This window comes from Rhizohabitans arisaemae (genome assembly GCF_025996515.1).
Taxonomy (GTDB): Bacteria; Actinomycetota; Actinomycetes; order Streptosporangiales; family Streptosporangiaceae; genus Rhizohabitans; species Rhizohabitans arisaemae.
Genome location: NZ_BLRH01000014.1, coordinates 344,904 through 402,574 on the forward strand (window position 1 = coordinate 344,904; position 57,671 = coordinate 402,574).

Sequence of the window (57,671 nt, forward strand, 5' to 3'; positions counted from 1 at the left end):
TTGCCGGAGCTGCGCCGCTTGCCGAAGAACGGCAGCCGGGACATCAGGCCGCCGCCGGCCTTGACGCCGCCCAGCGCGAGGAAGGCGGCCAGGATCGTGCCGGTCAGCGGGTCCACGGCGGTCAGCTCGGGAGCCGGGGCCGCGGGGGTGGTCGAGGCGGCGGTGGTCGTGGTGGTGACCTCGGACTCGCTCGACTTGTTCTTCTCGCGGACGATGTCGGGGTGACCGTATCCGACGACCTTGCTCTCGTCGCGGACCTTGCGCTTGGCGACACCGCCGTCGATGTTGCCCTCGATCGTGTGGATCGTGTTGCCCTCGACCTTGGTCACGACGCCGACGTGGTCGATGCCCGCGATGGTCTTGCCGCCGCTCCAGTCGAAGAAGACCAGAGCACCGGGTGCGGCCTCCTTGTTCCAGGCGCCCTTCTGCTGGAACCAGGTGGCGTGGTAGGGGGTGTAGGCGAACTGGCCGACCTCTTTCCAGGTGCCGGTCTTGCTGGCGGCCCAGGAGATGTACATGTTGCACCAGGCGCCGTTCGCGAACGCCGAGTCCTTGGCGACGTTCTGGCCGTACCACTCGCCGAACTTGGAGTAGCCGCTGGATTTTTCCGTGTAACCGAGCTCCGCCTCAAGGGCCTGGATCAGCTTCAGAGTTTCAGGAGTCATATGCGTAGGGGAGCCGCTCGAGCCATGCTGAGGATCGCTTCACCGTAACGACCAGGCGTACCGAGCCACTTTTGTCGAATGTTGGCACTGGTGCTCTTGGGGGGTCGACCGTGTCAACCGCGGGGCGAGCACTGGTGAGGCCAATTGGTCATTTGATTACCTGGCAACGAGACTACGGGGTTAAAGCCGAGTTGTCATTAGTCAAAGGGACGGCCACGGGATTGCCGCGAAAGGCTCATAAAGATCGTCGATGTTGAGCGGGTATGTGCTGAATCCGCTCTCCTGTAAGGGATTCGCACGCGTTCAGGAGCACTTGAAATCGTCAGCCGATCTGTCATGAACAGGGTCTGAACGGGTCAAAAAGATTTACCTTCGAGGGTGCTCCAAGTGCTTTTTGATCTAGTAGCGGGGCTGAATCGAGACCTCTCTTGGTGCCCACTTGACCTGCGGAGACCCTCCTCAGAGTGATCAACTTAGCCCTTTCGGGGTCTTACTTTGCACTCATTGACCCACCTGCTGAGATGTGTAATCCCTTTCTGTTGAGTGGTTTCAGAGTTCTGGCCGGTCGTTTGGAGATCGATTCCCCATGCTTCCGGGGCTGGCTTTACTCAAATGGGATCGGGTTCCAGGTGTCGGCGGAGGGCGAAGTCCCGGGGAGTATGAAGAAGCCTCGAATCCCCTGCCGTATAGGGGATTCGAGGCTGCTTTACCTGTTTGACCCGGAGTCCGGGAAGGCGATGGCGGTGCCAAATCAAACCGGAATCGATGATGTCGGTGTGACGACTGAGTTCTCAGATGACGTTGCGAAAGATGTTCCCGCTGACTTCCCAGGCGATTTCAGCGACGAATCAATAAGTCAGCGCAGGGCCTGGAGTTCGAGATCGATCAACTCGCTCGTCAATGCGTCCAGCGTCCGGCGGGTTTCCCGAGCGTCATCGAGAGGGCCGCCGAGATGAATGTCGAAGACGATGTAGGCGGCACCGATCTCCTGAAAACCGGCCAGGTCCCGCCGAATCTGATCCGTCGTGCCGTGGCAGGCCGGGCGGTCCGCCTCGTCCAGCGGGGTCTCGGTCACGCGGACCCGGACGAGCGGCGCCAACGCCGGCAGCGGCCGGCCGATCAGGTCCGCGGCGGCGCGCAGCGCGGGGATCCCCTTGGTGCGCAACCAGTCCACCCGAGGATGGCGGGGATGCCACGCGTCGCCGTACCGGACCGCCCGGTGGACCGCCGCCGGGCTCGACCCGCCGACCCAGACCGGCGGCACCCGTACGGGCGGGGGCGCGGTGCGCACCTCGCCGAAGGAGACGAACTCCCCGTCGTGGGAGACGACCGGTGACGTCCAGATCTCCCGCATGACGGCGAGGTACTCGTCGGTGAGGTCGCCGCGTCGCCCGAACGGCACGCCCAGCGCGGCGAACTCCTGCTCCGCCCAGCCCACGCCCACCCCAAGGACCAGCCGCCCGTCGCTGAAGCGGTCGATGTTCGCGGCCATCTTCGCGGTGATCAAGGGGTGCCGGTAGGGGACGACCGCCACGGTCGTCCCGAGCTCGATCCGCTCGGTGAGACCGGCGAGCCAGGCGAGGGTGGTGAAGGGTTCGTAGAGCGGGTCGGGGAGGCGCTCACCCACATCGGGGGTCACCGCGATGTGGTCGGAGAGCATGGCGAGGTGGAAGCCGGTTTCCTCGGCCAGCCGGACCCAGCCCGCCAGGGTCGAGGGGTCGGTTCCGGGACCGTGGTTCACCAGGGTGACGCCGAATCTCATCAATGATCAACACCTTGAGCAGGGCGGACGTTTCAGTCTTCTATGTGGTTCGTCCACAGGGCGGGGGCCACGGGTCGGCAGGTGACCGCACGGGTGGAGTGATCCAACCACGGGTGGTATCTACTGATATTTTCATGCGGGATCCGGCTTCGTGGCTGCCGCGCGGCGGGGGAAACAATCGCGCCGGAGCCCCCGGCAGCGGAAGGAAGAGGGTTTTGGGCCGCCATCGTCACTACTCCATCCGGAACCCGGGGGTACCCGGACTCCGGCTCGGCCTGGCGATCGGTCTCGCCCTCCTCGGCTGCGCGGTTCTCGCCTGGCAGGTCACCGCCGTGGTGATCGCGCGACCCGCGCCACCGGTCCCCGTCCCGTCCACGCCGAGCGCCACGCCGTCCGGGCGGCTCCCCGCGGTCGCCCGCTGGGCCACCCCGGTGCCGCCGCCCCCGGCCACCGTGCCGGTACGGAACGTGCCACGCCCCGCGCAGACCACACCCGAGCGGTCACCGGAGCCCCGGGGATCCGAGCAGCCCACCCAGGAGCCCACGCTGCCCGGGCCGCAGCGGTCGCCGGGGCCCGCCGACCCGGGATTCCCGCCGCCCCCCGGCCCGTTGCCGAGCATCGTGCCGGAAGCCGACTGACGCTCAGTCGACCGGCAGGTTCTTGAACGCCTCCCGGCGGCTGAGCCCGGCGATCCCGGTCCGGTTCACATACCGGACGACCTCGTCGGGGTCGGTCTTGGCGTACTCGCGCAGCGCCCAGCCGATCGCTTTGCGCGCGAAGAAGTCGTGGTCCGACAGGCTTCCCTCGATGCACGCGTAGAGCAGCCCGAGGTCGGTGTCGGCCTTGAAGGTGTTCTGGCACAGGATCGAGGTGCGCCGCTTCCAGAGGTTGCCCGACCGCGACCACTCGTGCGCGAGCTTGCTCATCTCGTCGGGGAACCCCCGCAGCAGCGGGCCGATCCGATGGACGGCGAGGTCGTCCACGTAGTCCCACCAGGCCCCGGTGACGATCATCTCCTCGTACATCGGGATCGTGTCGAGGGTCTGATGCCGCTTGTAGAGCCGGAAGCCGGTGAGCTCGATCGCCGCGTAGCGCTCCTCCCGGTACTCCGCCTCGCGCCACAGGGCGAGCGCCGACAGCTGCCAGTCGCGGGCGCTTCTGAGCGGCTGCTCCAGGAAGAGCGCCCGCAGGATCTGCCGCCGCGGGCCCGCCGGAACGCCGCGGAAGGGCAGTTCGGACTTCATGTACGCCTGCATGGCGGGGGCGCGCTCCGGGTCCGCCGCCTTGGTGAGCGCCAGCCGTACCGAATCGACGAGGTTCATCGCCCGCTCACCGCTCCCCGCCCGCCGGTCCGCCCGTCCTGGACGAGGCCGTCGAAGAGGACCGAGATGTAGTGTTCGGCGATCTCCGCGGAGTCGAGCCGGCCACCCGACCGGAACCAGCGCACCGTGACCCAGATCGTGTCGCGGATCATGCGGTAGGTGAGTTTGGGATCGGCGTCCCGCCGGAACTGGCCGAGCTCCTGTCCGAGCCGGATCTGCTCAAGCCACATCAGTTCGACCTGGTCCTCGGTCTTGACGAGGTAGTCGAACCGCTCACCCGGCAGCGAGCGCAGATAGTTCCAGTCGTTCTGCATGACCGTGACGGCGGCCCGGTGGGTCTCCACGGTGCCGAAGCCGATGCGGATCATCTCCGAGAGGGCGGTCCGGGGGTCGTGCCCGTCGGCCAGCACGGCCCGGTAGCGGCCGATCAGGTCGTCGAGGAAGGTCCTGAGCACCTCGTCGACGATCGCCTCTTTGGAGTCGAAGTGGTGGTACAGGCTGCCGGAGAGGATGCCGGCCTCGTCGGCGATCTGCCGGACGGTGGTCGCCTGGAACCCCTTCTCCGCGAAGAGCTCCGCCGCCAGCCGTAAGAGGTGGTCACGACGTTCGGAGCCCGGCACCGAGGGTCCCGTCCCCCGCCGAGCCGCCGGTGCCCTGCGGCGGGGCGCCGCGACGGTCCGAAGGCTCTCCGTGTTCCCCGAGGTGCCTGGGTTCCTGCGCGAGTTCACGTCCTCCATTATGGGCCTCCAACCCTGCCGTGCTCACCGCGGACCGTCGGCGGATAGGGCCATCATCGGGTGCCGGAGCCGCTCCCGCCCGGTCCTTGCGCAGAGTCGCCGCGGGAGTCCGGACGTCCCACCGTGCTTCGCCGGGCGGGGCGTACGGCGCGGTACGGCGGATTCCCCCGTCGCCGAGCCGATAATGAGGCGCATGGGTTCGGGGGGTACGGGAGGCGGTCCCGCTCGCCGGTGCGTCCTCGCGGGATTCGGCCTGGTGGCGCTGGCGGGCTGCGACCGGTCCGGTCACGTCGGGCAGGAAGGGGTCACCCGCCCGGCCGTGCCGCAGCCGTACACCGCGCTCGCCGTGTTCGATCTGACCGGCCGGCCCGGTGAGACGCTCGCCGGTCTGGGGGCTGCCGTCACGGGCGGCGGCCCGGCCGGGGTGACCGTCACCGTGGGGGTGGGGCCGAGGCTCGGCGGCTTCGAGGAGCTGCCGGTCTTCGCGCGGGAGCGGATCGAGCCGGCGGCCCGCGGGGGCGACCTGCTGATCCAGGTCTGCGGGGCGACCGAGCCCGCGGTGTGGGCCGTGCTCTCCGGGCTTCGCGCCCGGCTGGGCCGCCGGGCGCGCATCCGATGGGGCCAGCGGGGCTTTCGCCGCGCCTCCTTCGGCGCGGTCCGCAACATCCTGGGGTTCCACGACGGGGTCGCCGGTCCCACGACCGAGTCCGAGTTCCGCCGCGAGGTGTGGCGGGAGGACGGGTCGACCTTCGCGGTGGTCCGCCGGATCCGGCTGGACGTGGGCCGGTTCCTCCGGCTGCCGGTCCCCGAGCAGGAACGGGTCGTCGGCCGCCGCCGGGCGGACGGGGCGCCGCTGTCGGGCGGGGCGCCCCTGGCCGCGGTGGACCTGGAGGCCGCGGCCCCGGACGGCCGGCGGCTGATTCCGGACGGCGCGCACGTCCGGCGGGCGCACGCCTCGGGGGGCGGCCGCATGCTGCGCCGGGGCTACACCTTCGACGACGGGCCCCGCGACCGGGGCCTGCTCTTCGTGGGTTTCCAGCGGGAGCTCGGCACCTTTACCGAGACCCAGTCCCGGCTGGACCAGGGGGACGCGCTGATGGCCTTCACGACCACCACGGCCTCGGGGGCCTTCCTGATCCTGCCCGGGTTCGACGCCAGGCGCCCGCTGGGTTCGACGCTCATGCTCGGGTGAGTTTCTGGGCGTTTGTCGGAAGATGGAAGCCCATCTACCTGGCGTTACGACATTTTGCAATCGCTTGACTACCCAGAGTGGTCGCGCTTGACTGTTCCCCAGATGCGGTGGCTCACCGGTCCGGCGAGGCCCAGCCGATCGTGGCTTGCGTCTCGGACGGCCGGGGGTCACGGCAGCCCCCAGTAGGAAAGAGGAGTCGAAATGATGAAGAAACTCTGCGTTTCAGGCGCCGTTCTCGCCGCGGCGATCGGCATCGGCCTCTCCGCCACCCCCGCCCACGCGGCGCACGATGACACCTACATCGGCAACTGGAGCAGGTATATCGACGATTCCGCCCAGTCGGGGAATCAGTTCGGCAACATCAGGGCGAGCAACCGCGGTTGCGGCAACTCCGTCAACGTGAACAGCGTGAGCGCCACCTCGTGCCGGGGCAACATCTCGGTGACGTACGTCTTCGACTAGTCCGGCGGTCACGGGGCGTCGGGCCGGTTGCCGGCTCGGCGCCCCCGCGCACGCTCTACCCTGGACGTCCGCTCGGCGACAAGCCCGGCAAATAGAGTGGGGCCCATAATATTGCTTCCGACCTGCCGGGCGATGGGGGAGAGTGCATGGGTGTGCCGGTGGCATATGTGACGTCGACGGCGGCGGGCAAAGACGACGAGGTCGGCCTGGTGCTCACCGGATGGAACGACGCCGGGATGCGGGGGGAGATCGTCCGCTGGGACGACCCTGAAGTGGACTGGAGCTCCTACGACGCCGCCGTCGTCCGGTCCACCTGGGACTATGTGACCCGCAGGCAGGAGTTCGTGGCGTGGGCGCGGCGGGTCTCCGGCCTCACCCGGCTGCTCAACCCGGCCCCGGTCATCGAGCGGAACACCGACAAGACCTACCTGCGCGACCTCGCCGAGCGCGGCATCCCGACCGTCCCCACCCGGTGGATCAGCCCGGGCGAGGCGCCCGACCTGATGGAACGCTGGCCCGAGCTGGTGGTGAAACCCTCGGTTTCGGCCGGGGCCAAGGACACGGTCCGTACCGCGTCCCGGGCTCAGGCGCTCGAACACGCGTGGCGGCTGACCAAGGGCGGCCGGACCGCGATGATCCAGCCTTACCTGGACATGGTCGAATCCGAGGGGGAGACCTCGCTGATCTTCCTTGGCGGACGGTTCAGCCACGCGATCCGGCGGCAGCCCATGCTGTCGGCCCGGGGCGGGATGATGACCATGACGCACCGGAACCGGCCGGCGGTGCGGGAGGTCGACCTCGACCAGGTCATCCTGGCCAAGAAGATCCTGGGAATGATCCCTGAGGAGCTGCTGTTCGCCCGGGTCGACCTGGTCCGTGACGCGCGGGGCGCCCCCATCCTGCTCGAACTCGAACTCACCGAGCCCTACCTCTTCCTTCGCTACGCCCCGCACGCGTCACGCCGGATGGCGCAGGCGCTCCGCATCCTCGCCTCGCGCTGAGACCCCTTATCCGGGGCCGACCGGCCGTACCGGAGAGTTATCCGGTAAAAACAGGCATCATGCAGACCCGAGATGTTCCGCGATGACCCTGCGCATCGCCGTACTCGCCAAACAGGTCCCCAAGTTCGACGAGATGCGGCTCGGGCCGGACGGGCGCCTGGAGCGCAGCGGCCTGCCGCTGGAGATGAATCCGTACTGCCGCCGCGCGGTCGCCAAGGGCGTCGAGCTCGCCCGGGAGGCGGGCGGAAGCTGCACCGTCCTCACCCTGGGACCGCCGAGCGCCGAAGACGTCCTCAAAGAGGCGATCGCGTGGGGCGCCGACGAGGGGCTGCTCATCTCCGACCTCGCCTTCGCCGGTTCCGACACCCTCGCCACCGCACAGGCGCTGGCGGCCGCGATCCGGGTGGCCGAGCGGGATTCCGGCGCCCCCTTCGACCTGATCATCGCCGGGCTGAACTCGGTCGACGCCGACACCGGGCAGGTCGGACCGCAACTCGCCGAGCTGCTCGACCTGCCGCTGCTCTCCGGAGTCCGGGAGCTCCGCGTGCGGGAACGCCGGATCCGGGCCCGCTGTGAGACCGACAACGGGCATCTGACCGCCAGGCTCGACCTCCCCGCGTTGATCACCGCGGCCGAACGCCTCTGCGACCCGTGCAAGGTGCCGCCGGAGCACCGGGCCGGCCCGGACCGGATCCGGGTGCTCCGCGCGGCGGAACTCGGGCCGGGTCCGTGGGGACCGCAGGCCAGCCCGACCGAGGTCGGCGAGGTCCGCGTGCTCCGGACCCGCCGGAGCCGGGCGATGCCCGAAGGGCCGATCGAGGACCAGATCCGCACCGCCTGCGCCATGCTCGCCGAGGCCTTCGCCCGGACCGTTCCACCGGGCGGCACGGCTCCCGCCCCGGTTTCCGCCGATCGCGTCATCGGGATCCTCGCCGAACCCGGTCGAGGCGGCCTCACCCGGGAGCTGCTCGGCGGCGCGGCCCGGCTCGGCGGGCGCGTGGTCGCGCTCACCGCGGGCGAACGGGCCGACGGCGCCGACGAGGTGGTCGAACTCGACCCGGCCCCCACGGCGGAGGACTTCGCCGCCGGAGTGACGGATTGGGCCAAGGAGGCGGGTGCCTGGGCGGTGCTCGCGCCGAGCACCTCCTGGGGGCGGGAGGTCGCCGGGCGGCTCGCCGTACGGCTCGACGCGGGTCTGGCCGGGGACGTGATCGACCTCCAGGTCAGGGACGGGCGCCTGGTGTGCTGGAAACCGGCCTTCGGCGGCCACCTGGTGGCGGAGATCACCATGCGGTCGGCGGTGCAGATCGCGACGGTACGGCCCGGCGTGCTCACCCCGTCCGCGCACTCCGCCCGGGAGGGTTCCGCACCGACCCGGGTCCTGCGCCTGCGGCCGCGGCGACGGGTCGAGGTGACGGAGAGCGTCAGCGACGACGATCCCTCGGGGCTCGCCCAGGCCCGTGCCGTGATCGGGGTGGGGCAGGGGGTGGACCCGGCGCGGTACGCGGAGCTCGGGCCGCTGGTGTCCGCCCTCGGCGCGGAGCTCGCCGCGACCCGCAAGGTCACCGATCGGGGCTGGCTGCCCCGGTCGAGGCAGCTGGGGATCACCGGCCGGGTCATCTCGCCCGAGCTCTACGTGGTCCTCGGGTCGTCGGGGAAGTTCAACCACATGGTCGGGGTCCGGGGAGCCGGGTTTGTGATCGCGGTCAACTCCGATCCGTCCGCTCCGGTGTTCGACGCGGCGGATGTGGGGATCGTGGGGGATTGGCGGGCGGTCGTCCCGGTGCTCGCCCGTGAGCTGGCCGGGGTCTGGCGTGCCGGTTGAGCGGTGAGAGCCGGGGAAAGAGACATGCCCCGGTAGGCGTGGGGAGCCTGCCGGGGCATGTGTCCGCCCGACGACCTGCGAGGGCCCCGGCGAGGGATGGGGCCCGCGCGGGTGTCGCGGCTTTCTCATGGGTACGTCTGGTCACCTGGCCCGTGGCGCCTCCGGACTCGCGCTCCGGAGGCGCCACGAGTTCCGCTCCGCGAACGGTCCCGCCGGGACTTGCGCCGCCTCGGGTTTCTGGGATTCTTCGCGAAGACGTGTCTGGGCTGGGTGATGGTCTAGAGGCTTTTCAATGGATTTGTACCAACATTTGGATAATGCGATGTCGCGCCGACGGCGTCAAGCCCAAGGTTTCGGAAAAGTTCTAGATCGCTTAAATTTGTAGGGACAAAAGGACAGAGAGAGGGACGTCTTGGCACGCTCCACGCTCTACGAACAGGTAGCGGGTGAGCTACGGCGAGCCATCTACACAGGTGAGCTGTCCCCAGGAGACCTCCTGCCCACCGAGACCGACCTCATGGCCACCCATCAGGTGAGCCGCAACACCGTCCGGTTGGCGCTCGGCGAGCTCGTCAACGAGGGACTGGTCAGCCGCACCCCCCGCAGGGGAACCGTCGTCCGCGAACGCCGGCCGCTCCTCATCACGCCGCAGATGGAGCTGATCCCCAGCACGGTACGCCAGGAGGCGTTCGCCCGGGCCGTACTCTCCGAAGGACGCCAGCCCAGTCAAGCCATCGAGGTGGCCTTGATCACCCCGGCCGAGGAGATCGCGACCCGCCTGGAACTCCCCGAAGACGCCGTCGCCGTGGTCAGACGGCGGCTGCGCTTCGTCGACGGGCAGCCCTTCAACACCAACGACTCCTACTTTCCGCTCGCCATCGTCGTGGACTCCGAGATCACCCACCCCCAGGACATCCAGCGGGGAGCCAACCGCGTCCTGGAGGAGCTCGGCCACGGCCAGGTACGGGTCGTCGACGACATCTCGGCGCGGATGCCCACCCCCGAGGAGACCCAGCGACTCCAGCTGGAGCCGGGCACCCCGGTCATGGTCTACGTCCGGGTCGGATACGACGCCGAGGACACCCCGGTGCGGGTGGCGATGTCGGTCCTCCCGGCGGACAAGCACCTGATCAGGTACGAGCTGGAACAGCGTTGAGCCTTTTCACCCTTCGCCGGGCCACCCCCGGCGATCTCACCAGCGTGCTCGCGCTCCTGGCGGACGCGGCGGCCTGGCTGCACCGCCAGGGGGTCCAGCAGTGGCCGCCCGACGGCTTCCCCGCGGCCAGGATCGACCCGCTCATCGCCGAAGGGGTCGTCTTCCTCCTCGAACCCGGGCCCGCGGCCACGGTGGCGTTGGACGATCACGCCGATCCGGAGTTCTGGTACGCCGCCGACTACCCCGAGTCCGCGCTGTACGTCCACAAACTCGCCGTCCACCGGACGTTCTCCGGCTGCGGGCTCGGGGAGGCGCTGCTCGACTGGGCGGGGCTGAGGGTGTTCGCCGACGGGCGGCGCTGGCTCAGACTCGACTGCAGCAAGAACAACCCCCGCCTCCAGCACTACTACCTCAGCCAGGCGTTCCGGCACGTGCGCACCGTCGACCTCCCGCATCGGGCGTCCGGCGCCCTCTTCCAGCGCGCCGCCGGACCGCGCGGCCCCTGGAACGGTGAACGGGACGCAGGTCGGAGGCGGATCCGGATCCAGGACCTCCTGCCCGCCCAGGCGCTCGAACCCAGCTGCTGACCCGGCGTTAACCTAATGCGTAACTGACGTCGGTACCGGGAGAAACGTTTCATGGCTCGACCGCTGCTTGAGGTGATCGCGCTCAGCGCCCAGGACGCCGTCCGGGCCGAACAGGGCGGGGCCGACCGGCTCGAAGTCGTCCGCGACATGACGGCCGACGGGCTCACCCCGGCCGTGGAGACCGTTGCGGAGATCGCCCGGGTCTCGACCCTCCCGCAGATGGTGATGCTTCGCCCCAAAGCCGGATTCACCATCACCCGGAACGAACTCGCCGCCCTCACCGACGAGGCCGCCGCGCTCGCCGAAGCCGGGGCGGCCGGATTCGTCTTCGGCTTCCTCGACCCCTCCGGCGGTGTCGACCTCGCCGCCACCGAACACCTCGCCGCCGCGATCGCCCCACTGCCCTGGACCTTCCACCGCGCCGTCGACCACGCCTCCGCCGACGGCTGGAAGCTGGTCCGCAAGCTCCCGGGGCTCACCGCGGTCCTCACCGCGGGATCTCCCGCGGGCGTCCACGCGGGCCTGGCCGAACTCCGCGACCGCGCCGAAGCCGGAGACGCCGGCCTGCTCCTCGTCGGCGGCGGCCTCCGCACCGAACACCTGGCCTGCCTCCACGACTACGGCGTCCGCGCCTTCCACGTCGGCAGCGCCGTCCGCCCCTCCTGGTCCGACCCCGTGGACCCCGACCTGGTCCAGGCTTGGCGAACCCACCTGACCAAAGTCGCCGAAGCCTGAGCGAGAGATTCCGTACGGCCCTCGTAGGGTGACGGCAACGGCGCGGGAACCGGGTCCCCCGAGCCGGGGTGCGAGTACGGCTGGATCTTAGGTGCCCGAGGCGCTACGTCCGCACTTCTCGCGCCGCGCTCTTGGCGGCGCGAGAATGCGCGCGGCGGTTCGCGCCGGACGTTCTTTGTCCGGCGTGAACCGACCGCGGTCAATGTTAAGAACACTGTTCTTGTAAACGTGATCGTGCCTAACGGGGTACCGCACGTCCAAGGGACCGTGCCTACCCGCCCAACCCCGGGAACGCCGAAGATTCCGTACGGCTTCCGCCGCGTGGGGCCGTACCGGACACTCCGGGGGAGCGGCGCGGTCAGAAGGCGCCGCAGTCGGTGCCTCTGCGGAGGATGGCGGAGAGGGCCCGGATGGTCGCGGGCTCTTCGAGGAGGCCGGATTGTTCGGCCTGCTCCTGGTATGCCGAGACCCGGGCGGTGTAGCCCGCTTGACGGGCCAGGTGGAAGGCGTAGACGGTGGCGAACCGGCTGACCAGGTGGGCGGGGTGCATGTCCCAGCCCTGATGGAAGCCGTGGGAGAGCGAGTGCCGGACCAGGGCGGAGTGGGTCCGCCAGACCGCGTGGACGTCGGCGGCGGCCTCGCTCGCCGGGACCAGGTTGGTCGAGCCGTCGGACAGCTCCACCCCGGTCCCGGCGAACGCGACCTGCATGACGTGCCGCGCGAAGTCACACGCCGGATGGTCGAGCCGCTGCTCCTCGGGGGGCAGGCCGCAGGACGCCGTGTAGTCGAACACCCCGAAGTGGGCGGCGGCCAGCCGTGGGGTCCGGCCCCGGCCCGCGAGGAGGAACATCACGGTCTGGGTGGTCTCGACCTGCATCTCGAACCGGAGGGTCCCGTCCGGGAGGCCGAGCGAGCGCTCGAGTGCCTCCAGGAACCGCTCGAACTCGTCGAGGTATTCGGCGCGCGTCACCTTGGGGAAGGTCACGGTGAACCCCTCGGGCAGCCCGCCCGTCGCGTCGGCGATCCCGGTGAGGAAGCCGTCGAGGGTGCGCAGGGCGCGGTCGGCGTGGCCGTCGGCGAACGACTTGATCCGCAGGCCCCACCGCCTCGGCAGCGTCTTCCCGGCCGCCATCGCGGCCACCGCCTCGACGGCCCTGCCGACGTCGGCGTCCTCCTGCCCGTCCGGGCGGACGCCGTACCCGTCCTCGAAGTCGATCCGCACGTCCTCCACCGGCTCGGCGGCGAGTTTGGCCGCGACCCGGGATCGGACGAGCCCGGCGAAGGCCTGATCGTCGGAGGTGAGGCCGAGCGCCTCGGCGTCGAAACGGGTGTCGAGGAGCCGGGCCGCCGCCGTGCCGAGCTCGGACACGGTGCCGGCGTCGAAACGGTCCGCCGGGATGTACACGGTGTGCACCGGCTGCCGGCCGGCCGGTTGCCCGGCCGGCGGCTCCGGCGTTTGGCGGTGGTGGTGCGTGGCGCCCAGGGTGGTTCTCACAGGCGCCAGCGTACGAGCCGCCGCCTAGAAGGCGAAGACCCTGCCGGTTTTGGCGCGCAGCTGGCAGGAGTTGCCGTAGGTGCGCTCGAATCGGACGAGGCTCTGCTGCCAGACGCCGGTTGCGGTGACGGTGACCGGCGCGTAGATGAGCGGGCAGATGGCACCCGGGTCCACGTCGAGTTCGGCGGGGTCGCCGTTCACCTGATTGAGCTGGGCGCAGGCCCGGCTCGCCGCCGGATGGGTGCCGCGTGGCGGGTCGCAGAAGAGGAGCGCGACCCGCTCGGCCGGTACGGGCGATTCGCCGTTCGCGATCGTGAGGATGAGCGCCTTCAGGCGGATCTTGCTCTCCTTGACGGGTGGCTCGGGATGTACGGCGGCCACGGCCGCGGTGGTGGTGAACGTCAGCGCGGCGCCGGTGAGCAGAGCGACGCCGATGCTCCGCAGTGGTGCGGTTCTCATGAAACCCCCTGGTCATAGCTGGTGTGGGGGGCTTTCTCAGCCTTGTTCACGCCTTCACCGAGAGCAACGAACAACACGCGTGGGCGCCGGGGCTTTGGTAACGAACCGATATCAGCGCGGAGATTTGTCCACTTTTAGTGGTCTTCGTCCAAGATCAAGGGGTTATGGTCCCTTCTTGTCTCTTTACGTACGCGTGGGGCGTCCCGAGCGCCTCATGACATAGAAGGAGCATGACTGTATGCACCCCCGAGCAGGGCGCCTGATCCTCCCTCTCGGCGCCGCGGTCTTCGCGACGTCGCTGATCGGCGCCACCCTGGTTCCCGCGGCGGCGGCCGCCCAGGGCGCACCCAAGGACCTCAGAAAGGCGACGCTCGCCGGTAAGGGCGAGGCGGCCAAGGTCGTCGGTTTCTGGTCCTCGACGAAACTCAAGAAAGCCGTCAACTACGAGGAGCAGCCCACCGTCCGGGGCAAGCTCCGCATGCCACGCGCGAACAGGACGGCCGCCGACGGCAGACCCGGCTCGATCGCCCCGCAGGGCGCGGGCGGCGGTGTCGGCAGGTCGGCCAACGTCAACCTGCCCAAGACGGTGGGGAAGGTCTTCTTCACCTTCGAAGGCGACAAGAACCTCTACTGGTGCTCCGCGACCTCGGTGCAGTCCAGGTTCCGGAACCTGGTCGCCACCGCCGGTCACTGCGTGTACGACACCCGGAAGAATCGCTACGCCGACAATTGGGTATTTATCCCGGCTTACCACCAGGGCAAAACGCCCTTCGGTCTGTATGTCGGCGCAACAGTGAACACACACCGTGATTTCGACATTTTTGAGGACTACGACTACGACTACGCGTTTGTAAATGTCTATAACGGGTACCAGTTGAAGGCTCCGGCCGAGGTCGACTACAAGACCTATAAGGAATGGGTCGACAGGGGAGGCGACGCCTCGATCAAGGAGGAGGTCGTCGACTTCGAGACCTACGACCGGTGGCTGCAGAAGAACGGCCGAGGCGAGGTCCGCAAGGTCGAGACCGAGGACGAGGTCGGGCCGAGCTACAAGGGTGGGATCTTCGCCCCGGTCGAGGTGGACAAGTGGGCCTATGAGAAGGCCCCCGCCCTCAAGCCGGGCCAGGACCCGAACTCCGGGGACGCCGACAAGCGTCCCGCCACCGGCACCCGGTGGAACACCGTGGTCGAGCACGTCACCAAGACCGAGTTCGAGGCCTACGACGGTCTCGGCTACAAGAAGGTGGACGAGGCCGGCAACTACACGATCACCCGTCACTACGTGGTGAAGTACGTGAAGCGGACGGCGAACGTGACGTACGTCGTCTTCCGCTTCCACATCGTGAAGAAGCAGGACGTCGGTCGGCTCGGGGACAACGTCGGGGGCCAGGGCTTCACCTGGAACCGGAGCGTCAAGTCCACCGTGTACGCCTTCGGCTACCCCTCCGACGCGCACCCGGACGGGAACCAGCCCTACAGCGGTCACACGATGAAGTGGTGCTACGGCACGACCGCGCCGATGCCCGCCTCGGCCAGGTACAAGCTCGAAGAGCACGTCGGCATCAAGTGCTCCTTCACCCCCGGGGCCAACGGGGGACCGCTCCTGGTCAACTACTCGGGAGCCCGCCGTACCGGCTATCTCAACGGTGTCGTCAGCATGGCCTGGGACACCGACGGCAACCGGCGCTACGACCGCGTCTCCTCGCCGTACTTCAACGGGGAGACCTACGCGATCTACAAAGCGGCGGCGAATCTGTGGACGGGAAGCCTCGGCGGCTGACACGTTCCTTGACCGAACAGGACCCGGCGGAGTGTCGGGTCCTGTTTCGCGTTATCAGACCGATATGGCAATGGCCCGCGTAGTTTGTCCGGAAATATGAGTATTCAGAGATGTTTAGAGGGATTGGACCGTTTCAGAAATCCCAAAATACATATTCCTATGTCTATGCGATCAGATAAGGCGAAGTTAAGATTTGCTCGGATTCGGTCGCTGATCTTGGCGACCGCTTTGCTTGTCAGCCCCGCGGGGAGGGGCGTGTTCACTCCGCGCTGCCTGCTGGGCGTACACGGCTCTCCCCCGTGAGGGGCCGACCGGCCTGTGCTCCTCATCACAGGAGGTGTCGTGACCAACCAGTCCTACCTACCGGTGGACAGGCGGCGGAAGCGAGCGGCCACACTTGCCGCCGCGCTGGGAGCGTTCGTACTGATCGTTCCGACCGCCGTGTCCGCTGAACCAACCCCCTCGAATTCCTCCTCGGCCACGAGCAGGTGGCAGGCCACCGCGCTCACCGCCCCCGAGCTGGTGCAAGGGGCGAAGTCGCCGAGTGGCAAGCTCGCCAAGAGCGACACGAAGCTGCTGGAGAACAAATCCCCCGACCTGGTGAACGTCGTGGTCAAGCTGGACTACGACGCCATCGCCGCCTACAAGGGCGGGGTGAACGGCCTTGAGGCGACCAGTCCTTCGGCCACCAAGAAGAAGCTCGACCCCGACGGCGCCGCGGCCAAGAAATACGAGAAGTACATCGAAGGCGTCGAGAACGCCTTCCTTTCCGCTCTCGGCCAGCGGATCCCCGAAGCCAAGGTGGGGCAGAAGCTGCGGCTGGTCCTCGGCGGCATCAGCCTGCGCCTGCCCGGCAACAAGGCGGCCGAGCTGCTCAAGCTCCCCGGCGTCGCGGCCGTGCAGGAAGACTCCGCGGAGCGGCCCAACACCGACTCCAGCGCCGCCTTCATCGGGGCCAACACGATCTACAACCAGCTCGGGGGCAGCTCCTCCTCGGGCAAGGGCGTGATCGTCGGCATCCTGGACAGCGGTGCCTGGCCCGAGCAGGCGCAGTTCGCCGACCCGGGGAACCTCCCCGCCCCGCCGGCAAAGGCGGACGGCACCCCGCGTACCTGTGACTTCGGCGACAACCCGCTGACCCCGGCGACCGACGTCTTCGTCTGCAACAACAAGGTCATCGGCGGACAGCCGTTCCTCGACACCTACAACATCATCGTCGGTGGCGAGGTCTTCCCCGACAGCGCCCGCGACTCCAACGGGCACGGCACCCACACCGCGACCACCTCGGCCGGCGGCCCGGCGTCGGGCGCCAACCCGCTCGGTATCAACCGCGGCAACATCCATGGAATCGCCCCCGCCGCGCACGTCTCGATCTACAAGGTCTGCGGCCTCGAAGGCTGCTACCAGTCCGACTCCGCCGCCGCGGTGGCCCAGGCCATCCGTGACGGTGTGCGCGTCATCAACTTCTCCATCTCCGGTGGAAACGACCCCTACAGTGACCCGGTCGAGCTCGCGTTCCTCGACGCGTACGCCGCCGGCGTGTTCGTCGCGGCCTCCGCGGGCAACAGCGGACCCGGCCCGAACACCGTGGCGCACCGCAGCCCGTGGGTGACCACGGTCGCCGCGTCCACGCAGAGCCGTACCTTCCAGTCCACCATCACCCTCGCCGGTGCCGGCGGGGCGAGCGCGACGATCAAGGGTGCCTCCATCACCGCCGGTGTCGCCAGCCCGCTCCCCGTGGTGCTCGCGTCCGCACCGCCGTACAACAACGCCCTATGCACCTCCCCGGCGCCTCCGGGAATCTTCACCGGCAAGATCGTCGCATGTGAGCGCGGACCCGGCCGAGTGGTGAAGGGCTTCAACGTCAGGCAGGGCGGGGCGGCCGGCATGCTGCTCTACAACGGCACCGCCGCCGACGTCATGACGGACAACCACTGGCTGCCCACGGTCCACCTGGACAAGCCGGAAGGTGACACGCTGCGCACCTTCCTCGCGAACAACCCGGGCGCCACCGCCAAGTTCACCCAGGGCACCGCCACCACCTGGCAGGGCGACGTGATCACCACGTTCTCCTCGCGCGGCCCCGGCGGCGACTTCCTCAAGCCCGACGTGACCGCACCCGGTCTGCACATCCTGGCCGGCAACACGCCGGTCCTGGAGGACGCGGCCGGTGGCCCGCAAGGCCAGTACTACCAGGCCATCGCCGGCACCTCCATGTCCTCCCCGCACGTGGCCGGCGCCGCGGCGCTCGTCTTCGCGCTCAACCCGACGTTCACCCCGGGCCAGGTCAAGTCGGCTCTGGAGACGACGGGCAAGACCGCCGGGGTCTTCAAGCAAGACAAGGTCACCCCCGCCGACCCGTTCGACTTCGGCGGCGGCCGGATCAACCTGGGCCTGGCCGGTAAGCCCGGGGTGACCTTCGACGAGACGGCGGCGAACTTCGTGGCGTCCGCGAACGACCCACAGAACCGGATCGACCTCAACCTGCCGTCGATCAACGCTCCGGTCATGCCCGGCGTGATCACCACGACCCGGGTGGCCAAGAACGTCGCGTCGACTCGGGTCGGTTACCGCGTCTCCGGCGTCGCACCGAGCGGCGCCTCGATCACGGTCACCCCGTCAAGCTTCAACATCGTGCCGGGTGACACCGTCGCGCTGAACATCAAGATCGATGCGGGAAGCCTGCCCGAGGGGCAGTACTTCGGTCAGATCAAGCTGGACACCGAGGGCGGCGGTCCCGACCTTCGCCTGCCCGTCGCCTTCTACCGGCAGCAGGGGATCATACCCGTCACCCAGACCTGCGCCCCGACCACCATCGCGGTGACAACGGGCCGGTCTTCGTGCTCGGTCACGATTCAGAACAACACCCTTGCCTCGGCCCAGGTGACCTCGCGGACGGGCACCGCTCGTTCGCTGGACATCCAGGATGTCGTCGGCGCGACGCGGGATCCGCAGAACCCGTGGGGCATCGTCGCGCAGAAGACGCTGGCGGGACGGCAGCCGGACCGGCCGGTGATCGCTCCGGGTGCGAGCCCGGCGGGGTTCATTCCGCTGAGCGCTTTCGGGATCACCCCGGTGCCGATCGGTGACGAGCAGGCGCTCAACTTCACCGTGCCCAGCTACCGGTTCGCGGGACGGAACTACACCAGGATCGGCATCACGTCCAACGGGTACTCGATCGCCGGCGGCAGTAGCGGCACCGCGGACATCGAGTACGTCCCGCAGTCGCTGCCGAACCCGACACCGCCGAACAACGTCCTCGCCCCGTTCTGGACCGACCTGGACGGCTCCGATGCGCTCGGCATCTACGCCGCGACGCTCACCGACGGTGTCGACGACTGGCTGGTCATCGAGTGGCGTGTCAACGTCTACGGGACGTCGAGCCAGCGGGTCTTCCAGCAGTGGATCGGGCTCAACGGCACCGAGGACATCACCTACACCTATGACCCGGCGAACCTGCCCGCGGCTCCTCCGGCCGGCTACGGCCTGACCGTGGGTGCGGAGAACGCCGACGGTTCCGCAGGCAGCCAGATCGCCGGGCTGCCCACGCAGGACCTGCGGGTCACCAGCACGCCGGGTGCCCCTGGAGAGACGATGACCTACACCTTCAAGATCATGGGTCTCTACCTCGGTCGGTACGACGTGACCACCTCGATGTCCACCCCGCTGGTACGGGGCGACACCGTGGACGTCGATAAGATCACCGTTCAGTAAGCAGGCCACCGGACCCGGCCTCGCATCCGGCGAGGCCGGGTCTCGCCTTGTCGTGCACGGTTGTAACCGAGATGTCACTCTCGGTATCCGTTCCATAACGAGCTCGCGGCGATGCTCGCATTTCTGGCACCATGGCCAAGTTGATCTGGAAAAATCACCCGATACGGTTATGGTCGGCGTAGTAGCGACCTCAGATGGCATCAGGAGTCACAGATGAACCCCCGAGCACGGCGGCTCGCGCTGACCTTTGGTGGCGCACTCGCCGCCGGGGTGATCAGCATGAGTGTGGCCGTTCCGGCGGGTGCCGTCAAGATCATAAGCCCTGCGAAGCCCACTGCCAAAGCCGCGAATCCCAACATCCGCTCCGTGCCGATGGCCGCGGACGCGGCGGCGGTCAAGAAAGTCGTCGAACACTGGCGGCCCGAACGGCTCAAGCAGGCGAAGAGCTTCACCGAGTACACCCCCGCGGCCGCCACCCCGATGTCCGCGAAGCCGTTGGTCGGATCACGCGTGCCTCCCACGGCGCCGCAGCTCGATCTTCCGCGCGTCGCGGTACCTCCGGCCACCCCGACGGCCCACGGACCCGCCGGTGGGCCGAATGTGAACCTTCCCGGCACGGTCGGCAAGGTCTTCTTCGAAGTCGACGGCAAGGAGTACTGGTGCTCCGCCACGGCGCTCTCCTCGGCGAACCGTAACCTCGTGGCGACCGCCGGGCACTGCGCCTACAACGTGCAGACCAAGCAGCCCGCGCAAAACTGGATCTTCGTCCCGGCTTACGGGGACGGCGGCACGCCGTACGGCATCTATGTCGGGCAGACCCTCAACCTGCACGCGGCGTTCGCCACGGAGAAGGACTACGACTACGACTACGCGTTCGTCAACGTCCACTCCGGCTACAAGTGGGAGCAGGAGAAGGGCGTGACCGACGCCAAGGGGCAACCGGTCTACCGGCCGGTCTCGGTCGGCCGACTGGGGGACAACGTCGGGGGTCAGGGCTTCGACTGGAACCGGGGGAGCAAGCTCCAGGTGTACTCCTTCGGCTATCCGGCCGGATCGCACCCGAACGGCGCGGCGCCCTTCGACGGCAGTGTGATGAAGTGGTGCCACAGCACCTCGAAGAAGATCGCACCCTCTCCTCGGTACCGGCTGGACCAGGGGGTGGGGATCAAGTGTCCGTTCACCCCGGGCGCGAGCGGCGGGCCCTGGCTGGCCGGCTACAACAACAAGACCAGGACCGGCTATCTGGTCGGCGTGAACAGCCTCACGTGGGACACCAACGCCGACAGCAAGTACGACCAGATCTCGTCGCCCTACTTCAACGCCGAGACGGCTGCGGTGTACAAGCACGCGGTGGGCGTCAAGACGGGATAAGATCCCCGAGTCTTTCGATCCGTGGCCCCGGCTCTGCCGGGGCCATTCGTCGTTGTGGGGCGAGTTAGACGTGGCGGAGCCCGATTTGGACCCACAAACTTGATGTGATCTGCGTCACACAACCTAGATCGTTTTCTGAGTCCATGATCAAAAACTTCTGACGGTGCTTGATCGGCAACAGTCATGCTGATCAGCGAAAACTTGCCCCAGAAGTCCCACAAGCCCCATGTTGTCCGGCAGGTTCGGCTTGTAACGAAGAGATCTCATGGCAGGGAAGGCTCAGGATTCGTTGCGAATCGCCTTACACGGACCAAGATCCAGCATGTATGTTCCTGGCTATCCCTTTACTGACGCATGGGACGCAAGTTCCGTTCCACGACAGCGCGAGGAGTTTCATTGAATTCCCGAGTTCGGCGCCTGGTTCTCCCCCTCGGTGGGGCTGTGGCTGCCGCCAGCATGATCGGCGCCACCCTGGCTGCCCCGGCTGTCGCCGCTGAGACTGCGGCTCCGGTTAAGAAGAAGGAGCTCGCGACTGCGGGCGAGGCCACCAAGATCGCTGGCACCTGGACTGCCTCGAAGCTGGCCTCCGCCAAGCAGTACACCGGCTTCGAGGGCACCAAGAGCAGCGGCGCCGCCAAGGTCGCCGCCGACGGCAAGCCCGGCACGATCCCCCCGATCGGCCAGGAGAAGAAGTCCCCGGTCACCTACAAGAACGTCAACGTTCCCAAGTCGGTCGGCCGTGTGTTCTTCACCGTCGGTGACCAGGCTTACTACTGCTCCGGCGCTTCGATCCAGTCGAAGTACCGCAACCTCGTCGCGACCGCCGGTCACTGTGTCTACGACACCGACGCCAACCAGCTCGTCGAGAACTGGGTCTTCATCCCGGCTTACTACCAGGGCAAGACCCGCGGTGGCGCCGGCGAGGGCCTGGACAGCCTGTACGGTCCGTTCGGCATCTACGTCGGCAAGTCCGTGGCCGTCCACTCCGACTTCGACGTCTTCGAGGACTACGACCGCGACTACGCGTTCGTGACCGTCTTCAACGGACTCGGCCAGCACAAGCCCGTTGAGGTTTCCCCGGCTGACGCCAAGAAGTACGACGAGCAGGGTTACGACGTCACCGCGGTCGACCGCCAGATCACCAAGGCGGAGTACGAGAAGTGCATCCGCGAGGGTGGCCCCTGCAGCGTCGACGCGAAGAACGACGCCGTTGAGGTTGGCCCGACCCACCCGGACGCCAAGGTGACGAAGAAGGAAGTCACCAAGGAGGTCTACACCCTCGCCAAGGGCGACGGGACCACTGAGGGTGCCCTCAACCGTGGCAACGGCTACAAGCTGGGCTCTCCTGAGGTCAAGCACGTGACCCAGGCCGAGTTCGACGCGTACACCGGCCCCGGTTACAAGGAGAAGCACGCCAACGGCGACTACACCATCACCCACTACTACGTTCAGTCGTGGGTCAAGGAGTCGGACGCCAGCAAGTACTACCGGACGCACTACTTCATCCACCCCATCTCGGATGTCGGCGCGCTCGGCAAGAACGTGGGCGGCCACGGCTTCACCTGGAACCAGCCCATCGGCACCACCTACATGGCGTGGGGCTACCCGGGTGGCTCGCACCCGGACGGCAACACCCCGTTCACCGGCAACACGCCGAAGTGGTGCTACGGCAAGGCCGCCAAGGCTCCGGTCTCCGCGAAGTACAAGGCCGAAGAGCAGATCGCGATCAAGTGCACCATGACCGCTGGCGCGTCCGGTGGTCCTTGGCTCGCCAAGTACAGCAACGGCAGCCGTCTCGGCCTGCTCAACGGTGTCTTCAGCCTCGCTTACGACGCCGATGGCAACAAGCGCTACGACACGACCACCTCGCCGTACTTCGACAGCGAGACCTACGACGTGTACAAGGCTGCCGCCAACCTGTGGAGCGGTTCCCAGATTGCACCCAAGGTGCCGGGTTCCAACTACGACGGTGCCGGCCGGCTCTAAGGCTTAACCGCCTGAACGTCGCACCAAACGCAGGGCCCGGCATCTGCCGGGCCCTGCGCCCTGTCTCAGGAAGACACCTATATATAGGTGTCGACAACAGAGCTCCCGCCACGTGGTGTCCGAGGCGGGAGCTCTTCCTGTTTTCACCGGGGGGCCGGTCTGCCGCCCTGGTCGAGCAGAGCCGCGACCGCAGGTTCACCGCGGAAGGGGTCGAGCCGCCGCCGCAGGTCGGCGAGGTAGCTCTTGGTCCGCGCGGACTGCAGTTCCCCGGCCAGGTTCAGTGCCTGAGCCCCGACGGCGCACGCCTCGTCCAACTGCCCACCGAGTGCGTGCGAAGAGGCCAGAAGCGCCAGATTGAACATCCGTCCCCGGACGTATCTTCCGTCCATGTCCAGTGCGCGCCGCGCATGCCGTACGGCGTTCGCCTGGTCACCCAGTTCCCGGAAGCAGTGCCCGAACTTGGCGGACAGATACGCCTCGCCGAAGTAGGAGATCCAGGACGGTTCCTCGCCGGGTTTGCGCCGATCGAAGGCCTTCTCCGCTTCGTGGAGGGAGGTGGCGCAGGCGGTGCCGTCGGAGAGTGCGGCGTGTGCCTGGGCCTCCATGACACAGGACTCGGCGAGGAGAGACTGGATTCCGGCCCTGCGCGCGGAAAACTGGGCGGCCCGGGCGAGGTCGAGGGCGTGCTGAGGGTGGCCGACGTAGACGGCTTGATGGGCCATCCCCGCGAGGATCTCGCCGCCCAGTCCGTGATCTCCGGAAGCCCTCGCCAGGCGGAGGGCCTGAATCAGATAGCGCTGGGCCAGGCCGTGCTGCTCAAGGTCATAGGCCATCCAGCCGGCGAGTTTGGTCAGTTCCGCGGCTGCCGAGAACAGCGACCGGCCGACCGTGTCGCCGTACACACCGTCCCGCAGCAGGGGCGAGACCGATGAATCAAGGTATTTCGCGAGCGTGGTGCGGATCCGGCCTCCGCCGAATCGGTTGTCCAGCTCGCCGAACGACCGGCAGACCTCCCGGATGTCGGCGACGTCGCCCATGCCGACCTGCCGTCCGGCGCCACGCGAAGCGAGCTTCTCACCGTCAGGGACGGTGAGCCACCGGGCGATACCGGTCGCCCCCGCCCCTACCGCGAACGTCGAGTCGACCAGGAATCTGCGCCGTTCCACATCCGCCCTCCACAGCGATGTCACCGTACTGATCCCCTCCTGCCAGGTGTGGGGGAACTCCTGTCCCAGGTTTGGCACAACCGCACCGGTGCGCATGCCCACGTCCGCCGGGGTCACGGACCGGCCGAGACAGAGCTCGAACAGCTCCGCGAGCAGCTGGGGGACCGGCTCGCGGGGATGCTGCCCGGCGAGCCAGCGGATGACCGAGCTGTGGTCGTACCGCAGCCCGGGCACCCCGCGGTCTGCGCCCAGCTCGTTGAGTCGCCGGGCGAGCCCCTTGTGCGAGAACCCGGCCTCGGAGATGAGCGCCCGCAGCACTCGGTTCGGCTCGGTGGGCTTACGCGCCATCGATGCGTTTCTCCTCTCGATCGGCAGGCACGGTGTGCGTTCGCGGTGCGCAGCAGTGGTGCGTCGGCTGTCCGGAGGGGGAACAGGCCCTGTGCGCGCCACCCGCTTCTCGTGCGACCCCTTGCCGAATGGAATAACAGAGAGCTCTCGTTATAGCACCTAGGGTGATCGACATCTTGCTTTGTCGAATACTGGCTGAGTGCGGGGGAAGGCGAGGAGGCTGCTCTATGGCGGAGACACGTAGGTAAAGGGCGCTATCGTCCAGGCGACATCAATCTGGCCTTGAGGTGAGGCGTGGTCCGTCGGTAACTCACGCGCCCCCGAGGGGTGTCCCGCTCGACTTAGGGAGCGGCCGGTTCGCCGATCCGGGTGTCGTGGCCACAATTGCGGACTAATTGCAAGAGCAATAGGTCGGTGGGATAACGAGCCACATGGTGATAATCCACAGTCGACGTCAACCCTGTCAGTTTCTCTCGAAACTCTTGCCGATGAGGCATACAGCCTGTTCGGCGTAGGTCATCTCGTTGGCTGGGGGTGCACCCGCCCCTCTCCTCCCTGTGGGACTCGATGTCTGTCGCATATGGGATCGAGCATCGGTGTCACATGGGATTTGGGTGCATCCAAATCACTTGAGGTGGAATTGTAATCGAAGTTCTAATTATTGCCTAGTGTGAGATTTGCCACCTATGCCTGTTATGGGGTGAATGTGATATCTAGTGGATCACTCGAGAAGATCATGCTCCGAGCGCAAGCTGTTGTCCTCAGGCAGGCGTGCGGGAAGAGCTGGCGAGCTCGTTGCTGCTGTGCCGATGCCTCGGAGGGTGACCGCGTATGCGTGGCGAGGGGACTGGTCTGGTGTCGCTGGTGTCAAGCCGGTGGCTCGTCCGGGCGGCGATGGTGATCGCCGTTGTGGTTTTCCCAGGGCTTGTCGAACTCCAAGCCCTGCCTGCGGTAGCGGAGCCGGTTCCGGTGAAGCTGAACCTTCCCGTGCAACAGGCGGGATCGGCGAAGAACCTCCCGCATGCGGTCGGCTCCGAGAACACCCAGTCGAAGGCCAAGGCGCGCACTGCCGGCCCTGCGGTTCCCACCGGCAAACGCCCTAAAGGCGCTTTCCCGTTGGAAGTACGGCATGAGCCGACTGAGGAGCCGGCCACAGGCGGGTTGAAGTCTCCGCCACCGCTGCCCTGGAAGGCCAAGGAGTCCAAGGCCAAGGAACCTCGACGCTCGCCCAGCAAGCAGCCCAAGGTGAGCCAGTCCCAGCGGGGACCCCCGGCCGGGACCCCTGCCCGGACAGTCAAACCGGTGAACCGAGGTATGGCCAGGAAGGCTCCGGCGTCGAAGGCGAGTACCCCGTCTACGTCGAGAGCGGTGATTGTGAATGCGGAGTTGCGGAGTGAGGCCTCGGTAAGCGGTCCGAGTGTTTCAGAGTTGAATGCGGCACCGGCTACAAGAGGTGCGGAGCTGTGGACTCTTTCCTCCTTGTCACCGACGTTCAGCGCGAGGGTGAGGGATCCGGGCGGTGCCGACGTGGGGCTATCCGTCGAGGTAGAGCATGATCCTTCTGCGACGGGGCAAGGTAGCGGACAGATTTGGACTTCCGGTACGGGCTGGGCGAGCGCCTCGGGTTCGGTGGTGACCTCACCGGCAGCGAGTGGTTTGCAGGATGGTTGGTTGGTGCGGTGGCGGGTGCGCGGGTCGATAGCGGGGCCGCAGAGCACGGGGGTTTACGGCCCGTGGTCGGCCTGGCAGTCGGCGAAGGTTGATGTAAGCAAGCCTTCCGTATGGTCGCTCAACGCTTCTCCGGGGTCTGTGGCTGGAGGGCTGTGGACCTTTACGTCGTTGACCCCGACGTTGAGCGCCGTGGTGACCGACCCCGATGGTCGAACCGTGGGATTGTCGGTCGAGATTGAGCATGATCCTGCCGTCGTCGGCCAGGGCTCAGGGCTGATCTGGACGTACGGTTCGGGGCAGGGATCACCTAACGGAACCGTGGTTTCGGTACCGACGTGGTCTGGACATCTAAAGGATGGATGGTTGCTGCGCTGGCGGGTTCGCGGGTCTGTGATATCGGGGACTACCATTCTTTATGGTCCATGGTCGGATTGGCAGTCGGCCAAGGTGGATCTCAATAAGCCCACCACTTCCCAGTTGAGCGCTTCTCCGGGGACGCAGGGTTCCGGTTTGTGGACGTTGTCGTCGTTGACTCCGACACTTAGTGCCAGGGTTACCGATCCAGACAACCGGAACGTAGGGATTCATGCCGAACTTCATCACGATCCGTCGTCAACGGGTCAAGGGAGTGGGCTGATCTGGTCGTATAACGGAGGCAATGGCGCGGCCTCCGGCTCGGTGGTGACCTCGGGCGCGGTGAGTGGTTTGCAGGATGGCTGGTTGGTGCGCTGGCGTATGCGAGGCCATGTGTTGATTGACCACCTAGGCACAACGGCCTACGGACCGTGGTCTGGCTGGCAGACGGCCGTGGTTGATCTACGTAAGCCTGCTGTGTCCTCGTTTAGTGCTTCTCCGGGGACGCAGGGTTCCGGTTTGTGGACGTTGTCGTCGCTGACTCCGACTTTCAGCGCCACGGTGACCGATCCCCAGGCCCGAAACGTTGGCATGGAAGCTCAGGTGGAGCACGATCCTTCGGCGTCGGGCCAAGGCAGTGGGTTGATCTGGTCGGGATCCACCGGAAACGCTTCTCCTGCAGGCTCGACCGTGACGTCAGGTGCGGCCAGCGGTCTGCAGGATGGTTGGCTGGTGCGGTGGCGGGTCCGCGGTCGTGTGACATTTGGCTCCGGGAACCTGTACAGCCCCTGGTCGGAGTGGCAGGCGGCGAAGGTCGATATCGGTAAACCTGCTGTGTCGTCGTTGAGTGTCTCACCAGGGTCACAGGGTTCTGGTTTGTGGACGTTGTCGTCTCTGACCCCCCAGCTGGGGGCGACTGTTACCGATCCTCTCAACCGGACCGTCGGAGTGGCCGTTGAGGTCGAGCATGACCCTTCGGTTCCGGGTCAGGGCAGCGGTTTGATCTGGTCGGGTGCCACGGGGATGGGATCCCCTTCGGGGACGACGGTAAGGGCGGAGGTCGCCTCCGGGAAGCTGGTTGACGGTTGGTTGGTGCGGTGGCGGGTGAAGGGCCGTCCCGCGGGAGGTGCGGATGGTCCCTGGTCGGACTGGCAAAGCGCCCACATTGATCTCCGTAAGCCGACGGTGTCGGATCTGACGGGAATAGGGGCGGGCCAAGATGGTTTGTGGACGTTCACGTCGCTGACCCCGCAATTGGGCGCGAAGGTAACCGATCCTCTCGGCCGGACCGTAGGGGCATCGGTGGAGATCGAGCATGATCCATCGGTGCCAGGGCAGGGCCTCGGGTCGATCTGGTCGACTGGCACCGGTTCAGGGTCGACTTCCGGTTCGACGGTGTGGGTGACGGTGGCCTCCGGGAGGTTGTCGGATGGCTGGTTGGTGCGGTGGCGCGTTAGGGGGCATACAGGAGGTGTAAACGGTCCCTGGTCGGAGTGGCAACCGGCGAGGGTTCGAGTGAACAACCCGGTCGGCACGAGCCCGGGCGCGTTGCCCGGTACTCAAGGGTCCGGTCTGTGGACGCTCTCCTCGTTGACTCCCTGGTTCTACGCCCAGGTGACCGATCCGGGCGGGTCGTCCTCCCGGCTGGCTGCTGAGGTGGAGCACGACCCGTCGGTGCCGACCCAGGGCACCGGGTCCATCTGGGCAGGTCAAGGAACATCGATTCATACCTCAGGTTCCAACGCCTGGGTGCAGGTCCCCTCATCGCAGCTGACCGACGGATGGCTTGTCCGCTGGCGTGTGCGTGGTGTGACCACCGGTGGAACCCCTGGCACATGGTCCGCATGGCATCAGGCCAGGATTGAGGTGAACAAGCCGGCCGTCTCCGCAGAGGGGCTCACCCCGGCGACCGCAACCTCCGGGCTTTGGACGGTTTCCTCGGCGACACCGTGGATCCACGGTGTCGTCACCGACCCGGAGAACCGCTGGGCCAATCTGGGCGCGGAGGTGGAGCACGATCCTTCCGTACCGGGTCAAGGCACCGGCGCGATCTGGTCGGGGACGGGAACCACCTCGGTGGCACCGGGCAACAAGGCCTGGCTGCGGGTCCCCACGGCTACATTGACGGACGGCTGGCTGGTGCGTTGGCGAGTCCGCGGGGTAACCACCTCCGGGGTCAACGGTCCGTGGTCGGCCTGGCAGCAGACACGAGTCGACCTGAGCAAGCCGTCGGTCTCCGCTCCGGCGTTGACCCCCGCCACCGAGGGTTCGGGCCTGTGGACGACGTCGTCGCTGCGCCCCTGGATTCGCGCGACGGTGACCGACCCGGATGCCCGTACCTCGTATCTGGGTGTCGAGATCGAGCATGATCCTCTGGTCCCGACTCAGGGGACAGGCGCGATCTGGTCGGCGACCGGAACCGTCGCGGCGGCCTCGGGTGGCGAACCCCGGCTGCAGGTGCCGGCGTCGACTCTCTCCGACGGCTGGCTGGTGCGCTGGCGGGTCCGGGGTGTGACCACCACAGGTGTCAACGGCCCCTGGTCGGACTGGCGGTCGGCCCGCGTGGATCTGAAGAAGCCGGCGGCGGAGGCGCTGGGCATGACTCCGGCGACGCGGGGTGCCACAACGTGGACGGTCGGCACACTGCGTCCCTCCCTCTATGCCAAGATCACCGATGCTGAGAACCGGCAGTCCTATCTGGGGGTGGAGGTCGAGCACGACCCCGCTACCGAAGGACAGGGGACGGGCCTGATCTACTCGGGTACCGCCACAACCGCTTATCCATCGGGCTCCAGCGCGTGGTTGACGCTTCCCGCCAGCGCGACCCTGACCGATGGCTGGATGATCCGCTGGCGCGCACGCGGTGTGACGACCACGGGCGTCAACGGTCCCTGGTCGGACTGGGTGTCGGCGAAGGTCAGCGCTCTGCCGTTCACGGTCTTCTCCCCGGACAACAACATGCAGGTCGGCTCGCTGACCCCGACGTTGTCGGCACATGCCGAGCCCTTCAACGAAGAGCCGGTCACCTACTGGTTCCAGGTCTGCGCGGGAACCCGGCCGAACTGGACGTGGTGTGAGAGCGGGCGTTCGTGGGATCGGTCGGGAACCTGGCAGGTGCCCGGCGGGAAGCTGAAGTGGGGGGAGACCTACTGGTGGCATGCTCAGGCCGCCACCAGTCTGGCCACCGTGACGTCGTCCTGGCGTGCCTTCACGCCCACCCCCGAGCAGGGCACGATCAACTCGTTGCTGACCTCGGGCACAAACGGCCGCGACTTCAACCACGCTTCCGGCAACTACTCGCACACCGTGACGGATCTCAACGTGCCCACCGCCGGACTGCCGCTGGCGATCAGCCGTACGTACAACAGCCAGGATCCGCGGAGCGGGATGTTCGGTGCGGGATGGAGCACCCGCTGGGACATGCGGTTGGACGATGAACCGCAGACCTCGACGGTGCTGGTCACCTACCCGGACGGCCGTCAGGTCCGCTTCGCCGCCAAGGGCGACGGGACCTACGCCCCTCCGCAGGGCACCTATGCCACGCTGGCCACGGTGCCCGCGGGCGGCTGGCGTCTGATGGACAAGTCCTCCACCTCCTACTGGTTCGACGGCTCGGGTCGGCTGACCAAGGTTTCCGACAACCGGAACAGGTCACACGATCTGACCTACGACGGGTCCGGAAAGCTGGCTTCGGTAACCGGGGCCGGTGGCCGTACCCTCACCTTCACCTGGACCGGAAACAACGTGACGTCGGTGTCCACCGATCCGGTCAACGGCACCCCGATCACCTGGACGTACCAGTACGACGCCGGCAAGCTCAGCAAAACCTGCCCTCCGGCGGCCGGTACGGTCTGCACCACCTACACCTACGGGGACGCGTCCCGCTATCGAAGCATGGTTCAGAATTCGAGCCCGGCCGGCTACTGGCGGCTGAACGAGACCGCCACCTCCACCGGCACGAAGATAGCCAGTTCGGTCGGGTGGAACCTCGGGGTCGACGACGCCAAGCTGACCGGTTACACCGCGGACGTCACGACGGGGGTGCCCGGCCCGATCACCGGTTCGGGGAACAACGCGATGCGGTTCGGCGGCACCTCCAGCTCCACCTATGTCTCGTTGCCCAAGGCGACGATCAGCGGCCGGGGCGGCAGAGTCGCGGTGGAAGCCTGGTTCAAGACAACCGGCTCGGGCACCGTCATCGGATACCAGAACTCGGCGGACATCTACGCGACGTCGTACACCCCGGTGGTGTACGTCGGAACCGATGGCAAGCTTCGCGGCCAGTTCTACACAAGCGCGGCCACCCCGATCACCTCGGCGGCGGCTGTGAACGACGGCAACTGGCACCACGTGGTGCTGTCCGGCGCCGAGGACACCCAGACGCTCTACCTGGACGGCCAGGTCGTCGGCACCCTGGCCGGGACCATCAATCACTTCTTCCAGTGGGACACCCGGATCGGCTACGGGTTCGGTTCGTCGTCGTGGCCCGCGACCACCACGTCGGCGGGGCCGAGCGCCTTCCCCTTCGCCGGTGAGATCGACGAAGTGGCGGTGTACGGCAAGCCACTCAATCTGAAGCTCGTCCAGGCGCACTACGCGGCGCGGAACCCGCAGCCCCAGCTGACGCAGATCACCGAGCCGTCGGGCCGGGTGTGGGCGCACAACGTCTACGCGGCCGACGGCGGCCGGTTGACCGCGCACACCGACGACGACGGCGGCCAGTGGCAAGTCTCGGCCCCCGCGTACAGCAGGGAGTCCAGCACCCAGACGCTGGCCACGGTCACAGTGACCGATCCCAAGGGCGGCTCCCTCGTCTACGCCGACGACCCGATGCGTGGCCTGCGTACGGTCCGGCAGACGGATCAGCTGGGCCACGTCACCCGGTACACCTACGACGAGGGCGGATTCCTCGCCAAGGTGGTCGACCGGAACGGCAACGGCGTGGAGATGTCCTTCAACGCGCGCGGGAACGCGATCGCGAAGAAGACCTGCCGGGCGGTGGGCAACTGCTTCACCGAATACCTGGACTACTTCCTGAGGGTGGATGACCCGTTCGACCCGCGTAACGATCAGCTGGTCAAACTCAGGGACGGCAGGTCGGCTTCGGCGACCGACGACACGTACGCGACCACCTGGACGTTCAACACCCACGGCGAGCAGACCACGCAGTCCACCCCGGCCACCTCCGACTTCCCGACCGGCCGGTCGGATCTGACGACGTACACCGCGGGCACCGAGCCCGCGGTCGGGGGCGGCACGACGCCCGCCGGACTGATCGCCTCACTCAGGGACCACAAGGGCAACGAGACCACTTACGCCTACAACTCGGCCGGTGACGTGGCCCAGGTGACGGAGCCCACCGGGTTGATCACCCGGTACGGTCACGACGCGATCGGCCGGGTCACCGCCAAGACGGAGGTTTCGGCGGCGGTTCCCGCGGGTGTGACCTCGACGTTCACCTACGACGCGCAGTCGCGCCTGGCCACGCACACCGGACCGGGGGTCCGGAACGAGGTGACGAACGCCACGCACACCTCGCAGGTGACCTTCACCTACGACGCCGACGGCAACACGCTGACCGAGACGGTCGGCGACCTCACCGGGGGCGACGCGGCCAGAACGGTGACCTATACCTACGACGCGTACGGCCGGGTGGCGACGACGACCGGCGCCGAGAACGGCACACTCACCTACACCTGGGACAACACCGGCGCCCGAACCCAGGTGATCGACGAACTCGGCACCCGGTTCGACTACGCCTACACCCCGCGCGGTGAGCTGGCCACCAGGACGATCAAGGGATGGACGGGCAGCCCGGTGGCTCCCCAGGCTCCTGAGGACAAGGTCCTGGAGTCCTACGCCTACGACCCGGAGGGCCGTCTCGCGTCCCGGGTCGACGCGATGGGCCGTAAGACCAGCTTCACCTACTTCGCGGACGACCTGCTCGCGGAGGTCATCGCCGACGACGCCCGGCTCAACGGTTCCCTCACTCCCCGGGACGTGGTGCTGGAGTCCAACACCTACGACCCGTCCGGGAACGTGGTGCGGGTCGTCGGCGGCGGCGGGATCGAGCGCAGCGACTACGTGTACGACGCCGCGGACCGGCTGACCTCGGAGACCTTCGACCCGACGGGGCTCGCCCGCAAGGCCGAGTACGTCTACGACGCCAACGACAATGTGACGCGTGTACGGGCGACCGCCGCCGGAACCACCCGCGAGGAAGTGGTCGAGTACGCCTACAACGCCGACGACGACGTGATTCGCCGTACGGTACGCAACGGCGCCACGGACCTGGTGACCACCCGGACGTTCGACGACCGCGGTCTGATCACCGCGGTGACCGACCCCCGGGGCAACGCGGCCGGCGCCAACGCCGCGGCGTTCACGGCGATGATGCGGTACGACATCGCCGGTCGTCCTGTGGAGATGCAGGAACCGGAGGTCCGGATCGAGAAGTCCGGCGTGGCGGCGGTGAACGCCCGCCCGGTCACCCGGTTCGGTTACGACAGCGCGGGGCGGCGAACCCACCTGGTCGACCCGGAGGGCGACACCACCCGGTACGGGTTCGACCGGCTTGGACGGTTGACCTCGGTCACCGACCCGCAATACGCCCAGCCGGGCGGGGGCACCCTCACCCCGCAGCGGACGTACGCGTACAACCATGCCGGTCAAGTGACCAGCTACACCGATCCGCGGGGTTCGACCTGGACGACCGAGTACGACCGGCTGGGCAACCGGGTGCGGGTCACCGAACCGGCTGTCACCGGACAGACCGCCGGGCAGTGGATCTATGAGTACGACCTGCTGGGCGAGCAGCTGGCTGGGACCGACCCGTTGGGGGCACGGGTCCAGAACACCTACGACGACCTCGGGCGCCCGATCACCACGACCTTGATCGAGCGGTCGCCGACTTCGCAGGCTTTCGTCACCTCGCTGGAGTACAACGACGCCGACGAGCGGACCAAGGAGATCGGGCCGCAGAGCCGTACCACAACCTGGGTTGTGAACGCGGCAGGGGAGATCGTCACCGAGACCGACCCGGCGAACAACGCCACCACCTACGCCTACGACCTGATGGGCCGCACGGTGAAGGCGACGAACCCGCTGGGCAACTCCACGATCAACGAGTTCGACCTGGCGGGACGCCGTACCGCGGTGAAGGAGACCGACAACGCGGGCACCGAGCTGCGGGCCTCCGCCTTCGGGTACGACCTGGCGGGCAACCAGACCTCGGAGACCTCGCCCGAGGGCAACACCGTGCAGAGCGTCTACGACGCCGGGAGCCAGCTGATCGAGCTGATCGAACCGGTCACCGGGACCCAGACGATCAGCACGACGTACGGCTACGACGCGGCCGGCTCGCTGACCCGGACCACCGACGGCCGCGGCAACACGGTGTGGACCACCTACAACAGCATGGGCGAGATCGAATCCCAGATCGAGCCGGCGACCACGGCGCACCCGAACGCCGCCGACCGCACCTGGACCTACGTCTACGACGCCGACGGGAACAACCTGGCCTCGCTGCAGCCCGGCGGGGTCCGGATCGACAACGAGTACGACCAGCTCGGCAGGCTGGTCCGGCAGGTCGGCGCCAACGCCGAAGTCGTCACCCCGCAGTGGACGTTCGGCTACGACAAGGCGGGGCGGCAGACCTCGATCGGCGACTACGGACTGGAGTACAACGACCGAGGGCTGCTCACCAGGCTGACCAAGGCCGGGACGCAGAAGGCGGCGTTCACCTACGACGCGTACGGGAACCCGACCCAGCGGGTGGACGACAACGGCACCTCGACCTTCGGCTGGGACGTCGTCGACCGCCTGCAATCCACCAACGACCCGGTCACCGGGCGGTCGCTCACCTACGCCTACGACAACAACGACCGGCCCGTCTCGCAGACCTCGGCAAACCCCGCCGGGTTGCAGGAGTACGGCTACGACGCCATGGACCGGATCACCGAGCAGACGCTCAAGAACGACGTGGGCGCCCAGCTCGCCAAGATCAACTATGGCTGGGACAAGGACGACAACCTTGTTTCGAAGGTGACCCAGGGTACGGCCGGCGCCGGGACCAACACCTACGGGTACGACAAGGTCGGGCGGCTGACCTCGTGGACCGACCCGGCCGGGACCAGCACCACCTACGAATGGGACGCATCCGGCAACCGCACCCGAGCCGGAGCCAACACCTTCACCTATGACCAGCGCAACCGGCTCCTCTCCGGCGGCGGCACCAGCTACACGTACACGCCGCGGGGCACCATCGCCACCGAGACCACCGGTGGGGTCACCAAAGAGCTGAAGTTCGACGCGTTCGACCAGCTCGTCTCCGACGGCGATGTCACCTACTCCTACGACAGCCTGGGCCGCATCGCCTCCCGGACCAAAGCCGGCAGCGAGGAGCGATACTCCTATTCCAGCCTGGAGAACGACATCTCCGTCGTCACCGACGGCGCCGGAGTGGTCAAAGCCCGCTTCGGCCGCGGCCCCGACGGGGAACTGCTCGGGCTCTCCGAAGGCGGCGTGTCACTCGGGGTCATGAGCGACCAGCACGACGACGTGGTGGCCACGTACTCGGGCGGCGCGCTGGTGGACTCCACCGCCTACAGCCCGTTCGGCGAGATCAGCGCCCGGACCGGGGTGGGGAGGCGGCTCGGCTTCCAAGGCGAGTACACCGACCCCGACACCGGCAAGGTCAACATGGCCGCCCGCTGGTACATGCCGGGCACCGGCGGATTCGCCTCCCGCGACGACTGGACGATCGACCCGTATCCGTCGGGCAACCTCAACCGCTACAGCTACGCCAGCGGCTCACCGCTCAACTACACCGACCCGTCGGGCAACTGCCCGTTCTGTATTCCGATCTTCTTCATGGTCGCCAGAGTTGCGGTGCAGGTCGCGGTACGGACTGCGGCGGTACGGGCCGTCAAGCAGGTGGTCAGGGCGGTTCAGAGAGTCGGTGGCAAGGGTGGCAAGCCTAAGCCTCAAGGCGCTCCGAAGCCGCCTGTCGGCAAGCCGAAGCCGAACAACGTCGGCAAGCCGAAACCGAACAACAATGCCGGAAAGCCAGGTACCAAGTCCAAGGCCAATCAGAGACCGAAAGCGGATCGGGGTAAATCTAAGGCTAATCAGAACAGGACTAAGGCTAATAACAATAAGAACAATAGGGTAAACAAGGGCAATAAGGGCAACAAGACAAACAGGGGAAATAAAGGCAGCAAGGGCAATAAGGGCAATAAGGGCAATAAGGGAAGCAAAGGTAACAAGGGTAACAAGGGTAACAAGGGTAACAAGGGGAATAAGGGGAATAAGGGGAACAAGGGCAATAAGGGAAGCAAAGGTAACAAGGGTAACAAGGGGAATAAGGGCAAGCCGCAGGGCAAAGGCGGCGCAGGGAAGGGTAACAAGAAGGGCGGAAACAAGGGAGGAAAGCCCAACAACAGCGGGAACAACGGGAACCCGACTCCCAGCCCCTATGCCAAGGAAATCTTCAAGGACGCAATAATCGACGCCGGCCTTGAGGATTTCGGCCTCAATGTTCCAGCGGTGTGTCGAAGTATCCGAGCTTGCATCAGGGACGTCATCGAGGAGGTTGCCGAGAACGTCGTAGACGATGCAGTAGACGACATCATCGAGAACATCGTCCCCGACATCCCAGTCGACATCCCCGGCGCCGGCGACTCGTGCGACACCAGGCGCAGAAACAGCTTCGTCCCCGGTACGCCGGTCCTTATGGCCGACGGCTCAAGCAAGCCCATCGAGGACATCAAGCCAGGCGACGAAGTCCTGGCCTCCGACCCGCAGACCGGCCGCACCGAACCCAAGCCGGTCACCACTCTGATCGCCAGTACAGGCGAAAAGAACCTCGTCGACCTCGCCATCGACCTCGACGGCGACCGCGGCAACGCCACCGACACAATCACCGCCACCGACGACCACCCCTTCTGGGTCGAAGACCTTCGCAAATGGGTCCCGGCTGGCGACCTCGAACCCGGTATGTGGCTCCGCACAGGCGCTGGCACCTACATCCAACTCGCCGCCCTAACGCACCGCACCGTCACACAACGCGTCCACAACCTCACAGTAGCTGGTATTCCCACCTATTATGTGATCATCGGGGATCAATCAATCCTCGTTCACAATACAAAGCCGCCACGTGAAAGCGACTGGACGCCCGATGACGATTACTCCCCGGCCGAGATTGAGAAGCGAGGTGCAAATTACAGGGCGTACTTCAGTGCACCACGAGACGTTGTGGATATTATTAACAATATCCTACAGGACCCAAGCTATCCGCAGAGGGAGACTGGTTCTGCCGGTAACAGACGTCCCGATGTATATCAAGCAAACGGTGCTCCTCGAAGTGCTCAGAGATGGAGAGGGTCGGCAATTTATGACAACGGTGATCCACTCAGTCAAGCCCGCGTCCTAGTTGATGCGAATGGGAATATGGCGTACGTGGGAAGGGATAAGGCTGGCGCTCATAATTATAATCAGATAATTTCGTGTCCATGGGTTACGAGGTAATTGGGCAATTCGCGTCGCCTACTTATTGCTAGGTGCCTCATAAATGCTGCTCTGCGGTGTTGTGTCTTGGGAGATCTGTGAGTGTGTGTTATGAGAGAAGCAGTTTTGGCAGCGTCGCTTGCCGAGGCTGGGTTAACATTCAGAGGCATGGTTGATCTGGCCACCCCGCTTATTCCGCCAACGGTTGCGACGTTCGCTAGCAGTTCTCCTGAGGTCGATGACGTGTTCAGTTTGCCAGTGGATTCTGATGATTCCATACTGCAGGAGAGGGGTAACTGTGGGTGGTATCGACTATCTCGAGATGGTGGGCTATTTGGAGAACTCGGCTCAGAATTCCTGGTAGGTGTTAACTGTGCTGAAAGTAGCTGGCCTGGTACATGGTGGTGGGCGCGAACTGAGCTGTCGGATCGATGGGACCTCATGGGCGCTGGTGCAGCCTCGGGAGTTCTCGGCAACGGAAGCTGTCGGCCGGCATTTGTTATGCTGTCTCTCGACGGGAACGTAGTTGTTCGGGGGGATACAGGGGAACTTGTGATAGAGATCATTCTGGTTCGCAAGCCTCATCGTATTGAGCGATTTCGTCGGCATGGCGAATGGTTGGCGGGTCGGCCTAGTACGGGAGAATTTGTTAGAATCGGGATCAGGCGTTGGTTGAGTGATAACTCTATTGATGGCCCTTAGGTTTCCTGTCGGGTCAATTTGGTCTAATGGTGTTGATGCTGAAGAATCCCGTGCGAGAGCGATCTGTGGAGGAAGATAGGGATTTGGGGGATTCGTTTAAGCCCTTATCAAGTTTACGGTTGCGAATTGTTGCCTTGGGGTTCGTGGCCGTGGGCCTGGTGCTGATCTGGCACTTCGGGATGACGTTTCTGTATGTGGCGCCGTGGAACCCGGCCTACGACAAGAGTGCCTCGGTGGTCGAGGGCTACATGAACCCCTACTTCGGGCAGAACTGGGAGTTGTTCGCCCCCGATCCGATCGACTACAACGCGCGGGTGCTGGTGCGGGCGAAGGTGAAGGACGCATCGGGGTGGGAGCGGCACACCGGGTGGCTGGATATGACCGGTCCGGAGCGGAAAAGGGCCCTCGGCTCACTGTTTCCAGGGCGGGTATCGCGGGTGGTGGGTGGTAGCCGGCAGTTGATGACGGACGCCGATGTGCCGCCGTCGGCAGCTTCCCTGCCTAAGCAAGAGGAGACCGAGGGGCCGGAAACAGAGACGGTTGAGGAGAAACCCGTCGATCTGGTACTCCAGGACCAGGCGGTCCGGCATATGCGGGCGATCGCGACTCTGGCCGCGCGGGCCGAATGGGGCGATGGAGTGACCGCGGTCCAGGTGCGAATCTCCGATCACCTCTTCCCGCGTTTCGAGGACAAGGATAGAAACGGCAAAGGGACCAAGACCTACAGCGACTTCGATTGGTGGCAGCCGGTGGCGGTGTCGGCGGACGCGGTGCGGATGTGGAAAGAGGCGTACCGGTGAACCCGGATGGCGAACTGTCACTGGTCTCGCCGAAAGAGCTGCTTGCGCGGCTAGGTATGCGGGTGCGGAATACGGTTGAGCGGGTAAGCGGGGTCCGGTATGGGGTGTACGGGCTGGCGGTGCTGCGTATCGGCTATGGCTTGGTGCTGCTCGGGTTGTTGCTGACGAGCTATTTCGATCGCCGGTTGTTGTGGGGCCCGGAGTCGGCGTGGACGACCGACCTCTTCAAGGAGAGCCTGGGCCAAGACGGCACGTTCTCCCTGTTCGCGATCTCGGATTCAGGCGTCTGGTTCGAGGTCCTGTTCCACGCGTTCCTGCTGGTCGTGGTGGTGTTCATCCTGGGCTGGCGGACCCGGTGGATCACCCCGGTGCTGGCGGTCCTGGTGTGGTCGTGGCATCAGCGGCAGCCGTGGGTGCTGGACGGCGGCGACAACCTGATGCAGCTGGTGCTCTTCTACCTGGTCTTTGCCGACCTGTCGGCCCGCTGGTCCCTGGACGCCAGACGAAAGGCACGGCGTGCCGCAGCGCGAGCCACTGCGGAATCGGCAGAGCAGGGTCTCACCAAGCAGAGCCAGGCCCGGGGGAAGCTGGAGGCGGCGGCAACAGTCGATTTACCCATCTCCGATGTGCCTGTGGGGCTCCCTGCGTTCGAGGGCGGCCTGCGCTGGCGGTTGGCCACGATTCTGCACAACGCCGCCCTGCTGGCGACGCTGCTGCAGGTGAGCATCGTCTACTTCAACGCCGGCCTGCTCAAGGTGCGGGGCGAGATGTGGCAGCAGGGCACCGCCCTCTACTACACGCTGCGCACCGACGAGTTCGCGCCGTTCCCGTGGCTGAGCCGTCTCATCTGGGAGAACGACCTGGCGGTGAACGCCGGCTCCTACTTCGCGGTCTTCATCCAGCTGGCCTTCCCGCTGCTGATGCTCAACCGGATCACCCGCAGGCTCGGCCTGGTCGCCGTCACGGGCATGCACGTCGGTATCGGCGTGCTGATGGGTCTGGGCTCGTTCTCTCTGATCATGATCTTCTCGGACCTGCTGTTCGTCCGCAGCGGCACCTACCGCCGGGTTGGAGCCTTCGCCCGAGCGATCTCGAACCGCCGCCGGAACCGCTTGAGCCTCAAGGCGCCTACTCGGCTGCCACGGCGGGTGACCAAACCTACCCCGCCTACCGCCGTCAAAGTACCTCAGCAACGTACCTGAACATATCGATGAAGCCGGGGCGAGCTTGGACCTGGTCATGTCCAGCGAAATGGTATATGAAGGGCCTTCATGTAGCCCCTAATCAGGCGATGAGGGTAGAGATGATCCTGATCCTCGTTCCGCGCCTGCCATAAGGAGCAACGATAGCGGAGGGGTAAGCGAGAGCCTGGGGTCTCTTGAGCCTCTGAAAGCCTCAGAGGCTCCAATTCTATTCGGCAGGCGCTTTCTGTGGGTTTTGGCTGGAGTCCATGATGGGAACCTGGGGATCTGGTCCGTTCGACAACGACACTGCCGAAGACTTCCTCGATGAGCTGGAAGAAATGTCTCCATCTCAACGCCAGGCACTTGTCGAGAAATTGTTCCACTCAGCTATTGAGGGCCGGGAAGGTTCAAGGACCTCTGTGCTTCCTGAGGAAGTAGTGGCTGCTGCGGCTTTGGTTGCGGCTAATATTCCAGCCGGGAGTTCCATTTTTTTGAACGAGGACTATCCAGGGATCGCAGAATGGTTGGAGAGGCCGGTTTTGCCTGCTCTCGCTTCGCTTGCGATTCAGGCCGTAGAAGTTACATTCTCCGCAGACAGCTGGTTCTGGGGGAGCTGGGTCGACACCGAATCGAGGAAGGAGGCTCAGTCGGCGATCCGCAGCTTGAGGTCTGTACTGGCTCCGGACAGCAAAGGCGAACCTTGATCGCTCTGCGGTCCGCAGGCTCGATCTGGGCGCCGTCCTCTTCACGTACCTGGGCGTCGGGGTACTGATGGGCTGGTCGCCGACCAGCCGGGCGTTCGTCACTTGGCGGGAGTGCGACGCCGAGGAGCGCGTCAAGGAGACGGGGCCGCGAAGCCGTACCACTGCCGGGGTGGTGAACACGACGGGTGAGACTCCGGAGACCACTCCGGCGAACAACAGCTCCACCACCGGTCCCTGCGACCCGCTGCGGTGTCAGGACGAGGAAACCGTCGGGGGTTTCAACCCGGGACCACTGGCTTCACGAGTTGCGCACCGGCGATCCGGTGACACGGAGGCTAGCCGTCGAGGCCATCGACCGGTTCTTGGATCAGGGCCCGGTTCTGATCGTTCCCTTATCTGCTGTATCGAGGATGCCATTCGTGCCGCTTATTGACCGTCCACGTGACGAGATCTAAGGTTCATTTAGGAAAGTTTCCTAAAGGAATAGCCGTTCGCGCCCCCCAGCCTCTAGGAGATTCACCATGAGCCTTCGTCGTCGCATCGCGACCCTCTCCAGCGTCGCCGCCCTCGCTCTGAGCGCCGTGGCGTTCACCCCCGGCACCGCCATGGCCAGCCCCTCCAACTGCAGCTATCAGTACGGCTCGAGCTGGGTATCCGGCCTCTGCACCTCCGGCACAGGCAAGCATTTCGTGGTCGTGCGTGCGCAGCACTACACCGGGCTGATCCTGATCACCGGTCTCTGCGTGCCCATCGGCCAGACCTCGACGGCGACGGTCAACTGGCCGATCGTCTACGTCGGCTCGTCCGCGTGCTGAAAGCCGGTCCGGCTGCATAACCGGTGCCGCGACGCCGCACCGAACGCGCGGCACCGGGCCTGCCCTGATGCAGCAGATCGGGGGAGGACGGCTGGAGTACGACGACGTCCGCAGCGGCACCTACCGCCGGGTCGGGGCGTTCGCCCGAGCTGGCGGCGACCGTACCCGGCGCAGGGCGCGACCCCGGCCCCGTCCGTGTCGGCGAGACTCGCGAAAAGCCGTACCCTCGCTCGATCTTGATGTTCCGGCCTCCGGGCTGCGACGCATCCTGTGGCACCGAGGTGCCTCACATTCCGACACGCCTTCCGTACGGCTGAGGGCCGCTGCCCGTTGTCGCTGGTCTCCCGGCAAAGTTGTCGCATCGCCTGGGCAAGGCCGTACTTCGATGGGCGCCTGCCATGGCTCGGTGCTCAACCATGGAGACAGTGGAGTCTGGGCGCGAGAATTGGCCCGGCGCGCTCAGCGGGGGATGCTCGAATGTGTCGGCTGTTCGGTTTGAGTAGTGTTCCACGCCGGTCCCGGGCCACCTTCTGGTTGCTGAACGCTCCGGACAGTCTCCGGGATCAGGGCTACCGGGACCCGGATGGGACGGGGCTCGGCTTCTTCGACCCCGATGGATCGCCGGAAGTGTGTAAGGCACCCATCGCCGCATACGCGGACCGTCGTTTCGCCGAGGAAGCCAGAGAGGTGCGCTCCACCACCTTTGTTGCTCATGTTCGGTTCGCGTCGACCGGTGGGCTGGTTGACCGGAACACTCATCCGTTTGAGCAGGATGGCCGACTGTTCGCGCACAACGGGGTGGTTGAGGGTCTGGACCTGCTTGACGCGAAGCTCGGAGCGGAACGGACACTGGTCAAGGGCGACACCGATTCGGAGCGGGTATTCGCTTTGATCACCCAGGGGATCCGGGCGAGTGGCGGAGACGTAGGGGCCGGTATCGAGTATGCCACCCGATGGATCGCGGCGAACTTGCCGCTGTACGCTCTCAATTTCGTTCTCATCACGCCTGACGGCCTATGGGCTCTGCGTTATCCGGATACACATGAGCTCTATCTGCTGGAGTTGACTCCGGAAGGCCGATCTGGTCCTCGGCATCTCAATCACGTCGGCACGGGAGGCCGTATTCGGATGTACTCCGATGATCTAGCCGATGTGCCGGCGTCGGTGATAGCGAGCGAACGGATGGACGACAATCCGAAATGGCGGCTGCTTGAACCCGGCGAGCTCGTACAGAGTGCTCCGGATCGTCTCCTGGTCCGGCGAATGCTCCTACCCGATCCACCGGCTCACCCATTGACGCTTGCCGACCTCCGTCCTGAAGCCGCCGCGTCACAGCGTGCCCATCCCCAGGGGTCCTCTTGATCATGATGCACCCGTCACAGCCGGACCTGTTGTTGTCCGCAGCGGGACCTACCGCCACGTCGCCGCCTGCACACGAGCCGTCTGGAGCCGCCCCAGAAAGCGCCCTGACACGATGAAGTCCTTCAAGCCGCGTTCACGAGTGACCGACCTTCGGTCGGCTCACACACTTGTCAACGCGCCCTGGCAGTGTGCCGGAGGGTCCGCCAGCGCTCTTTGATCAGGGTGAATCTTCGCTCGCCAAGACAGCGTGGCGCGCGGTTGGTGCGGTTGTCTGGGCTGAGGACCTGGTTTCCTTAGGCTTGCCCGATCGGCGTGTGAATGCCGGTTTCTTGTGGTGCGAGCTCTTCTACCGGGGAGTTCCGTCTTGACAACCAACATTCCTGGCGGAGCCATCGCATCACTAGTGAGTGACCGATCGGGAAGTGGCGCCTGCCCTCTTTAGGGAAGCAATTCCTGAAGTCCGGCGAGATGCCCGAGTTCCGACTCGATGCGCTGCCTGTCGCTGGAGGTGAGTTCCAGACCGCGCAAGTCGGCGCCCCATGGATCGGTGGGCTCGCCGAGGACCATGGCCAGGTCGATGAGGTGGCACAGGGCAATGGCCCGCTCGACCACCGGGGCGTCCGCGCCATGCCTGCGCACCGCAGACTTGAGCGCGCGGAAAGCCTGCAGGTCATCATTTTTGAACTCGCGCAGAATCCGGGCGTTGTCGAGCGCCCTGGCCAGGCCTGTCAGCTTCTTCGAGCCGCCATACTCCAGTTCGGCCGGCTCACCACGTTGGATGAATATGATCGAGTTCCCGGACGGATCGATCAGCGTGAACCGGGACGCACCTGGCCGGTAGCGGGTGATCCGCGGCAGGCCGGAACTCAGCACCTTGCCGTGGACCCGGCGCATCGCCGCGACCAACGCCGCGTGGTATGGCGCCACGGCGTCGACCATGACCAGGCAGCCTCCGGACTCCTCCCGGGCCGGATCCAGCCCTTTGGGCGCAGGGCCGAAGTGCAGTTGGAATCCGCTCCATTGCAGCGCCAGATAGACATAGGGCTTGCTCTGCTTGTAGGTCGCCTTGAACCCCAACGCCTCATAGAACGCCAAGGTCTCCTCCACCGACGCGCAGGGCATCAACGGCACCGTCGTCTCGTTCGGCCGAACCGCGATCTCACTCACGTCATTCCACCTTCCAGGTCGTCCGACGATGCTTGCACCATGCAGCGAACCTCGCATATGGATCGTTCCAATCAGGGTAGGGATGCAGGTTGGTGCCAGCGGGCATCCGTGATGCCTGTTCGAGCTGCAGGGCGTGTGAATCCGATGGGAGCTCACCTCAGTGCACCTGAACACCTCTTGCTCCATCTCGGGCATCCGATCGTCAAGACCTTGATCGAACGTTCTCCGGGCAGATGGTTTTCGTCACCTCGCCGGAGTGCAAGTACGCCGATGCTCGTGCCGAGGAGATCGCGCTGCGGAGCCGTACCAGTGACTTGGGTGGATATCCAGCGGATGGAAGCAACTTAAGGGGCGGATTTGGTGCGGGGGCTTGTTATAGAGGCAGCTCATGATGGGCTTCCGATGGAAATATTGAAATGGCTGATTTTGTGTGTCCTTCGTCATGATAATCAGGTATTTATCGGCGGTTAGTCTGATTTGGTGGGTATTGCGCTGTCGTTTTGGTAAGTGATTTGTTGGCGCCTCAAACGGGCCGGGAATTGTCGGTGGCGGGTGGCAGGGTTGGGGTGTGGAGGTTCGGGTGACGCAGCGTGTTCCCGCCGGGCTGGCGCAGATGCCGCCCGGGCCCGAGCTTGCGCTGGCGCTGTCGCGGATCGACGAGGCCACGGTGTCGGCGGCGGACGCGGTCGAGGTGCTGAAGGCCTGGCACCGGCAGCGCGCCCACGACGAGGCCCGCTTCATGGCGGTGACGGTGGAGGTCGGGCTGCGTTCCCCCGGCCCGGATTCGCGGGTGTGCCGGATGGAGGCCCCGGACGAGTTCTCCGCCGACGAGCTTCGCCCGGCGCTGGCCTGGTCCCGCAGCCGGGCGGCCTCCCGCCTTTCCGAGGCGTGGGATCTGATGTCGCGGTTGCCCGTGGTGCACGCGGCGCTGCAGCGGGGTGTGATCGACGAGGTGAAAGCACGGGCGTTCGCCTCCTGGACGCGGGGGCTGACCGTCGATCAGGCCCGGTCGGTGTGCGGGCGGCTGCTGGCGGTGGCCGGGGTGCTGACGGTGGGCGAGCTGATCGAGGCGATCAGGTGGGCGGCGCTGGCGATCGATTCGGAGTGGGCGGAGCGCCGGTGCGCGGCGGCGGTGCGGGAGCGCCGGGTGGTGGGGTCGCGCAACCCGGACGGGACGGCGAACCTTTCGGGGCTGGACCAGCCGCTGGAGCGGGTGGCCGCCGCCTGCAACCGGGTGGACGCGCTGGCACGCCGGTCCAAGGCGGCCGGGGACCGCCGGTTGACTCAGCACATCCGCTCCGAGTTGTTCCTGGGCCTTTTGGACGGCGGTTTCCAGGGTTGGACCGATGAGGAGATCGTCGCATTCCTGGTAGCCGAGTCCCAGGCGGCTCAAGCGGGAACACAGGACGGCTCCACACCAACGTCCCCACCCCGACAGGCGGATACGCCGATTTGCGGAGAAGAGCCACGGCGAAGTGTCGATGCCGACGGGTTTGATCGATCGGGAGTCCTCGCCGGTGGGGCGCCTCTGGATCCAGGAAGATCAGCTGATCTGAAGGCGTCTGAAGTCACGCTCGATTCGAGTGGGCAGATTGCTTCCGCCCTGGCTGACGGGCTCGACGGTGGTACGGGCGCTGCCCAGCACAACCGTTGTGCAGTGGTTGCTCGGAAGACTCGCTCGACCGATCCCGATGTTGCCCCGGGGCGGTGTGACGACGCGGGGTCACCGGTGGGAGTGCAACGATCCTCCGGATCGAAAGGGTGGGTCCCATCGGACTTTGCCGGCGAGTTCGACGATGGTACGGGCGGAGCCCAGGCTGATCGTCGTGCCGTGGTTGCAGCGCAGGCTCGTTCGGCGGGTCGTGGTGGTGTCGCGGGACGGTGCGGCAGCTCGACAACGCCGGTAGGGGTGCGGCGCCCAGCCGGTCGCCGTACGGACACGGACTTGGGAACACCTATGGCTGGTCCTATCGAGTCGGCCGTCGCAGTTCCGGACGTCTCATCCCCGCTCGGTGGTGGAGGTCGGCACCACATGCCCATGGAAACATCGACCGGCCCAGGTGTGGCTCGTTCGGTGGGTGCGACCGCAGAGTTGCCGACGGTTCCCGGCTGGGCCGGCGAGGGGTACGACGTCGACATTGGCACCGCTATCGGTGATCGGTATGGAGTTGGTCGGCTCCGCGTCGGCGACGAGGTGGTCAACACTCGAGACGTCGCTCCGCCACCCCACAAGGTGGGCGGTTCGGCCGACGCTGTCCGGGCAGATCTGGACGCCGCCGCTACAGTCGGTCCGCAGTTGATCGAGGACGCCTGGAGCGTCGGCGATGAAACCGGGAGTCCGCAGCGGTGGGCTGCGGGTGAGCTGAGAGTCGAGGCGACCACGCTGCTCGGCTTGGACGAGCATCCAGGTGAGCTGGCCGGGTGGGGTCCTGTCCCTTCCGGGCAGGCCCGCCGGATCGCTCTCCGCCAAGGCAAGGCGGTCTGGCGCTGGGTGCTGACTGACGACGAGGGCCGCCTGGTCGACTGCGGGGTCACCCGTCACCGCCCCGTGGTCGGTGGGGAACCCGGCACCACGCCCGCCGTCAAGGTCAGGGCCGAGATCACGGGGAGGGTTGGCAGCGCCAGCCAAGACTTGATCAACGCCGTGCCCGCGACGGACATCGGGACGTCCGCAACCAAAGCTGTGTCCCTTCCCGGAGATACCGCATCCTTCCCTGGAGAGGATGGGCGAGTCGGACCCGGGAGCGGAAACATGACCTCGACCGGCACCGCTACCGGGATGCGAACGAAGATCGCTACCTCGATCGCGGATCCGGTTCGGAACTCAGCCCGACTCGGCACAAAGATCGTGAATACTCCTGTCAGGGCCCGAGGCGTCGTCGAGGTTCAGATCACCGCGTCCGACCTGCCCCGGCTCAGCGGCTTGCCCGGGCTGCCGATCGGCTGGCGGAGGATCCTCGACGAAATCACCCAAAGAGCCGTCGCCCACGAACAGTTCCATTGGGACATTTCGGATCTCGGCGACCAGGATCCCAAACACCGCTGGGCCGATGCAGACGTCGGAAGTAGTGACTCTACCCAGACCGTCGCCTGCGTCGACGAAACCGGAAGCGGCCATGGGGCAGGTCGGCGACTTAAGCCCCAAACCGGCCGCAGTTCGGTGGATCCGCACTGCGCGCCCGACCTTGGGAGCCTCGGCTCATCAGACCATGGCGTTGATCTCGGCCGCAGACTCCCCGGCTCTGCGCTTCGCCGTTTCGTGCAGGTGCGTGACCGGGTATGCACCGCGCCCGGCTGCCAGGTCCCGGCAGCACACACCGACCAGGACCACATCGAGGAATGGAGTATGGGCGGGCCGACCGTCGCCACCAACCTGCACAGCGTCTGCCGCCACGACCACCGCCTCCGCCACGAAGGCGGCTGGCAGATCACTAGGACCCCGGCCGGTACCGTCGTCTGGATCACGCGCCTGGGCCAGGTCTGCCCGGTTCCTCCATCGCCGACATCGATCCCGCTCCCCGAACCGGCACCCCGCAGGACGATCCTGCCGGACTACCCGATCCAGGATGACGACACCCCGACCTTCACTGCCGCCGAGGCGCATTTCGGCTCCGCAGCTTTCGGAGTGTGGCGGCTCACCTCACTGGATGAGGCAGACCTTGACGAGTCAGAAATGCCGCCCTTCTAACCAACATTTCCCGGCGGTTGCTGTCGGCGGCGCTCGAAACCACTCGATAGGCCGGATACGCGGATGCCGCTCTGGGTCCTGGAGACCAAGGTGGTGTCCCCCAGAGTGGCGATTCACGTCGGTGACGGTCGGCCACCGCACCGACGGCTAAACCAGCTCGGCTGGCACGACGGCTCGGCTCGCGAGACGGACGAGGACACCGATCTTTCCGAATCCCAGCACACCGTGGGACGCGACCGAGTCCAATGACCGTGCCCGCCGTCGCTACGAGGCCGGCAACCGGTTCGCCGACGGCACAGTCGTGGAAGATCGGGCGGGTGGCGTCGCCCCAAGGAACCTCCGCTAGCCTTGCTCGCTCACCTGATCATGGTGCGGCGAACGGCATCGGGGCAGAAGACATCGAGTTCCGTAGCGCGAAGGATCAGACTTCTACCGAGCACACGGATTACTTTGTAAAGCCGCTAAGGCCCCCGGGTCAGGGTCCGAGGTAGGCGAGTACGGCGGCCACTCTGCGGTGGACGTCGGCGCTGGTTTCCAGGCCGAGTTTGGTGAAGATGGAGTTGACGTTCTTCTCGACCGAAGACACCGACAGGTGGAGCGCGCGGGCGATTCCGCCGTTGGAGCGGCCGTGGGCCATTTCTCGGAGGACGTCGCGTTCCCGCGGTGTGAGGGATTCGGGGTCTCCCCGTACATCGTGCCGGGCCAGCAGTCCTTCGACGACTTTCGGGTCGATGACGGAGCCGCCGGTGGCGACGGCTCTGATGGCGCCGAGGAGTTCGTCGAGGTCGCCCACCCGGTCTTTCAAGAGGTAGGCGAAGCCTTCGGTGCCGTGTTTGAACAACTCGAAGGCGAAGAGCGCGTCGGAGTACTGCGACAGGACGACGATCCCGACACCGGGGTGTTCGGCGTGGATGCGGTGGGCGGCGTCGATGCCTTCGAAACCTGGTCGCCAGTCGCCGCCGGGCATGCGAATGTCGGTGAGGACCACGTCGGGGTTGAGCCGGCGGACCGCGTCGATCAGTTCGTCCGCGTTGCCGACGGCGCCGATCACGACCACTTCCCCGGAGGTCTCCAAGAGTCCTCGGGTGCCTTCGCGTACCAGGTAGTGGTCGTCGGCGACGACTGTGCGCAGCGGTTCAGGCATTCGCGGGCACCCACGCGTTCATCTGTGTTCCTTTTCCTTGTTCGCTGACCACTTCGAGGTTGCCGCCGAGTGCGTTGAGCCGGTCGGCGAGTGTGGCGAGACCTCTCCGGTGGACCTGATGGAAGGCGAAGCCTTTCCCGTTGTCGATGACGCCGACGCGTAGGCGTCCGTCGGCCTGCGTCAGCCGTACCTCTATCTTGGAGGCTCCCGCATGCTTGAGGGCGTTGGCGATGGCCTCGCTGACGGTGAAGTACATCGCCCCTTCGATTTCGTCGGGGAACCGCCGGGCCCGTAATCCGGCGTCGGCGATCACCTTGGTCGGTACGGGAAGCCGGGAGCAGCGTTCTTCGACCGCTTCCACCAGGCCGCCTTGGCTGAGTGCCGACGGATGGATTCCCGCGGCGAGCTCTCGCAGATCGTTCAGGGTTTGCCGGGCTTGTTCCCGTAGCAGTGTCAGAACATCGGGGCCGGCTCCGGTGGCTCGGGCGAGTTCGAGGCCGGCGATCAACGCCACAAGCTGCTGTTGGACCCCGTCGTGGATGTTGTGCTGGATGCGGCGCCGTTCGGCTTCCTGGGCGTTGACGAGCCGGGTGGCGAGGGCGGCGCTCTGGATGGCGAGCCCGGCGGGTACGGCGAGCGCCTCCAGGAGCCGCCGGTCGTCGTCGGTGAGTCGGCCGTAGGTTCTCGGCCCGCAGTGGATTTGTCCGAGTCCACCGTGTACGGGGAGGGTCAGCTCGGGTTCGCCGTCTTCCTCACCGGACACCACACGTGTCCCGTCGCCGAGAGTGATCACGACCCAGGTCGTGTCCAGAGTGGCCCGTACGGCCGCCGCGAGTCTGCCGAGCTGTTCGACGGGTTCCGCGGTGTCCTCCAGCGCGGTTCCGAGGCGGGCCAGCACCTTTCCCACGCCGGGCCGTACGTCGAACACGACCGTCAGCCGGGATCCACTGATGCCGATCTTGATGTCGAGCAGCTGATGCCGTACCACGGCCACTCCGATGGAGACGGGCAGCGAGCCGAGGACGGCGGGGAGGCCGAACAGCAACAGGGCGCCCACGCCACTGTTGACGTTGGCGTGATAGTAGGCGACGGCGGCGAAACCGCAGAGCTGGACGATGAGTCCGGCGACCATCCAGGCGTACTGCCCGCGCTCCCGGGGTTGGCTGCGGCGCCACCGGACGATCAGTCCGATGAGGATGACCAGGGCCGAGACGAACATGAACAGCTGACTGAGGCCTATGGCGGCCTGGACCGCGATGAGCCACGGTCGCTCCGAGAAGCCTGCCGGGTTGGGTCGGTTGTACGGGTCGAAGGGGATGAGCGTGGCTCCGGCCCAGTAGATGAGCTGGACCGCCACGGCGATCCACAGGAAAGGTCGCCATCGGCGTGACGGAAGCCGTCCGTCGGGAAAGAGCAGCGGGACGAAGACCCAGCAGAGGCCGTAGTAGACGACGAACATGCCGGCGAGCGCCATGAACAGCAGGTTCGGTTGATCGGACCGGGCGAGGAGACCGACGCCGAGTGCGCCGAGGCCGAGGCTGAGTCCGGTGGCGAGCAGCAGCCAGCCGTACCGCACGTCGGGGCGTCGGAGCACGAACAGCCAGCCGAGCGCGGGAAGGGTGAGCGCGAGCGCGGTGAACATCCACTGTGTGGGCGGTGCGGGCAGGCCGGACTCCAGGAGCGCACCGGTTGTCACGCTCGCCCCGGCGAGCACCGCCAGCGACCCGGCTAGCGCTTTGGAACCCATGGACCACCATCGTGAGGGTTGTTCGTTTGGACGTATAGGAGGTTAACCGCATACTTTTGGCGGATATCCCCAGCTCAGAAGCCGGTGGTTCGCCGGGTGGGTTGGTCGCGCGGGCTCCGGTTGAGTGGAGGTACGCCAGAAGATGAGGAGCTTCCATGCAGAGGGTACGAGGCCTCGCGGTCGCCGTTGCCATGACGTCTGTCGCGGTTACGGCGTGCGCCGGGGAAGCGGGCACCGCCACCGCGACGACAACCGCAGCCACGCGGTCTCAGGCGGCGGCACCGGCTCCGGAGATCCCCGCCACCAAAGTCGGCGACCGGCTGCGCTGGGTGCTCGACGCGGTGAACCGGACACCGATCGCGGAGAGCGAGCTGAACGAGCATTTCGCCGCGGCGTTCCTGCAGCAGGTGACGGCCGCCAGGCTCAATGAGATCTTCAAGAGCTTGCAGGGGATGAAGCTGGACAAACTCACCGACGTTCAGCCGACCGCGCTGGCCGGTGATGTGACCGTGGCCGGCCAGAAACTCGTACTCACCATCTCGGTGGACACCTCCGGCAAGATCGACGGGCTGGTCTTCCGGCCGCCGCAGACTCCCAGGCCCACGCCGGCCAGCTGGAACGAGCTCGGCGAACGGCTGCGCAAGACCGCACCCAAGGTGACCTTCCTCGCGGCCGAGGTGACCAAGGACAGCAAATGCCGCCCCGTCTACTCGGTCTCGCCGAACGAAGCCCGCCCACTCGGCTCGATGTTCAAGTTGTACGTGCTCGGCGCGGTCGCCGAGCGGATCGACGACGGTGACTTCCGCTGGAACACCCAGCTGACCATCAAGCCGGAGCTGAGAAGCCCAAGCGGCACGCTTTACGACAAGCCGGACGGCAGCAAGGTGACCGTTCAGGAAGCCGCCAACCTCATGATCTCCATCAGTGACAACACCGGCACCGACCTGTTGATCCACAAGGCGGGCCGCGCGAAGACCGAGGAGATCGATCGGGAATGGTCCAAGAACGCCAAGCGTAACGTCCCCTTTCTCACCACACGGGAAATGCTGGTGATGAAGGCGATCGACTATCCCAAGCACGCCAAGCGCTACCTGTCCTTCAACACCAAAAACCAGAAACTCGCCTACCTGAAGAACACCGTCGCCAAGCTCCCCGTGGACAAGGTGACGCTGTGGCCCAAGCCCCGCGACATCGAGACCATCGAATGGTTCGGCTCAGCCAATGACATGTGCCGGGCCCACGCCGAACTCCGCAAACTCACCGACAAGAATGTCGGCCAGGCGATGTCGATCAACGACGGCGGACTGGCCCTCGACGCCAAGCAATGGCCGTCGGTCTGGTTCAAGGGCGGATCCGAACCGGGCGTCGTCGACCTCGGCTACTCGGCACGTACGGCCGACGGCAAGACCTACTTCGTCACCGTCATGGCGTCCAACCCCACCGAGGTCTTCGACGACGCGGAAATCGCCAACGAACTCCTCTCCCTGACCCGTGGCGCGTTCACGCTGATGGTGCAGAGCTGAGGTTTGCCGCCGTTGTAGACGGATGGACGCGGGCGTGCCCGGTCTCGCGTCGGCGGCCTCCGTCGCCCGTGGATACCGACGATCACCACTGAGCCGGTACGGGCTGCGCCCGAGCTCCCGCTGAACGAGGGCCGGGTGCTCGGGCGGCCTTCGGCCGTACAGGCGCTGTACGTCGTTCAGGGTGGAAGCCGTACCGGGTTCGGGCGTCACGGCTGTGCTGGTTGAGGGGGTGGGCGCTGCCCCCGAGCTCTCGCCGAGCGGGGATCCGATGCTTGCCCGGCCTGCGGCCGTATAGGATCCGACAGCCAACCTCGTGAAGCTCACCGTGTCGACGGTGCGGCAGAGGTCGGTCCACCAAGACCCTCATGGTTCGGGCGCCGAGTCTGGTTAGGTATGGGGACGTCTTTCGTCATGGAGAGTTCCTATGCCCATTCCAGTGAGTCCCCTGCGAGTTCTTGCGATCGCACTAGCCCTGGCAATTTCGGTTATCACTGTGACGGCGTGCTCCGCCGAGCCAGAGAAACCGGTGACAATCCCGAGCTCCGAGGTTGGCAAGCAGCTGAGCTGGCTGGTCGGAGCGTTGCCCAGGCTGCCACTCAAGGAGAACGAGCTTAAGGAGCATTTCACTGAGTCCTGGCTCGCGGAGTTCCCCGTGGCGAAGACCAACGAGTTCCTGCACGACTCGCGGGATCTCAAACTGGAGAAGCTGATTGAAGAAAAGCCGGAGAAGCTGGTGGCGCGGATTGTGAGTTTCGGCCAGGCTTACCGGCTCACCATTGGGGTGGACGAGAAGAACAAGATCGACCTCCTTGAGATCGTTGGCTTCTAAGCCCGGAGACAGCCGGTTCCGGCCAGCTGTGAAAGCAATTGCTGAAAGCGCCTTGGGGGAGATTCAAATGTCCGTATCCGCGAGACTCTTACGGATTCCCGTGATCGTCCTGGCCTTAGCCATCTCGGTTGGCACCCTGGCTGCGTGTTCCTCGGCGCCGAAAGGTTCCGTCGCGGGGGTGACGGAATCGGCTGAGCCGGTCACCTCCACGCCTTCCGCACGGGACGAGACCCCTGTGGCGGAGTCCACGGTCAAGATTCCCGACAGTCCGGTCGGGAGGCATGTGACCTGGCTGCTTGGCGCGCTGAAGCGGCTGCCACTCGCTGAGGAGGAGCTGGCGGACCACTTCGCCCCGGAGTATCTGGACACCTTCCCGGTGGAGCAGACGAACGCGTTCCTGTCGGGTATCCGGAGTCTGGAGTTTGTGGAGCTCACCAAGGTGTACGCCACCAGGTTGGAGGGCCGCGTGGTCGTCGACGGCGTTGCACGCGGGATCCTGATCACGATGGATGAGACGGACAGGCTCATGATCGTCGAGATCAAGTAGTGCGAAAGCCCGATGCAGACGGGCTGCGCCTACGCGCTCAGGCGGCCGGCGGCCGTACCCGGAATGTCCGCGCGGCGGTCTTCGCATCCGCCGCGCAGTCCGGCGAGGTCAGGGGTGGGCGGGTTTGGTGAAGGTGGCGTACATGGCTTCGCGGCCGACGAGTTTGACGCGTTCGCCGCGGGCGAGGCTGCGGGCCAAGGCGGCTTCGGCGGCTTCGATGGCGAGCCAGTTCTCGTAGACGACCACGGCGGTGCCGCGCTGCTTGAGCAGGTCGTCGAGGCGGGGCTTGCCGGGGTCGCCGCCGGGGATGTCGGCGACGAGGGAGCGCACGGTTTCGGCGGCGTCGGATTTGTTGGTGCCGATGACACCGGTGGGGCCGCGTTTGAGCCAGCCGGCGACGTAGGTCCCGGGGATGGGCTGCCCGGTTTCGTCGAGGACGCGGCCTGCGCGGTTGGGGACGACTTTGGCCCGGTTGTCGAACGGGACGTCGGGGAGGGGAACGCTCTGGTAGCCGACGGAGCGCAGGACCATGCCGACGGGGAGCGTCTCGTATTCACCGGTTCCGACGACGGAGCCGGTTTCGTCGAGGTGGGTCCGTTCGAGGCGCAGGGCTTCCACCCGGTCGGTGCCGATGATCTCCACGGGGCGGAGCCAGAAGCGGACGTTGAGCCGTCGGGGGCGTCCTTCGGGGACGCGTTCGGCCCACTCCTGGATGACCGTGACGTTGTTCTTGATCTGCCGCGGGTAGTCGCCTTCGGGGACGACGGCCTCGTCGGCGGGGACGACCACGTCGGCACCGGGGAGGTCGCCGAGTTCGCGAAGCTCCTTGGTGGTGAACTTGGCGTGTTCGGGGCCGCGTCGCCCGATCATGTGGATCTCCCGGACCTCGCTCTTGTCCAAGATCTGCAGGACGGGCTCGGGGACGTCGGTCTCCCGGAGCTCCGGAGCGGTCTTGGCGACGATCCGTACGACGTCGACGGCGACGTTGCCCACGCCGATGACGGCGACGGCGGGCACGTCGAGGCTGAAGGCCTCGGGTGACATGTCGGGGTGGCCGCAGTACCAGTTCACGAAGTCGGTGGCGGCCACGCTGCCGGGCAGGTCCTCACCGGGGATGCCGAGTTTGCGGTCGACCATGGCGCCGGTGCAGTACACGACGGCGTCGTAGCAGGTCAGCAGGTCTGCGGCGGATACGTCGGTGCCCAGCTCGACTCCGCCGAGGAAGCGCACGCCGGGGGTCTCCAGGACACGCTTGAGATAGTTGGCGATGGACTTGATCGAGGTATGATCCGGGGCGACGCCGTATCTCACCAGCCCGTAGGGGGTGGGGAGGCGGTCGATGACGTCGATCTCGACGGGCCCGAAGGCCTGCTTGGTGAGGGCCTCGGCGGTGTATATCCCAGCTGGACCCGATCCGACCACGGCCACGCGTAGGGAAGTCACGGCTCGATTGTGACATATCAAGAATCAGCAGCTTGATTGCAGCGCGGGGACGGCGGTACGCCGTGTCATGGCACCTGGTCGCCCGGTCGGGACCGTCAGGGCCGTGACCTTAGACGTCGAGGCCGCTTTAGGCCCGATCAAGCCTGTCCGATCCCATCAAGATGGTGACTGGTTGTAATATTTGTGATTTGTATCACATTCATCATTTGTCCGAGAAAAGCAGGTTTTGCCGCCCTTGTAAGTAGGGCAGGCCACAGGCCCCGACCGCCCGGCAGGGGCGGCACTCACCGTAAAAGGCGGATAAAAGCTCACATAGTGAGGTTGGAACCGCTCGCCTTGCCCGGCCGGGCTTGGCGGCCGATCCGCCGCAGGTCAAGCATGTCACCGAGAGTGACATGAAGGTTTGATGGTCTAGGCCGGGGTGAACCACTTGAGCGTGACCAGGCGGACGCCGTACTCAGACCCATGGGATGCCGGAGGCATACCTGCGTTTGTCAGAGTCCCTCCGCCTTCAAGATCGGTTGGTATGTTTGCCCATCAAGGGGGAGCAACCCCGATAAAGGAGGATCCATGGGCGGCATGGGCAGGCTCTTGATCGCCGGGGCGGTGTCGGCCGCCTTGATCGCGGTCGCCTCGGTGGTGCCCGCGGGTGACACCACATCGGGGATGACGGCGGAGTACGTCGTGCTCCTCGCCGACGGCAGGCGTACCGAAGGACTCGCCGCGATCGACCGCGCCGGGGGTGTGGTCGTCGGGGAGAACTCAGAGATCGGGGTCGTGCTCGTCGAGTCCGCCGACGCCGGATTCTCCGCCGCCGTGTCCCCGCAGGTGGCCGGGGTGACCCGCAACACCGTGGTGGGACGTACGGCCGCCGCGGCCGGGCGGGCCGAGGCGGAGCCGACCTCCGCCGCGATGGCGGCGCCGGCACCGCTCAAGGCCGAGCCGCTCGCCGGGCGCCAGTGGGACATGAAGATGATCGGCGCGACCGTCGACGGCTCCTACAAGCGGGCGCCGGGGAGCAAGAAGGTGCTCGTCGGTGTGATCGACTCGGGCATCGACGGCAAGCACCCCGACATCGCGCCCAACTTCAACCGGGCGCTCAGCCGTAACTTCGTCGACAGCGACCCGGTCGACTTCGACGGGGACGGCCACGGGACGCACGTCGCGAGCGTCATCGGCTCGCCGCTCAACGGCCTGGGGATGGCCGGGGTCGCCCCGAACGTCTCGCTGGTCAACCTGCGGGTCGCCACCGACGACGGATTCTTCTTCCTCAAGCCGACCCTGGACGCGATCACCTACGCCGGCCGGGTCGGCATCGACGTGCTCAACATGAGTTTCTACATCGACCCCTGGCTCTTCAACTGCCCGAACAACCCCGCGGACTCGGCGGCGGAGCGCGCCCAGCAGCGCACGATCATCAGTGCGACGCAGCGGGCGCTCGACTACGCCCGTTCCCGGGGCGTGACCCTGATCGCCGCGCTCGGCAACGAGGGCGTCGACCTCGGGCGCCCCACGGTGGACACCGCGAGCCCCAACTTCCCCGAGGGCTCGGCCAAGGAGCGGAAGATCAACAACTCCTGTGTCTCGGTCCCGGCCGAGTCCAAGGGCGTGGTCGCGGTCTCCTCGGTCGGCCCGCTCAAGCGCAAGGCCGAGTACTCCAACTACGGCATCGAGCAGACCGACATCTCGGCCCCCGGCGGCGACGCCGGACAGGGCGGCACCCGGGCGCGGGTGCTCGGCGCGGCGCCCGAGGCGGTGCTGCGGAAGAACGGGCTGCTGAACGAGGACGGATCGCCCAAGGCCGATGCGCCGGTGGTCCGGGAGTGCCAGCTCGGCCGCTGCTACTACTACCAGTACCTTCAGGGCACCTCGATGGCCGCTCCGCACGTGGCCGGGGTCGCGGCGATCATCGTCAGCCGGTTCGGGCGGCCGGGGCTCGGCGGTCTGGCGCTCAGCCCGTCGACGACCGAGGCGAAGCTGTACGCCACGGCGACCCCGACCGGCTGCCCCTCCTCGGGCGGTACCCGTTACGCCGACGCCAACCACAGCTGCACCGGGACGAAGGCCAGGAACGGCTTCTACGGCCGGGGCATCGTCAACGCGTTGAATGCCGCGACGCGCGGGTAGCGGCTCATCTCGGTTCCAACTCCCCGCGGAGATTCTCCTCGCGGAGGGTTTGCGGTCAAACCCCGTGACGCGGGCGGGCGTGGATGGCACGCTCAGTCACATGAGGGGGCGTGGGAGCGAGGGTGGGGCCCGGCGGTACGAGGCGCTGGGCCGGGTCATGGCGGCGTTGACGAGTGAGCCTGAGCTTCTTCAGGCCTGCCGTGACCTGACCTGGTGGCGGGGGACCGACCACAGCTGGCACATCGAGTGGACCGACGGGCCGTACGCCTCGGAGCTCGCGGTCTTGCTCACCGAGCGCATCCGGGTGCCCGGGTTCGTCGGCCGCCTCGCCGGTCCGGCCGGCCCAGCCACCCAGTCGTCCGCGAGCCTGGACGTCATGGGGGTGCGGTTCGTCCTGCGGGCGCTGGATCCGCTGGGCCGGGATCGCGGCCGGGTCCGGACGGGGCCGTGGCGGATACGCGACGCGCTGGACACGCGGCGCCGTACCCCGTCTCCGCAGCCATGGGAGAAGCTCCTCGGCGGCTAGCCTGTCAAGGGAATTTTGTCCATTTTTAAGATGCCTATACCTATTACTGGAGGGCGTAGGCGACTTTTCTGGGCAGAACAATGACCACGATCTGGCGAAAGGGAACCATCCCGGAGACACCGGAATCGTCAGATTTCGTGGCGATTGACCGGCACTATCAGGGCATCGTGCGGCACATGATGCTCAGCCTTCTCGTGGGCGTACTCGCCGGGCTGCTCGGTTCACTCGTCTCAGGATCGCTCGTCGCCCTCGTCTACAACCCCTACGTCTACTTCCTCATCCCCCTCGTGATCGGCCGCCGGGCCTCGGGCGTCGGCTGGTCCGCGCTCGCCGCGTCGCTCGCCGTGATCGGGATGCTCTGCGCCCAGCTGGTGGTGGTCGGGTTCGGCGGCACCCAGGCGCTGGGGGCGCTGGGCGTCCAGCTGACCGTCATCAACATCGTGCTGATCGGATGGATCATGATCGGCGTCCTCGGCTACCTCACCCGGTTCCCCGGGCTCCGGGGGGACCTCGCCGCGGCCCTGCTCGCCGGACGCCTCTTCGCCGACCTCTTCCTCAACCTGCCGTTCGCCATCCACGTGCTCGTCGTGGCGCTGGCCGTCGTGGTCGTCGTCACGGTCCGCCCGGGCTGGCGGTCGTGGCTGCGCTCCCTCGCCGTCGCCCTGCCGCTCGGCTGGCTCCTGGACTTCTTTGTTCCGATAGGGCTGACCGTGTGACGCGGTAGCCTTTGACTCTCGCATTCCCAGAGCCTTCCGACGCTCGCCCGTTCCACGAGGAGTAGCCGTGCTGCTGCGCATGTCGACCCTGTTCCTACGCACCCTGCGCGAGGACCCGGCGGACGCGGAAGTGCCGAGCCACAAGTTGCTGGTCCGGGCCGGGCTCGTCCGCCGCGCCGCTCCCGGGATCTACTCCTGGCTCCCCCTCGGAAAGATCGTTCTGGAGAACGTGGCCCAGGTCGTCCGCGAGGAGATGAACCGCATGGGGGCGCAGGAGGTGCTCTTCCCCGCGCTGCTGCCCCGCGAGAGCTATGAGGCGACCGGCCGCTGGACGGAGTACGGCGACACGCTGT

The 57,671-nt window shown here is 66.4% G+C and carries 37 protein-coding genes (2 of these 37 cut by a window edge); 26 read left to right on the forward strand and 11 right to left on the reverse strand.

The genetic code is table 11. The annotated features are described in order from the left end of the window. Together RUR_RS08105 and RUR_RS08110 are read right to left on the reverse strand one after the other, a co-directional pair. On the reverse strand, positions 1-665 hold the 5' portion of the coding sequence (locus RUR_RS08105) for a CHAP domain-containing protein (RefSeq protein ID WP_283134294.1). The gene continues 7 nt to the left of window position 1, outside the view; 665 of the gene's 672 nt are visible here — the first part of the coding sequence; it begins with the start codon at positions 663-665; the stop codon falls past the left edge of the window. 856 nt (positions 666-1,521) lie between these two features. Beyond that, on the reverse strand, positions 1,522-2,427 hold the full coding sequence (locus tag RUR_RS08110; protein WP_283134295.1) for a TIGR03619 family F420-dependent LLM class oxidoreductase: 906 nt from the start codon (positions 2,425-2,427) through the stop codon (positions 1,522-1,524). Positions 2,428-2,642: 215 nt separating this feature from the next. On the opposite strand from RUR_RS08110, the gene RUR_RS08115 reads away from it, so the two are divergent. Next, positions 2,643-3,065, forward strand: a complete 423-nt coding sequence (locus RUR_RS08115; RefSeq protein ID WP_283134296.1) for a hypothetical protein — start codon at positions 2,643-2,645, stop codon at positions 3,063-3,065. Positions 3,066-3,068: 3 nt separating this feature from the next. On the opposite strand, the gene RUR_RS08120 is transcribed toward RUR_RS08115, so the two are convergent. Beyond that, entirely contained in the window at positions 3,069-3,749 is a 681-nt protein-coding gene (locus RUR_RS08120; protein WP_283134297.1) for a DNA alkylation repair protein, read from the reverse strand. After that, complete coding sequence (locus tag RUR_RS08125) at positions 3,746-4,486, reverse strand: TetR/AcrR family transcriptional regulator (protein WP_428846981.1); 741 nt, start codon at positions 4,484-4,486, stop codon at positions 3,746-3,748. Before RUR_RS08125 ends, RUR_RS08120 begins: the two co-directional genes overlap by 4 nt. Positions 4,487-4,679: 193 nt before the next feature. On the opposite strand from RUR_RS08125, the gene RUR_RS08130 reads away from it, so the two are divergent. The 7 genes from RUR_RS08130 (at position 4,680) to RUR_RS08160 (ending at position 11,444) form a co-directional block, all read left to right on the forward strand. After that, positions 4,680-5,678 (forward strand): Dyp-type peroxidase, encoded by a 999-nt coding sequence (locus RUR_RS08130; RefSeq protein ID WP_283134299.1) that lies wholly within the window; start codon positions 4,680-4,682, stop codon positions 5,676-5,678. A 201-nt stretch (positions 5,679-5,879) separates the two neighbouring features. Further along, positions 5,880-6,140, forward strand: a complete 261-nt coding sequence (locus RUR_RS08135; protein WP_283134300.1) for a hypothetical protein — start codon at positions 5,880-5,882, stop codon at positions 6,138-6,140. Positions 6,141-6,286: 146 nt separating this feature from the next. Continuing rightward, the gene (locus RUR_RS08140) at positions 6,287-7,141 is read left to right on the forward strand and encodes an ATP-grasp domain-containing protein (RefSeq protein ID WP_283134301.1); all 855 of its coding nucleotides are present in this window, start codon (positions 6,287-6,289) and stop codon (positions 7,139-7,141) included. Between the two features lie 82 nt (positions 7,142-7,223). After that, positions 7,224-8,966 carry an FAD-binding protein gene (locus tag RUR_RS08145; protein WP_283134302.1) on the forward strand — a complete coding sequence of 581 codons (1,743 nt, stop codon included), beginning with the start codon at positions 7,224-7,226 and terminating at the stop codon, positions 8,964-8,966. 412 nt (positions 8,967-9,378) lie between these two features. Then, the gene (locus RUR_RS08150; protein ID WP_283134303.1) at positions 9,379-10,122 is read left to right on the forward strand and encodes a GntR family transcriptional regulator; all 744 of its coding nucleotides are present in this window, start codon (positions 9,379-9,381) and stop codon (positions 10,120-10,122) included. Beyond that, positions 10,119-10,709 carry a GNAT family N-acetyltransferase gene (locus RUR_RS08155; RefSeq protein ID WP_283134304.1) on the forward strand — a complete coding sequence of 197 codons (591 nt, stop codon included), beginning with the start codon at positions 10,119-10,121 and terminating at the stop codon, positions 10,707-10,709. Before RUR_RS08150 ends, RUR_RS08155 begins: the two co-directional genes overlap by 4 nt. A 51-nt stretch (positions 10,710-10,760) precedes the next feature. After that, positions 10,761-11,444, forward strand: coding sequence for a copper homeostasis protein CutC (locus RUR_RS08160; protein WP_283134305.1), 684 nt, complete (start codon positions 10,761-10,763; stop codon positions 11,442-11,444). Between the two features lie 358 nt (positions 11,445-11,802). Here the strand turns inward: RUR_RS08160 and RUR_RS08165 are convergent, their stop codons facing one another. Then, a complete protein-coding gene (locus RUR_RS08165; protein WP_283134306.1) occupies positions 11,803-12,939 on the reverse strand; it encodes a DUF6986 family protein in 1,137 nt (378 codons plus the stop codon). A 24-nt stretch (positions 12,940-12,963) separates the two neighbouring features. Beyond that, positions 12,964-13,398: a subtilase-type protease inhibitor gene (locus tag RUR_RS08170; RefSeq protein ID WP_283134307.1), complete on the reverse strand. Its 435-nt coding sequence runs from the start codon at positions 13,396-13,398 to the stop codon at positions 12,964-12,966. Positions 13,399-13,636: 238 nt separating this feature from the next. On the opposite strand from RUR_RS08170, the gene RUR_RS08175 reads away from it, so the two are divergent. The 4 genes from RUR_RS08175 (at position 13,637) to RUR_RS08190 (ending at position 22,249) form a co-directional block, all read left to right on the forward strand. After that, complete coding sequence (locus tag RUR_RS08175; protein ID WP_283134308.1) at positions 13,637-15,178, forward strand: trypsin-like serine peptidase; 1,542 nt, start codon at positions 13,637-13,639, stop codon at positions 15,176-15,178. 441 nt (positions 15,179-15,619) lie between these two features. Further along, a complete protein-coding gene (locus RUR_RS08180) occupies positions 15,620-18,892 on the forward strand; it encodes a S8 family serine peptidase (RefSeq protein WP_283134309.1) in 3,273 nt (1,090 codons plus the stop codon). Positions 18,893-19,105: 213 nt separating this feature from the next. After that, complete coding sequence (locus RUR_RS08185; protein ID WP_283134310.1) at positions 19,106-20,263, forward strand: trypsin-like serine peptidase; 1,158 nt, start codon at positions 19,106-19,108, stop codon at positions 20,261-20,263. 441 nt (positions 20,264-20,704) lie between these two features. Beyond that, positions 20,705-22,249, forward strand: coding sequence for a trypsin-like serine peptidase (locus RUR_RS08190; protein WP_283134311.1), 1,545 nt, complete (start codon positions 20,705-20,707; stop codon positions 22,247-22,249). Positions 22,250-22,392: 143 nt separating this feature from the next. Here RUR_RS08190 and RUR_RS08195 read toward each other — a convergent pair whose 3' ends face one another. Next, a complete protein-coding gene (locus tag RUR_RS08195; protein ID WP_283134312.1) occupies positions 22,393-23,763 on the reverse strand; it encodes an NsdA family TPR-like regulatory protein in 1,371 nt (456 codons plus the stop codon). A gap of 3,891 nt (positions 23,764-27,654) precedes the next feature. Between RUR_RS08195 and RUR_RS08200 the strand changes: the two genes are divergently transcribed. The 6 genes from RUR_RS08200 (at position 27,655) to RUR_RS08225 (ending at position 41,861) form a co-directional block, all read left to right on the forward strand. Next, on the forward strand, positions 27,655-36,315 hold the full coding sequence (locus RUR_RS08200) for a DUF6531 domain-containing protein (RefSeq protein WP_283134313.1): 8,661 nt from the start codon (positions 27,655-27,657) through the stop codon (positions 36,313-36,315). Between the two features lie 830 nt (positions 36,316-37,145). Next, a complete protein-coding gene (locus tag RUR_RS08205) occupies positions 37,146-37,796 on the forward strand; it encodes a DUF5819 family protein (RefSeq protein WP_283134314.1) in 651 nt (216 codons plus the stop codon). 62 nt (positions 37,797-37,858) lie between these two features. Further along, the gene (locus RUR_RS08210) at positions 37,859-38,998 is read left to right on the forward strand and encodes an HTTM domain-containing protein (RefSeq protein WP_283134315.1); all 1,140 of its coding nucleotides are present in this window, start codon (positions 37,859-37,861) and stop codon (positions 38,996-38,998) included. Positions 38,999-39,249: 251 nt separating this feature from the next. Next, positions 39,250-39,684, forward strand: coding sequence for a DUF4259 domain-containing protein (locus RUR_RS08215; protein WP_283134316.1), 435 nt, complete (start codon positions 39,250-39,252; stop codon positions 39,682-39,684). Between the two features lie 521 nt (positions 39,685-40,205). After that, the gene (locus RUR_RS08220) at positions 40,206-40,499 is read left to right on the forward strand and encodes a hypothetical protein (RefSeq protein WP_283134317.1); all 294 of its coding nucleotides are present in this window, start codon (positions 40,206-40,208) and stop codon (positions 40,497-40,499) included. 477 nt (positions 40,500-40,976) lie between these two features. Continuing rightward, positions 40,977-41,861, forward strand: coding sequence for a class II glutamine amidotransferase (locus RUR_RS08225; protein WP_283134318.1), 885 nt, complete (start codon positions 40,977-40,979; stop codon positions 41,859-41,861). Positions 41,862-42,299: 438 nt separating this feature from the next. On the opposite strand, the gene RUR_RS08230 is transcribed toward RUR_RS08225, so the two are convergent. Then, positions 42,300-43,028, reverse strand: coding sequence for a VOC family protein (locus RUR_RS08230; protein WP_283134319.1), 729 nt, complete (start codon positions 43,026-43,028; stop codon positions 42,300-42,302). 580 nt (positions 43,029-43,608) lie between these two features. On the opposite strand from RUR_RS08230, the gene RUR_RS08235 reads away from it, so the two are divergent. Further along, positions 43,609-46,716 carry an HNH endonuclease signature motif containing protein gene (locus RUR_RS08235; protein WP_283134320.1) on the forward strand — a complete coding sequence of 1,036 codons (3,108 nt, stop codon included), beginning with the start codon at positions 43,609-43,611 and terminating at the stop codon, positions 46,714-46,716. Between the two features lie 475 nt (positions 46,717-47,191). Here the strand turns inward: RUR_RS08235 and RUR_RS08240 are convergent, their stop codons facing one another. Both RUR_RS08240 and RUR_RS08245 read right to left on the reverse strand, forming a co-directional pair. Further along, positions 47,192-47,860, reverse strand: coding sequence for a response regulator transcription factor (locus tag RUR_RS08240; protein ID WP_283134321.1), 669 nt, complete (start codon positions 47,858-47,860; stop codon positions 47,192-47,194). Continuing rightward, the gene (locus tag RUR_RS08245) at positions 47,853-49,607 is read right to left on the reverse strand and encodes a sensor histidine kinase (RefSeq protein ID WP_283134322.1); all 1,755 of its coding nucleotides are present in this window, start codon (positions 49,605-49,607) and stop codon (positions 47,853-47,855) included. Before RUR_RS08245 ends, RUR_RS08240 begins: the two co-directional genes overlap by 8 nt. A 155-nt stretch (positions 49,608-49,762) precedes the next feature. Between RUR_RS08245 and RUR_RS08250 the strand changes: the two genes are divergently transcribed. The 3 genes from RUR_RS08250 (at position 49,763) to RUR_RS08260 (ending at position 52,506) form a co-directional block, all read left to right on the forward strand. After that, the gene (locus tag RUR_RS08250; RefSeq protein WP_283134323.1) at positions 49,763-51,130 is read left to right on the forward strand and encodes a serine hydrolase; all 1,368 of its coding nucleotides are present in this window, start codon (positions 49,763-49,765) and stop codon (positions 51,128-51,130) included. A 424-nt stretch (positions 51,131-51,554) separates the two neighbouring features. Next, entirely contained in the window at positions 51,555-51,959 is a 405-nt protein-coding gene (locus RUR_RS08255) for a Cpe/LpqF family protein (RefSeq protein WP_283134324.1), read from the forward strand. 178 nt (positions 51,960-52,137) lie between these two features. Then, positions 52,138-52,506 (forward strand): Cpe/LpqF family protein, encoded by a 369-nt coding sequence (locus RUR_RS08260; protein WP_283134325.1) that lies wholly within the window; start codon positions 52,138-52,140, stop codon positions 52,504-52,506. 108 nt (positions 52,507-52,614) lie between these two features. Here the strand turns inward: RUR_RS08260 and RUR_RS08265 are convergent, their stop codons facing one another. Continuing rightward, on the reverse strand, positions 52,615-53,949 hold the full coding sequence (locus tag RUR_RS08265; RefSeq protein WP_283134326.1) for an FAD-dependent oxidoreductase: 1,335 nt from the start codon (positions 53,947-53,949) through the stop codon (positions 52,615-52,617). A 579-nt stretch (positions 53,950-54,528) separates the two neighbouring features. Here RUR_RS08265 and RUR_RS08270 point away from each other — a divergent pair. The 4 genes from RUR_RS08270 to RUR_RS08285 all read left to right on the forward strand — a co-directional run. Then, positions 54,529-56,076: a S8 family peptidase gene (locus tag RUR_RS08270; protein ID WP_283134327.1), complete on the forward strand. Its 1,548-nt coding sequence runs from the start codon at positions 54,529-54,531 to the stop codon at positions 56,074-56,076. A gap of 100 nt (positions 56,077-56,176) precedes the next feature. Beyond that, complete coding sequence (locus RUR_RS08275) at positions 56,177-56,602, forward strand: hypothetical protein (protein WP_283134328.1); 426 nt, start codon at positions 56,177-56,179, stop codon at positions 56,600-56,602. A gap of 137 nt (positions 56,603-56,739) precedes the next feature. Continuing rightward, positions 56,740-57,318 (forward strand): hypothetical protein, encoded by a 579-nt coding sequence (locus RUR_RS08280; protein WP_283134329.1) that lies wholly within the window; start codon positions 56,740-56,742, stop codon positions 57,316-57,318. Positions 57,319-57,385: 67 nt separating this feature from the next. Then, positions 57,386-57,671 carry the beginning of a proline--tRNA ligase gene (locus tag RUR_RS08285; protein ID WP_283134330.1) on the forward strand. Its footprint extends 1,487 nt past the window's final position, so 286 of the gene's 1,773 nt are visible here — the first part of the coding sequence; its start codon is at positions 57,386-57,388; its stop codon lies off the right edge, out of view.

Bases quoted from the DNA above. Each gene is read 5' to 3' on its own strand.
- RUR_RS08110 (WP_283134295.1), bottom strand. From the start codon at position 2,427: ATGAGATTCGGCGTCACCCTGGTGAACCACGGTCCCGGAACCGACCCC.
- RUR_RS08120 (WP_283134297.1), bottom strand. From the start codon at position 3,749: ATGAACCTCGTCGATTCGGTACGGCTGGCGCTCACCAAGGCGGCGGAC.
- RUR_RS08125 (WP_428846981.1), bottom strand. From the start codon at position 4,486: ATGGAGGACGTGAACTCGCGCAGGAACCCAGGCACCTCGGGGAACACG.
- RUR_RS08130 (WP_283134299.1), top strand. From the start codon at position 4,680: ATGGGTTCGGGGGGTACGGGAGGCGGTCCCGCTCGCCGGTGCGTCCTC.
- RUR_RS08135 (WP_283134300.1), top strand. From the start codon at position 5,880: ATGATGAAGAAACTCTGCGTTTCAGGCGCCGTTCTCGCCGCGGCGATC.
- RUR_RS08140 (WP_283134301.1), top strand. From the start codon at position 6,287: ATGGGTGTGCCGGTGGCATATGTGACGTCGACGGCGGCGGGCAAAGAC.
- RUR_RS08145 (WP_283134302.1), top strand. From the start codon at position 7,224: ATGACCCTGCGCATCGCCGTACTCGCCAAACAGGTCCCCAAGTTCGAC.
- RUR_RS08160 (WP_283134305.1), top strand. From the start codon at position 10,761: ATGGCTCGACCGCTGCTTGAGGTGATCGCGCTCAGCGCCCAGGACGCC.
- RUR_RS08170 (WP_283134307.1), bottom strand. From the start codon at position 13,398: ATGAGAACCGCACCACTGCGGAGCATCGGCGTCGCTCTGCTCACCGGC.
- RUR_RS08175 (WP_283134308.1), top strand. From the start codon at position 13,637: ATGCACCCCCGAGCAGGGCGCCTGATCCTCCCTCTCGGCGCCGCGGTC.
- RUR_RS08185 (WP_283134310.1), top strand. From the start codon at position 19,106: ATGAACCCCCGAGCACGGCGGCTCGCGCTGACCTTTGGTGGCGCACTC.
- RUR_RS08195 (WP_283134312.1), bottom strand. From the start codon at position 23,763: ATGGCGCGTAAGCCCACCGAGCCGAACCGAGTGCTGCGGGCGCTCATC.
- RUR_RS08215 (WP_283134316.1), top strand. From the start codon at position 39,250: ATGGGAACCTGGGGATCTGGTCCGTTCGACAACGACACTGCCGAAGAC.
- RUR_RS08220 (WP_283134317.1), top strand. From the start codon at position 40,206: ATGAGCCTTCGTCGTCGCATCGCGACCCTCTCCAGCGTCGCCGCCCTC.
- RUR_RS08225 (WP_283134318.1), top strand. From the start codon at position 40,977: ATGTGTCGGCTGTTCGGTTTGAGTAGTGTTCCACGCCGGTCCCGGGCC.
- RUR_RS08240 (WP_283134321.1), bottom strand. From the start codon at position 47,860: ATGCCTGAACCGCTGCGCACAGTCGTCGCCGACGACCACTACCTGGTA.
- RUR_RS08245 (WP_283134322.1), bottom strand. From the start codon at position 49,607: ATGGGTTCCAAAGCGCTAGCCGGGTCGCTGGCGGTGCTCGCCGGGGCG.
- RUR_RS08250 (WP_283134323.1), top strand. From the start codon at position 49,763: ATGCAGAGGGTACGAGGCCTCGCGGTCGCCGTTGCCATGACGTCTGTC.
- RUR_RS08255 (WP_283134324.1), top strand. From the start codon at position 51,555: ATGCCCATTCCAGTGAGTCCCCTGCGAGTTCTTGCGATCGCACTAGCC.
- RUR_RS08270 (WP_283134327.1), top strand. From the start codon at position 54,529: ATGGGCAGGCTCTTGATCGCCGGGGCGGTGTCGGCCGCCTTGATCGCG.
- RUR_RS08275 (WP_283134328.1), top strand. From the start codon at position 56,177: ATGAGGGGGCGTGGGAGCGAGGGTGGGGCCCGGCGGTACGAGGCGCTG.